The sequence below is a fragment of the Schaalia sp. JY-X159 genome, assembly GCF_014525425.1.
Taxonomy (GTDB): Bacteria; Actinomycetota; Actinomycetes; order Actinomycetales; family Actinomycetaceae; genus Scrofimicrobium.
In genome coordinates this window covers 1-57,671 of record NZ_JACEXI010000007.1, presented here as the reverse complement: position 1 = coordinate 57,671, position 57,671 = coordinate 1, and the positions used below count along the sequence as shown (strand labels likewise).

Genomic DNA, 57,671 nt, shown 5'->3' with positions numbered 1-57,671 from the left:
CTCGCCCCCGGATGGCGGGGATGCCCCGTATCTCGCGCCGCGAAGCGTGAAACGCCCTCCACTGTGGACTGTCCCCCGCGTTACGGAGCCACTTAGGTCATACGGAGCCGACTAGGCCCACCCACCCCCGAATCACACTGTTATGCAAGCCTAGCGGGCTCGCTAAGGCTTAACCGGCTCCCTACTTCCCGGAGGCCGGAAGGGCCGGCGTAGGGGAGCCCTGCGCAAAGAGATCCGGCACGAAGACCCACGTAAAGTCGTAATCGAGCCCTGCTAGGAGACTCCGGTCAATCTCTTCCACCAGATCCCGAGGGCGCTTGACATTCTCGTTGATGCGTCCGGCATTGAGTTTCAGCTGGATGTCGCGACTGTCACTGCTCTCGAGCTCCGCGAGCAAGTCCGGCCGCCCCGCGCTCACCTCCTCGAGCAACGGGGGCAACGGCAGCGAAGCCAACGTCCGTTTTTGCAGGGTGATGCCGCCATCCACACACCTCCACCACCAGTAGGCAAGCGACGAGTTGAGCAGCAAGTATGCCTGGTTCATGGCTTCTGCCGACTGGAAGGTGAGGACGTGGCAGCTTGACCTTTGTAGTGGTTTCCTACTGGCACTGACGTAGTACCTTGGGGTCGATGCAACCCACAGCCGGAAGGGAGATGCGCCGTCTTCGGCGCTCCGGACGACCAGTAGGTTTGCAAGGCACCTGGCATTCGCGTCGGAGTCTTCCGGCCCTGGTCGCGCCAATACTTCCGACCCACACAGCGCATCCCACACTGCCTCGGTGCCGGGCATCAACTTCACCCACTCGCCACCCGGCGCTCTTCGAAGCGGAACCAGAAAGCCCCTCAGTCCTTCCCACATTGCTTTCCTGTTCGCGCTGGTCCAGCGAATGATGGGGGTGATCAGCCAGCCAGAAGTGGATGCACTTTGCGGGACGAGGCCACGTGGGAGTCGGTTCGCGTGTTTGAGGCCAGAAGTGGATGCACTTTGCGGGACGAGGCCAGAAGCAGAGCCGGCGGAAACAGAGCCTGCTACCTGAGGATCCACAACCGTTATGCACGCTCTAACAAAGTTGGTGGTACTGGTGTTCATTGACCCGTATTTGTACCCCCGAAAAATGGTGTCCGGGACATTGTCAAAGACGTAGATCCGTCCCGACCTGCTCGCGAGGATGTTGCGCAGCGGAGCATACCGCAGCCCGCCTAGGAACGAGGCCGGGGTGACCGAAACAAACCCCTTGGCACCACCGGACACCTTCTCCGTGAAGTAGGCGTAAAGCTCACCAGCCCACGCAGTCGCGTAACCATCATGACGTTCTGTCCTCCCGTACGGAGGGTTCATGATGACGTAGTCGGCGGTGACAGTTATCTGGGATGAAAGGAAGTCTCCCTTCTGGGACCTCGCCACCAAAGCTGGTAGCACCCCGTGGTTCCCACGCGCCGCAAAGGATGCCGTGAGGATCGCTTCTGCGCTAGCCAAGGCAACCTCGTCCAAGTCAACCAAGGACAGGCGTCTCGCCACAAAGGTACTCGGGTCATCCTGGCTTGCAGCAAGATGCCAGGAGAGGTTACCGATCCCACAACAGGGGTCCAGCCACGTACCCGCAGGGAAGTGGCCGGCCTCAGCAACCATGAATTTCGCAACGTCGTCGGGCGTGAAGTACTGGCCATCGCGGCGTCGGGACTTCGGGTCCGACAGGGCGAGGAGCGCCTCGTACACAACGCCTAACTCCCCCACAGACATATCCGCCAACGGGGACACCTCGGAGGGATCTACACCGAGGTGCCCAATCAGTTGGCGCGCCAGATCCGGACGTTTCAGAGAAAGAGATCCCGCTAGGGCACGCTTCCAGTTCAGTTGTGCGAGAGAGCGCTCCGGGGCGCGCAACGCCTCTATCGCACGGGAAACGACCTGGGAATCCACCTAGACCCGGTAGCCCATCATGGCGGACCGCCGTTGCCCGTTGCGCTTCACAAGCCAGACAATACCGCCGATCAGAACCCCCAAACCAACGATGCCAACCACTGACGCCCACCCGAGTGCCGAGGCCGTCGCGGGGAGCATCCCATCCAATGCCTCCCCGTCAAAAACAACAACCGAGTCAGATGACGTCATCCCAGTGCAGGAAAGCGTGTACTCCCCCGGAGTCAAATCCCTTGCGACCACTATCGCGCCGTCAAGCTCAGGTTGCATTTCCACGCTTCCTAAGCCTTCCTGTGAGAGTGTGCACGTCTGTGGCAGCGTCGATGTCGTAGCAACTCCGATGGAGCCGGTTTCACCCACCACGACGACGCCACCATTGGTTGCCTGCATCGAACTCTCCACAATGCTGGAGAGTCCAATCCCAGAGAAAATCATGGCAACGAGGACGATTGGCGCAATGACCACCATAAGTATCGCGCCACCAACAATCGTCAATATCGGTCCTGTTCGTGACGGGAGCGGAGGCGACACCGGATAGCCGTATCCGCCCGCGTGCGGCCCGGGGGTGTTTTGTGGAACTCCTGAACCATATGGAGTGCCGCCCTGGGGACCAGTTCCATACGGGGACGCCCCATATGGGTTCTGCGTCTGTTGTGAGCTGGTCGGGAACTGAGCACCTGCCTGCCCGCCGGGAAAATACTGGGGACTCTGTGGGGGTTGCGAACCGGAGGCATCCGCTCCACCGTATACGGGCCAAGGCGTCGAACCCTGTCCTTCCTGCACACCTCCCGGGTTTGTCTGTCCGTACACAGGCCAGGGATTCTCACCCTGATTCTGACCGCGATTGTTCTGGGAACTTCCCGAACTATAAAGGTCACTCATCAGTTCTCCTCTTCCACGCCGACAGCTTCAAGGCGTTCACTTCGCAGCCTCTCAACAAGGGGCATTTCGATTTCTGCTAACTCACCGGGATTGACTCCGAGCGCCTCTGCCAGAAGGTAGTCGGCCAACTGGGGGTTCCGCGCTAGTGCCGGGCCGTGTAGGTACGTGCCAATAATGCTCCCCTGCACGGCACCCTCGTAGAGGACCGACGAGGAGTCGTCCGCTTCCAGTGAGTCCTCGACGCTTCCATTTCCGACTCCCACCAGCACCTTCCCCAGTGGCCTCGCATCGGGACCTAGAGTTGTCCCACCGCCGTGGTTCTCGAAACCCGTCAGCAGGTGAGTCAAACCCGCCAGCAGGGGACGTTCAACCAGTTCCCCAATCGCACGACTTCCCCGAGGGCGAGTGACCACGTCAAGCAATCCCAAACCTTCGACTTCACGTCCACCCGCGTCCGTGTACCTCTCACCAAGGACCTGCAGTGAAGCACAAATGGCCAATATGGGCCGCCGTGATTCCGCTGCTTCCACAAGTCCTCTATGTTCTCGCATTCGTGATGCGGCAAGGGCTTGCGCGGTATCCTCCCCACCACCGAGGACATAAATATCGAGGTCGGAAGGGATGGCATCCGAGAGACCAATTATCATCACTTCGGCTGGAATGCCGCGCCTCACTGCCCTCTCACGGAGAACGGTTGCGTTGCCGGTATCGCCATAGGTACCCAGCACCTCGGGATAAACGACACCGATCCGCAGGACCGACTCAGACATCTGAATCACCGCCACTTCCAGACTTGGCCCGTGCTGTTTCAATCTCTTTCTTGAGATCCCGGAATGCCGTGTAATTTGCCAACACCTGCACGGGAGCAACATCCATAGCAAAGATCGCTTCGAAGGGGCTATCGATCACTTCGGCAGTGATGCCAGCGTAATCCAGTCTCACCGCCAAGTCTGCGGCCCTCTCCCCGCTGGCTATGATACGACTCGCTCCCAGCTCCCGCAGGGGTGTGAAGTCAACGTCCCACAACCATGAGGTATCAGTACCGTCGGCGCGCTGCGCGTTGACCGCAACAATGACCTGTTCGGTACTGGAAGGAATTGCAGTCTGGGACTCTTGCCAGCCTGCGGGGTTCTTGGCCAGCAGCAGATTTACGGCCCGCCCTGCAACATCGTAGGTTTGGTAGCGTCCAGCAACCCCACTGACAGTTCCCACCGCGCGCGCAGCACGAATGGGAGCAGCCCCCATCACAACCGCGGCAGCTATTGCCTGCGCACTGTTACCCCGGTTGGCCCTGCCAGGAACACTCAAAGACACTGGGTTGTGGGTACCGTCTGGCCCCTGCAGATCGAAGGAGCCATCCTCGAACACCTCGGTGATCTCCCAGTCGGGGACCGGACGGCGATAGGCACCATCGCCCTCGACCTCCCAATCCTCACCATGGCGCTCGATGAGTGTGCCTGTGCGCGGGAAGGAAACAGCATCGTCCTTCCAGGGGGCACCCGCCGCCACCCAGACGACCTTGGGCGCATCCCAGGCCGCAGAGACAACAAGGGGGTCATCACAGTTGGCGATGATCGTTGCCTGAGTATTGGCGTTAACCGCATCTCTGAGACGCTTCTCAACTGCTCCGATTTCTCCGACCCGGTCCAGCTGGTCACGGGAGAGATTCAGCAGGACTATGGCTTCTGGACGCACCTTTCCAGCAATGTCGGGCATGTTCATCTCATCAACTTCAAGAGCGGCCAGGTGCGCATCCCGCCCCACCATTAAGGCGGTTGTCACGCCCGTCTGCATGTTGTCTCCACCTAGATTTCCAGCGACCCGCCCGACGGCACTCAATGCCGCAGCGACCATCTTGGTCGTCGTGGATTTCCCGTTGGTACCCGTGATGAGGACGCATCGTTTACCGGCGCTCAACTCTTCAATCATTTCGGGGTTGACGCGAAGTGCAACGCGCCCTCCAAACATTCCGCCCGCACCGCGGCCCAGTGCCTTCGAGGCCGCGCGAGCACCCAAACCCGCCACAAGAGCTGCCCGAGCCCGCGCAGAAAGAGATCCTCCCCGAGACTGCTTAGGTGTCATTCGTTCCCCTCAAACCAACTTGCGACGCTCTGCTATCTGCCCCAGACGCAGACTGGCAACCAGTTGCCAGCCCGTCAATCCACGCTCCGCCAGGGCACTGCCAGGGCGCATGGATAACTCTACAGGTGCGTGTCGCTCAGGCTTCGAGCTCACCAGCTCCACCAGTTCGCGAGCAGCCCCAACAGGCCGCGGCCCAGGCAGCCGAAGGGAGGCAGCGGCGACATCACCACCGCTGGTGGGGACCCCCGCCCGTCGACCCACTGCCCCGGAGTGGGAGCGGAGCTGCACCTTCCCCGCTGAGTCCGCGGTGAAAACCCCCTTCACGGGAGCCTGCGCCCTCGCAAGTGCGGCGTTGAGGTCATCAAGCGCGCTCTTCAGACTACGCACTTCTTCTTCGAGGCCGAGAATGCGTTGCACCCCAGCCAGGTTGATCCCGTGTTCCTGAGTCAACCGTTGGATATGCCGCAAGCGTTCAATGTCGGCTGAAGAGTAGCGTCGTCCCTGGCCTTTGGTTCGACCTGGCGTGACCAGTCCAAGACGGTCGTACTGCCGCAGTGTCTGCGCATGCATTCCACTCAGAGTCGCGGCCACCGAAACGGTATAGACGGCCTCGCTCCTCGCGTTGGCTTGCTGTGACGCTGCTGCCTCAGTCATCGGGTTGTCGCCGCTTTAAGCGCTTCGCGAGGGTCCCAAGTACCAAGTTCTGTCCGTAGCTCTTCTATCGTCGCTTTTGCGTCGTCGGAGAGCTTCGAGGGCGTGCTGACCTGTAGTTCGACAAGGACGTCGCCGCGCTTGCTACCTTTTTTCACGCCTCGCTCGCGAACCCGCAGAACCCGGCCTGACGAGGTGTTGGCTGGAACTTTTACCCCCACCTTTGTTCCGTCGGGCAGCGGCACATCGATCGTTGCACCCAACGCTGCTTCCGGGTATGACACCGGAACTTTAACGCGTAGGTTTGCGCCGTCCATCGTGAAGACGGGGCTTTTCTCAACGGAGACTTTGACGACAAGGTCGCCCGCCGGTCCTCCTGATACGCCGGGCTGACCTTTGCCACGAAGGCGGATCTTCTGTCCGTCGCGGACCCCGGCAGGAATTCGCACCTTCATCGACTTGCCGTCGAGGGCGAACTGCAGGGTCTCGCCCTCGTACGCCTGCTTGAAAGTCAGCGTGGTCGAGGTCGTGAGGTCGGCGCCTTTCTGCGGCTGCGGCGCTGCGTATTGGCCGCCACCGAAGCCGCCAAAGGGACTTCCGCCGCCGGATCCGCCGCTGCCGAAGGGGCTGGAGCCCCCTCCCCCACCAAAGAGTGAAGAGAGTATGTCTTCGGCTCCACCGAATCCACCCCCGCCACCACCACTGGTTTGGTAACGCACATTCGGGCCGCGCTGACCCGCACCGCCGCCGAACATGCCTCCAAACATGTCCTCGAAGCCGCCACCCGTACCACCGCCGGTGTATCTGGGGCCGCCCGAACCCATGGCGCGGATCGCATCATAACGCTCACGCTGGTCCTTGTCGGAAAGAACGGCGAATGCCTCACCGATCTCCTTGAACTTGGCCTCAGCCTTCGTGTCCCCCGCGTTCTGGTCCGGGTGCCACTTGCGGGCGAGCTTGCGGTACGCCTTCCGGATCTCTTTGTCGTCCGCTGACTTGTCGACGCCGAGGATCTTGTAGAAGTCTTGGTCTAGCCAATCTTGTTCAGCCATTTCAGCCTCCTCTCCATCGAACCCCTAAGCAGGGTTGTCAACGATTACCTTGGTTGGGCGAAGAACCCGTTCGCCGACCTTGAATCCGGGTTGCAGAACGGTCGCGATGACAGCCTCTTCGACATCGGGGTTAGCCTGCGCCATAAGCGCGTCGTGCAACGTCGGGTCGAAGACGTCTCCGGGTGCCCCAAACTGGACGAGGCCGAAGCGTCCACCGAGGATCTCTTCGAACTTGTCCGCAATTGCCGCGAACGGTCCGTCTGCCAGCTCCCCGGCTGTACGTGCAGCCTCGATATCGTCGAGGACTGGCAGTAGTTCCTCCACAACATCCTCCCGAGCTGCGGCCTGGCGGTTAGCAGCCTCTTCTTTGGAGCGGCGCACATAGTTACCGTACTCCTGGCGTACGTTGTAAGTCTCTGCTCTGCTTCTGCTGAGCTCATCGCGTGCTTCGTCAAGCTCCTTCTGGAGCCTCACCAGGTCGCTGCCGTCGCCAAAATCCTCTTCAAATACGGCAAAATCCGTGTTCTCTGCACCCTGTTCGGCCGGGACGGAACCTTCGGCCTGCTGTGCGGGATCTTCCGAACCCGGATCAACACTATTGTCTTTCGTCATTTTCTCTTCTCCGTTGGCCCACAGGGCCAGAACGTGCTTCCTAAAGTCTGCCGGACAGACGGCGGAGGGGGCCGCAGGCGCGACCCCCTCCCCGTTACTAAGTTGTCAGTCGAAACTGCGCCTACTTGTCGTCCTCGTCTTCAACGATCTCTGCGTCGATGACCTCTTCCTCAGCATTGACATCTTCCTGGCTGGGAAGCTCTTCCTCTGCGGCCTCTGATGCTGCAGCCTGGTAGACCTCTTCACCAATCTTCATGCCGACCTCGTTGAGGTGATCGAATGCCTTCTTCACAGCATCCGTGTCGTCGCCCTCGAGCGCAGACTTCACTTCGTCGATGGCTTCCTGAACCGTCTTGCGGGTGTCTTCAGAAACCTTGTCCTCGTTCTCCTTGAGGAGCTTCTCGATAGAGTATGCGGTCTGCTCAGCAAGGTTACGGGTTTCCAGGTCCTCGCGACGCTTCTTATCCTCTTCAGCGTGCTCTTCGGCTTCCTTCACCATGCGCTCAATGTCATCCTTGGGAAGTGCAGAACCACCGGTGATTGTCATCGACTGTTCCTTGTTCGTCCCACGGTCCTTGGCGGAAACGTGGACGATGCCGTTGGCGTCAATATCGAAGGAGACCTCAATTTGGGGAACCCCACGCGGCGCCGGAGCAATGCCGGTCAGTTCGAAGGTGCCCAGCGGCTTGTTATCCCTGGTGAAGTCACGTTCACCCTGGAATACCTGGATGAGGACGGAAGACTGGCCATCTTCAGCAGTCGAGAACACCTCGGTTGCACGGGTTGGGATCGCCGTGTTGCGCTCGATCAGTCGGGTCATTACGCCACCCTTGGTCTCAATGCCGAGGGAAAGCGGTGTCACGTCGATCAGCAGCACGTCAGAGCGGTCGCCCTGCATGACACCGGCCTGAAGGGCTGCGCCGATAGCAACAACCTCATCTGGGTTCACTGTACGAGTCGGCTCCTTACCACCGGTCAACTTGACGACGAGGTCGTTCACGGCCGGCATACGGGTTGAGCCACCAACCAGCACCACGTGGTCAATCTCAGAAACCGAAACTCCGGCCTCCTTGATGACGTCCTTGAACGGCTTCTCGGTGCGATCCAAGAGGTCCTTCGTCATGTCTTCAAACTTTGCGCGCGTTAGCTTCTCATCCAAGTGGATTGGGCCTGACTCGCTCATCGACAGGTACTGCATCGAGATGGTGGTGGTCGTCGCGGTTGAAAGCTCACGCTTCGCCTGCTCTGACGCTTCCTTCAAACGCTGCAGTGCGACCGGATCCTTACCCAGGTCAACACCGGTCTTGGACTTGACCTGCTGGATCAACCAGTCAACGATGCGCTGATCCCAGTCGTCGCCACCCAGCCGGTTGTCGCCTGCTGTAGCGCGAACCTGAATGGTGGAGAAGCCATCATCATCCTTGGCAACTTCCAGCAGTGATACGTCGAAGGTACCGCCGCCGAGGTCGAAGACCAGAATCAGTTCTTCTTCTTTTCCTTTATCCAGACCATAGGCAAGTGCTGCCGCTGTCGGCTCGTTGATAATGCGCAGAACGTTCAAACCTGAAATCTGCCCCGCGTCCTTGGTTGCCTGACGCTCAGCATCGTTGAAGTACGCGGGGACCGTGATCACCGCGTCGGTGACGGGCTCACCCAGGTACGATTCTGCATCGTGCTTCAGCTTCGACAAGATACGCGCCGAAATCTCTTGCGCCGTGTAGTTCTTATCGTCAATGCTCTGGGACCAGTTCGTTCCCATATGGCGCTTCACTGAAGAAATTGTGCGATCAACGTTGGTTACTGCCTGACGCTTCGCAATTTCACCCACAAGAACTTCGCCGCTCTTGGAGAATGCCACCACCGAAGGGGTGGTACGTGCGCCCTCAGCGTTCACGATGATCGTCGGTTCGCCACCCTCTAGCACCGCGAGTGCGGAGTTGGTGGTTCCCAAGTCAATACCTACTGCTCGACCCATGAGTCGTGCCTCCTGTTTTCTAAATCTATTTGGTCAGTCGCTCACGGTCGGGAGGGCTTTCCCAACCTTTCCAACCTTGAGCCTCATGGACTCAACCTTAGAAGTTGACACGACCGGACGCAACCCCCAAATCATGCAGACTTGAGTCCAGTCGACTCAACCTTGGAGTTTTCCTCGTGTTTTCGCCAAATCTAACCGCCAAGAGCCTTCAGTGATCCTCACCACACGGGTCTACGTTGTACCCTTGAGACGTTCTAACCGCATTTTCTTCTGCGAAAGCGAATCCTCATGACCGTTGACCTAATCACCGACGTCACCCCGGAACTGGTTGAGGCGTTTGAGAAGCTGATTCCCCAGCTCTCCTCCTCCGCCAAACCCATGGGGAAAAAGGCACTCAAGAAGTTTGTGGCTCAGCCAGGAGTCTTTCTCTTCACGTACAGGGCAGTTCCCACAGGTGAGGCACCTGTCCCCGGCTTGGACCCAATCCTCGGCATGCTCACGCTGGTGACCTTTCAGATCCCAACCGGTAAGCGCGCCTGGATTGAGGACGTGGTCGTCGACAACGGCGCCAGGGGCCAGGGAGCTGGACAGGCCCTGGTTGAAGCCGCCCTCGACCAAGCCAAAGTCCTCGGCTGTGTTTCAGTCGACCTCACCTCACGACCGTCCCGCGAAGCCGCAAACCGTCTCTACGTTCGCTGCGGTTTCCAAACCCGTGAAACCAACATCTACCGCTACGTGGAGTAACAGAGCATCACAATGAGTAACGTCGCTGAACCCTCTATCCTCACTACCCGGACCCCCGCCGTCCGCGAGTATGCGCAGGAGTATGCGGACTTCCTCTACTCCAGTCCGACCTCGTACCACTGCGCTGACCAGGCGGGGCAGATGCTCGCCGAGGGCGGCTTCGTGGAGGTCGACCGCCGGGAAGACTGGCCGACAGAACCTGGAAGATACTTCGTTGTGGAAGACGGAGCTCTTGTCGCCTGGGTTCAGTTCGAGGGCGCGCTGGGTTTTGTTCTTACTGCCACACACACCGACTCACCAGCCCTGAAGCTCAAGCCACTGCCACAGAAGACCTCTAGTGACGGCTGGGGGCAGATTATGGTGGAGACCTACGGTGGGCCCCTTAATAACTCCTGGCTTGACCGCACCCTGCGTCTCGCGGGCGCTGTCGTGGACTGGGACGGCAACCGGCGCCTAGTCTGCAGCGACGCAATTGCTTTCTTGCCTCAACTGGCACCCCACCTCGGTAGAGAAGTCAACACCAAGGGGCTCGTCCTCGACCCACAAAAGAACATGCAGCCCGTCTGGACCATCGGGGACGACCGAGACCTCATGGGTCTGGTCGCACGGATGGCAGGTTTCGAGTCCGCTGAAGAGATCGCGGCAAGTGAACTGTTTCTTGTCCCGGCACAGCCACCGGAGATCTTTGGGGTTGACGACCAGTTCCTAATGTCAGGTCGCCAAGACAATCTCTCATCTGTGTTCGCGGGACTCCATGCACTGACCTCCATCACAGGAAGCGGCGGCGAGGAGCTGCTCGATAGGGACGCTTGGGCCGGTGGGCGCATCCCCGTCCTCGCACTCTTTGATCACGAAGAAATCGGCTCAGGCACCCCCACGGGTGCCCGTGGGCCCCTTCTCGAAGAAGTAATGAGGCGTATCTGCCTCGCAAGTGGGATCTACGGCGATGGGCGCGACCAAACGCGGGCCAACTCAGTCCTACTTTCTGCCGACGCAGCCCACAGTGTGAACCCCGGGTACGAGGACAAGCATGGACCCAAAGAACGCCCCGTCATGGGTGGGGGTCCTGTTCTCAAAGTCGATGCGGATCAGAGCTACGCCACCTCACTGGAGGGCGTGGCAACATGGCGCAAGGCGTGCCGCAACGCAGACGTACCAAGCCAGGTCTTTGTTTCACACAGCTCAATGCGTCCGGGATCAACCGTCGGCCCCCTGCTGGCCACCCGGTTGGGGATCCAGACTGTCGACGTTGGTATCCCAATACTCGCAATGCACTCAACGCGGGAAACATGCCACGTCCTCGACCCCGTCTACCTGGCGCGGGCCATCGCGGCATTTTGGGTGGGATGACCCCGTGCGTGTTGACGTTTGGCTGTGGACGTCGCGCCAGTTCAAGTCGCGTTCACTAGCGACCTCTGCGGTGCGAGCCGGTCATGTCAGAGTCAACGATGCACCTGTCAAGGCATCATTCAAAGTAGTTCCGGGGGATGTTATCCGCATCAGGGACCATGGTTTTGACAAAATTGTCGAGGTCGTTTCCCTGCCTCCGAAACGGCTTGGTGCCCCACTGGCTCGCGAAGCCTACATTGATCACTCACCACCCCGCCCTCGGATTTACGGAGGCATACCACTTCGAGATCCCGGATCAGGGCGCCCGACAAAGAAGGAGCGGCGTCAGTTGGAGGAGCTGCGCGGGGAAGAGTGGTCGAAACACTCTAGGCGTTAGCCGTTTGCCGCAAGCGCCCCGGACCAGGATGCGTAACGCTGACGCACTGCAGACCCCGAGGGGCGATGCCGCCCATTGGCTCTCTCTTCTTGCACCCAGGCGCAGTAGGCAGAGTATGTCGTCGGGCCCCCACCTTCGCCACAGTCGTGAAAGAACGCGGCCAAAGCTGCTTTGAAGTCATGGTTGGCCAACGACCCGCTCCCTCTTGCACGCCCACCTGTCTCTGCACTAACTCCAAGGGCGCGCAGGGCATCTGCCCATGAACCACCCCCGAGACGCGCGGCGACTGTCTGCGCCCCGGGAGGCCAAGCCGCTTGACCCGGTCGGGACGCAACCTGATTTGCGGCGGCGAGCCCGCTGCGCACTTTTTCATAGCGTCCCAAAGAAATGGCGAGGCGGCGCCCGTCGCGCACCTCATTGCGAAGGCGCACTGCGCCGTCCAGAAGCGTATCCAAACCGGGCATGTAGCGCTGGGCAATCTTCTTTCGGGCCGTTTCGGACACGTTGCCCACGCCGTCACCCTCCTCACCGTGCGGGTCCGGAAGTGGCGGAAAAGCGACCGCCAACACCGCCCAGACTCCCAGCTCCACGACCTCATCGGGAAGGCTGACCCCACGGACGGCATGCTTGTGGGTGTCTCCCGATCTGCTTCCTGCCAAGGCTTGTCCCCCCATTCCTGGATGCGTTGGCTGACATGTTATGAGCAGAAGTTTAGAGGTTTCCACGGCAACCATGAACGCCCCGGCTCTTCAGCAGGCAGCCGGGCCCAGCCGGAGAGCTCGTTCGTGGGTTGTTGCCCCGTGAATCCGCTGTGAGAAAAGGTCATCACGAAACGAAAAGAACTCCGTTTAGGCTTAGCATCTAAAGTCATTTTTCTGGAGATTGAGGACTGTCTATGCTTTGGCGGGTAACTTGGCCCTATCTGAGGGCGCACTGGCACCAGGTGGCTGCCGTCATCATCCTTCAAGTGGCCTCCACAATCTGCGCGCTCTTCCTACCCGATCTTAACGCTTCCATCATTGACGAGGGCGTGGTGACGGGTGACGTGAACCGGGTGTGGGTTTTGGGAGCAGTAATGCTCGCAGTATCTGCAGCGCAGGGGATCACCGCGGGATTCGCCGTGTATTTGGCGGCACTGGTGGCCATGGGGCTCGGGGCAGATCTGCGCTCAAAGGTGTTCACCCGGGTGCAAGAATTCTCATCGCGAGAAGTCCACGACCTCGGCGCACCTTCGCTTATCACCAGGTCTACCAACGATGTTCAGCAGATCCAGATGGTAATTCTGATGATCTTCAACTTCATGATTGCCGCACCAATCATGGGCGTCGGCGGCATCGTGATGACGCTCCGCATGAACGCGCAGTTGGCCAGCCTCCTGATCGTCCTCGTACCACTGATCACCATCGTCATAACGATCGCCTTCATCATCCTCAATCCGCTCTTCCGCAGCCAACAGGACCGCCTCGACAGGATGAACACTGTGTTGCGCGAAGAACTCAGCGGCATCAGGGTCATCCGGGCATTCGTGCGCCAGGATGAGTTCGGCAACCGTTACACGGGCGCCAACGACTCCCTGAAGACCGTTGCCCTCCGCATCGGCGCAGTGTTCGCAGTGATGTTCCCCCTCTTGCAACTGATCTTCTCCATGGCAACTATTGGGGTTGTCTGGTTCGGTGGGCACCTTGTCGATTCCGGATCGATGGAAATCGGTGCGCTACTCGCCTTCATCTCCTACTTCGCGATGATTTTCGGCGCAACAATGACCTCTTCAATGCTGTTCTTCATGCTTCCTCGCGCAACAGTGACTTCCCGCCGCATAAACGAGGTGCTGTCAACCAACCCTTCGGTTGCCAATCCGGCGCCAGCCGCGCTTGTCCCCTTCCCCACCGAGCGCCCAACCTTCGCATTCGACAATGTTGAGGTCCAGTACCCGGGGGCTGAGGAGCCGGTGCTCCAGGGGGTCGACGCTACCTTGCTTCCGGGCACAGTCACCGCCGTGATTGGTTCCACTGGCTCCGGCAAGAGTACGTTCGCGAATCTGCTTCCGCGCCTCATGGATCCTTCAGCCGGAGCGATCACAGTCAATGGAACGGACGTTCGCAACTTCGACCCGGACACACTGCGCTCCCATATCGGGTTCGTTCCACAGTCTGCCTACCTCTTCTCAGGGACAATCGCATCCACGGTGTCCGGAGTTGACGACCCCTCACCTGAGCAGCGCGCCCGGGTTGAGCGTGTCCTCGAGGGCGCGCAGGCCACGGAGTTTGTTTCCCTGCTCGAGGACGGGCTGGACACGCGGGTGGATCCCGGCGGGCGCAACTTCTCCGGGGGCCAGAGGCAACGCCTCACCATGGCGCGGGCGCTTTACAAGGGTGCAGACCTGTATGTTTTTGATGACTCCTTCAGCGCCCTCGACTACGCGACCGACGCCGCCATCCGCAACAACCTCACCACCTATGTTGGCGGTGCCGCTGTCCTTATTGTCGCGCAACGCATCGCGACCATCCGCCACGCCGACCAAATCTTGGTTCTTGATCATGGGGAGATTGTGGCGCGCGGCCCCCACGACCAACTTGTGCGGACTTCCGACACCTACCGACAGATAGTTCAGTCCCAGATGGCATTGGAGGAGGGCGAATGAGCGGCCCAGGTCACGGTCCCGGCGGCGGCGCAGGACGCGCCCCCGCAAAGGTGAAGGACTCAATGGGCACGCTCAAGCGAGTCCTCAAGATGCTTGGCGAATACAAGTGGATGATCGGTGCGGTGGCGCTGTTCAGCCTCGGTGGGGTTGTGCTCTCCGTCCTCGCACCCCGCATTCTTGGCGACGCGACGAACACCGTCTTCAACGGCTACATCTCCTCACGGATGCCTTCGGGAGCGACCAAGGCGGAGGTCATCGCCGAGTTGCGGGCCAGCGGCGAAGTCAGCATGGCTGACATGCTCGAGCCAATGGACATCGTCCCCGGCCAGGGAGTTGATTTTTCAGCGCTTGGACACCTGCTTCTTCTAGTTGCAGCGATCTATGTCGGTTCTGCCTTCCTGGGGTGGGCTTCCGGCCAGATTGCCAGGCTCGTCGTTCAGAACACCGGGTGGAAGTTACGCCAACAGATTCAAGACAAAATCAACCGGCTTCCACTTTCGTACTTGGACCGCCACAGTCGCGGTGACATTCTTTCGCGTGTCACCAACGACGTCGACAACATCACGCAGACCCTACAGCAGACAATGACCCAACTGCTCACGTCGGTGTTTACCATCATCGGTATCGCCACCATGATGCTGACTATGTCGTGGTCGCTCACACTGGTGGCCCTCTTCGTTCTCCCCGTAGGAGCCGTCATCGCTGGCGTCCTCATGAAGAAAGCCCAACCGCAGTTCCGCAAGCAGTGGAAGGCAACAGGCGCCGTCTCGGGCGTGGTTGAAGAGAGCATTACCGGTCACGAGGTCGTCACCCTTTTCAACCTTCAGAAGAAGTTCGAGGACGATTTCACCGTCGAGAACCAGGCCCTCTACCGCTCCTCTTTCAAGGCCCAGTTCATTTCCAACCTAGTCAACCCAGTGATGAGTTTCGTTTCAAACCTGTCGTACGTGGTGGTAGCGGTCGGAGGTGCCATCATGGTGACCGGTGGCGCACTGACCATCGGTGAGGTGCAGGCTTTCATCCAGTATTCACGCCAGTTCACCCAGCCGATTGGGCAGTTGGCGTCGGTTGCGAACCTGCTGCAGTCAGGACTTGCTTCAGCCGAACGCGTCTTCGATTTCCTTGATGCTCCAGATATGGCGCCCGACACGGGCAGCGACAAGCCGATGAAAGCCGGTCACGTCGAGTTCCGCAACGTCCGCTTTGGATACGACCCCGAAAAGCCCGTCATTAAGAACCTGAACCTGAACGTCGAGGCCGGCCAGATGGTCGCGATCATTGGCCCCACAGGTGCCGGGAAAACCACCTTGGTCAATCTCTTGGAAAGGTTCTACGAGGTCGATTCAGGGGAAATTCTGATCAACGGTGTCAACATTCAGGACATCCACAAGGACACTTTGCGCCACCACATGGGAATGGTGCTTCAAGAAACCTGGCTGTTCGACGGCACAATTGAAGAGAATATTGCCTTCGGACGGGAAGGGGCTACCCGTGAAGAGGTCCAGAAGGCTGCAAGAGAGACCTCTGTTGATCGCCTGATTCGGCAACTACCCGACGGATACGACACGCGCATCTCGGACGATGGGGATACCCTATCCGTCGGGGAGCGTCAGCTACTCACCATTGCACGTGCCTTCATCGCGTATCCGGAGATGCTGATACTTGACGAAGCCACGTCCTCCGTTGATACCCGCACCGAAGTACTTGTGCAGGAGGCAATGGATACCTTGCGCCAAGGCAAGACCGCCTTCGTCATTGCTCACAGGCTGTCCACCATTCGTGATGCTGAGCTGATCTTGGTCATGGAAGACGGCGACGTTGTTGAGCAGGGGACTCACGACGACCTGTTAGCTGCAGACGGTGCTTACGCACGGCTGTTCATGGCCCAGTTCTCCGGGCCCCACCAAGAAGAGTAGATTCCGGGGCGCACGTCCTGGGGACGGAGGTTTGTGATGAGGCAGATACCCACTGTCACAACGCGGAGTGGGGTTATGGTCCCCCAGGTCGGGTTTGGCACCTACAAGGTGACCGAGAATACCGCTGCGATAGTCACCAGCGCCCTCGAGGTCGGCTACCGCCATGTTGACACAGCCCAGATGTACGGAAATGAAACCGAAGTCGGTGAGGGATGGAGAGCCAGCGGCCTGCCTCGGGAAGACATTTTCCTCACCTCTAAGTTAAACAACCCCAATCACGCACCCGAGGACGCCCGGAGAACCTTCGAGCAAACACTCATTGATCTGCAGACTGACTACGTCGATTTGTTCCTAATCCACTGGCCAGTACCCATGCACTATTGCGGAGATTTTGCTTCCACCTGGGCGGTCCTTGAAGAGTTCGCTGCCGAAGGACGAGCTCGGAGCATCGGGGTGTCAAACTTTGAAGCTCACCACTTGGAACAGCTTTTCCAGACGGCAAAGACACTCCCTGAGGTTAACCAGATCGAATCTCACCCCTACTTTGCAGAGGTAGAACTACACGCATTCAACGCCAAGCACGGCATAGTGACGGAGGCATGGTCACCTCTTGCTCGTGGAACCCTTCTGACCGACCCCGTCTTGGAGCGAATCGGAAAGGAACACGGCAGATCGCCATCGCAGGTGGCTCTCCGGTGGGGCGTTCAGCGTGGCGACATCGTTCTTCCTAAGTCATCAACGCCTCTGCGCCAGCGCGAGAACCTGGATCTCTTCGGCTTTGAGTTATCTGATGCCGATATGCGGGAGATTTACGCCCTCGACCGTGGCGAACGAGGGCGGACCGGTAAGCACCCCGACCTCATGGACAGAATGTAGAACTGCGACACATTACGCGGCTCCCTACGGTTTTGCTTGGAGACTAGCCATTTTCGGCGGTAGCATAACAATGATTGGGGTCCCGTGATGCCCGCATAGCTTTTGATTCTGAGTCGGTGTGAAAAGGAACAGCAGAATGAACGCAAGCATTCTTTCAAGTAGACGTAGCAAAATGTTGGCTGCTCTCACCGTGGCTGCCGCATTGACACTTGGTGCATGCACCCCATCAACCGGAGGTCAGAGCGGTAGCGCAGGCGGAAAGACACCCGAGCCACCAAAAATCACCCTGGGAGAATACTTCACCCACCCAACCGACCTGGTTGTTGATGGACTGACCGGACAAAAGATCACTTCAACTACTGGTTCTGAAGCGCGATGGGCGTACCTGCCCGGTCAGCAGCCGTTCAATGGTTTCCTTGCGGACACGGTCAACACTCAACTCCAGGCTCAAGCGGAGGCCCGTGGAGCCGTCTATACACCGGAGGCCCACGATCGCAGCGCAGAGTGGCTGGAGCGTGGTTGCGTGCCGGGAACCACCGCACTGACTGGACGTGAAATTCTTGACGACCCACGCCTCTCGCTTCCAGCTGGTAGCGACGTGGAACTTACCGTGGCTTGCGATACGATCTTGGCTTCCGGGACAAACTATGGGCAAAAGTTGCGTTTCGTCCGCGGCACTGCCACAGAGGTTGCCAGCGACTTTGTGGAGATCATCTACACGAACACGGAGACTGGCGAGGTCGCGCGCGGTCGGGATCTCATTAAACCCGAGGCGCTGCCGACTCTTTACGATGCTCTCACGGACCTGGCAAAGATTGAACGCCCCATGAGTGGCGGCGAGGTGCTGCCTCCCGACGCTGCAACCCTTGGAGACCTGGGGCAATCGCTGTCCAATGTTGGCTTCGATACGAACGGCGATATCCTTGTCACCGTCGATCAAGACTTCATAGCCTTCCTGGCGGCAGGCGACCCCAAGGTGGAAATACTCCCCACGACCCTGAAGATCCCAGCCGCCCGAGCAGAGGAGATTCTTACACCTCTCGGAGCTGGCATCTCAAACTCGATGGCGGAGGCCCTCCCCTGGGCCGGTCCCGCCGCAGTCCCTTCCGGGCGTGAATACGTCGACTGCGACCTGGTTCCCTGCGTTGCCGTTACTTACGATGATGGGCCCTCATACCTCACGCCCCAGGTCCTCGACGTCTACGCTGCTCGCCCATATGCGGCCGCTACCTTCTTCGTCCTTGGACAGAACATAGCTGGCCAAGAAGATATCTTGAAGCGGGCCTACGACGAGGGCAACGAAATTGGCAACCACTCTTGGAGCCACCCCGCGTTCACAACCCTGGATGATGCCTCCGTCGCCGCACAGGTGAACGACACAACCGCCGCCATCACTGCGGTAACCGGAGCTCCTGTGCCTATGTTGCGCCCACCCTACGGAGACCTGAACTCACGCACGCTGGCCGCGGGTGGCCTGCCAGCAATCCTCTGGTCTGTGGACACTAATGACTGGCAGAAGCCTGGATACGACTCAATCGTGGCGCAGTCTGTTTGGGATGCGACACCCGATGGAATCGTCCTCATGCACGACATCCACGAAGAGACTGTGGCGGCCGCTGGACCAGTTGCAGACGGACTGCTTGAGCGCGGGTTTACGCTGGTCACGGTGTCCCAGTTGTTTGGAGACACACAACTGCCTGCAGATTACTTCTACTCTGCACAGGGCATTCGGGGTTAGTTTCCCCACTGGGTCTCTCTGTGAGACGGCCCGAGGCGGCAGCGGCAGTCGAACTAGACTTTCCTGCCATGGAGTCACTGCATTCACTTGATGAAACCCTTGCCGCGCTTGACGCGCAGGTTGAAGGCAACTACGTGTTCGTAACAACCGACACGGTTCCCCCCGGGCTAGAGCCTTTCGCAGTGATTCGGGAGGCCGAGGGACTAACACTGATCGTCAAGGCAGCCGATGCCTTCGAATACGGCTTGGCCAGCGACAAACTATTTGCGCGCATCACACCGTGTGCAGTGACTGATCTGGGTGCTGTGGGCTTGACCGCCACGATTTCGCAAACAATCGCTTCGCGGGGCATTGCATGCAACGTGGTAGCGGGGTTTCACCATGACCACTTCTTTGTTCCCGCAAACAAAGCCCAAGAGGTTGTGGGAATGCTTGCTAGCCTCTCGGAGCAGGCGCGCGGCTGGGTGGAAGGCAAATCGGCAAACGCATAGCACGGCCCGAGCCAACCCCCAATGTCGGGCTACTCGAGCTAGGGTTGAGAGATGACGTTACCGGCGACGTATCGCGATGAAGCCATTGTTCGTATGGCCGATGGCACGGTAAAGCAGACCAACCTTCTTTCAGGAACTGAAGTCTGGACTGTCCCAGGCAGAGGGGATCGACCGATTCCCTCTGCGTTGCCAGAACCCCGTGCGATCAACCCCCACCAAAACGGTGCATTCTGCCCGTTTTGTGAGAAGCGCTATCTTGAGACACCCCCGGAGAAGGAGCGTTTGGTCCGAGTCGGTGACAGCCAGTGGAAATACCTCAGTGACCTAGGCGCGGACCAGCTCTTCGATACTGTGGCAGATTTCCGGAGAATCCCCAACCTCTTTGAAATCGTCTCCTATAACTACTGGCACCTCAATCACGGACACGTCCCGACTGAAGCCCAGCACCGTCGAATGGCGGAATATCTGGCCTCGGGTGCAGGCTACGATCACGTGATGCGGCTGGTTCACGACCGTATGCTGGCCTCAGGCATGACAGAAGACGAATGTGACGCACTGAGTGATTCGGACAAACTCCAGCAAGCCAATGGGTTTTTCTCCGGCGGACACGACCTCGTCATCCCCCGCCGCCACTACACCTACGGCGCAACGCAAACTGACCAGCTGGCAGGGTCCGGAACCCTGACGCCGGATGAGCACGAACAGTACATTCGTCTCACCGTGAAGGCAATGGACAACCTCTACCACTTGGACCCGGCTGTTCGCTACGTAGTCGCGTTCCAGAACTGGCTCAAGCCAGCTGGCGCCTCTTTTGACCACCTCCACAAGCAACTTGTGGCGATCGACCAGTTATCAGTCCAGTCACAATCCGAGCTGGAACGGCTGCGGAAGAACCCCGCCATTTACCAGGAGATCCTCCGGGTCGCAACGACAAGGAAACTGGTCATTGCTCAGAATGACCACGCGATCGCCCTCGCTGGATTCGGGCATCGCTACCCGACGGTCGCCGTGTGGCCCACCGGAGCACCCTACAATCCGTGGGAAGCGAGCCCGGAGCAACTACGGGGCATCTCCGACATGCTTCACGCAGTGCACGCTGCGACGGGCGTAAAGATCCCAACGAACGAAGAGTGGTACTACCGCCCACCCTCCGTGAGCATCCCAATGCGGTGGCGCATTCTGCTGAAATGGCGGGTGTCTACCATGGCGGGGTTCGAGGGCGGTTCGCGGATCTACCTGAACACCATCGACCCCTGGCGCGTCCACAACCGGGTAACTTCCACACTGGCAGAGCTTCGCGACGCGGGAGCGATCAGCCCCCTGCGAGTTGGTGCGGAGTGCTCTGTCGACCCCTCCTTACTCGGTGGCTGAGCCGAGGGTACCTAGAAGGTCTCGACCCACTCCTTGACCCCCTCCAGAACCGTCTCATCTGGATAGGCGGCCTGGATGTCTGCCCACGACACCGCACCGGTGATAGCGATGGAGGTGTCCACAGGGTATGCGAGGGCGTACTCTGCAAGGATCCGCTGTCCTTGGGGAGAAGTCAGCAGGTCTATGAAGTCCTCTGCAAGGGCAACCCGATCGGCCGCTGTTGCGACAGTAACAGCACTAACCTCGCGCCGCACACACGAATCTGGGAGCACTTTGAACTGTGTGTCGGTACCAAGATTATTAGGATGCCGAAGCGGCACGAGGGCGGAACCCACAATGCCGGGCGCTGTGTCCGCGGAGGCAGCTTCTTCGTTCGTCCCACTCTGTGCCCCGGACTGCGCACCTGCTGAACCGGTAGAGAAGCCCTCAAACACTTCCCAATCAACACTCCAAAGGGGCAGGAGTGCCAGTGCTGAGGGAGATGCGACTGGGTCAGATATCGCAGCAACACTGTACTGCTGCTCGGCGGTGAGGTCCGACAACTGACTCGGCATCGCAACATTGTTGGCCGAGAACCACGTGCGGTTTGCTAGCAAGCAAGACGCATCATGCCCGTAACGTACCGAATCCACTCCGCCTTCGATCTGCATGGAATCTGCCGTCAGGACACCCTTGACGCCACTGCTCTCAAGCCACAGCGGGTCACTTCCAACCAGGACATCAACTAAAGCCAGCGGTGCACCGCCCTCGACCTCGCCCAAGAGCGTGGCATCCACAACAACCTGGCGATAGGCCACACCGGATACGCCCGACAGCGCTTCGAGTCCCGCAAGCGACCACTCTTCACCCTGCGGCACTGCGATGGTCACTACTTCCGCAACCTCCCCGCTCTGCGCGCTGCCACCCCAGGTCAATGCAACATTGGTCGGAAGGCTTGCCGTGCACGCGGAGAGCGCAACGACGCTACTTCCGAGCAGCAATGTCGCTACTGCCCGCTTCCAACTCCTCCGCTGCATGATCGCCCTCGAAACACTGCTCTGATGATTCACGCTTCGAGATTACCCTTTACGATAGGAGATAGCGCCACGGCGCGCACCGGGTCGCGCGTGGTCCACACAGCATAGAAGGTAGAGAATAGATGAACCTCCAGGCAAGGATCGCAGGCATCGCCGCGATGGCCATTTCCTCATTCGTGGCCCCAAAGCTAGCAGCATTTGTTTGGGAGACAACCACTGGCAACAAACCGCCCTCGGAAGATGAGGGAAGCCGCCTAGGCCAGCTACTTGCTTACGCGGCAATCTCCGCGGTACTAGTGACAGCCTTTCAGCACGTTGGCCACACAATGACGGCGAAGTATTTGATCGACTCAAAGAACCCTGATTCCCAAGACGGGGACTCCGTCCAGGCCTAGCCAAGCAACCGCTCCGAGGAAGTTAGCTAGTTCCTGACAGCGGCAACAGGTCACCTAGATCGGCTCTCGCCCCCGATGCATCCACGCGTCCTGAGTCTAGGGCGTCGGCCCACGACTGGAGCCCTGAGACCAGCATCAACCACGTGGTCGCACCCATCTCAACGACCGCTGGTGGTGTACCTCGACGATGCGTGGCGCCGGCAATGATCTGTGTGGCACCGAACGGTACCACGCGGACCTCGACCGATGCCCCGGGGGCAACATCAGCAATCTTCTGCAACGTGTAGCGGACGGCTAGCGCCGTAGCCTCCCGATCCGGGCGCAGACCGCTGGCTGTTTCAGTAAGCCAACGGTCCCACGCAGCGGTACCGTCCTCATCACGAATTCGGCGCAGCGCCATTGGGCTAGAAGACCCCCTGGGCGTGCATCGCATCCGAAACTCGCAGGAACGCACGAATGTTAGCGCCGACGACGTAGTCCCCTGGCTTTCCATACTCTTCTGCAGTCTCAAGACAACTGCGGTGAATGTTGCTCATGATGACGGCCAGCTGACCTTCGACCTCTCCGAAAGTCCATCGTGCGCGTGCCGCATTCTGCTCCATCTCCAGAGAAGAGACCGCAACACCGCCGGCATTCGCCGCTTTACCAGGGGCGAAGAGGATACCCGCGTCGGCAAAAATGTGGATTGCCTCGGGAGTGCTAGGCATGTTTGCGCCCTCGGCCACGATCACGCAGCCATTCCTTGCCAGCTGCTTCGCATCTTCCTCATTCAACTCATTCTGAGTGGCGCAGGGCAGAGCGATGTCGCAGGGCACTGACCAGGGTCGCCCCTCAGCGTGGAACTGGGCACTGGGGCGCTCCGCCACATAGTCTGAAGCGCGCCCACGGCGCTTCTCCTTGATTTCCTTAAGGAGCTCAATATCAACGCCTTCGGGATCGTACACCCACCCGGAAGAGTCTGAGAAAGTCACGGGCTTAGCGCCAAACTGAAGAGCCTTCTCAATGGCGTATATAGCAACGTTGCCAGAACCTGACACGGTGACAACGCGACCCTCCAGATCATCCCCACGGTTGCGGAGCATGTCCCTTGCAAAGAAAACTACGCCGTATCCGGTTGCCTCGCGGCGGGCCTGCGAGCCACCCCAATCGAGGCCCTTGCCGGTGATCACACCGGTCTCCCAACGGTTCTTCAGCCTGCGGTACTGACCAAACAGGAAGCCAATTTCACGCTCACCCACGCCAATATCTCCCGCTGGCACGTCCGTCTTGTCACCAATGTGCCGGGCAAGTTCGGTCATGAATGCCTGACAGAAATTCATTACTTCCCAGTCTGACTTACCGTGCGGATCGAAGTCAGACCCACCTTTGCCGCCGCCTATGCTCTGCCCCGTCAGGGCATTCTTAAAGATTTGCTCAAACCCCAGGAACTTGATGATGTTACGGTTCACCGACTGGTGAAACCTCAAGCCTCCCTTGTAGGGACCCAGAGCCGAGTTGAACTCGACGCGATATCCACGGTTGACCTGCACGGTACCCGAATCATCCACCCACGGAACCCGGAAGAGGATTTGTCGCTCTGGCTCGACAAGGCGCTCAAGGAGCGAGTGGTCAGCCAGGGAAGGATCCCTCTCAACCGCCAGGGAAATACTGCTGAGCACCTCGACAACTGCCTGCTGGAACTCCGGTTCGCCAGGGTTACGACGACGCACTTCTTCGAGTGTCCGTTCAACTTGCGGATGCATACTCATTCCTCTCCATATTTCCCGCCGGGTAGCGGGCCCACTATGCGCAGGCGACGCCAATTAAACGCCCTTGCCACACGATCCGCTCAGTTCGTCCAGATAATGCAACGCAGCCCTCGTGATGTAGGACTCAGTCGCGTGGTCACCACCCGCCGGTGCCAGGGTCGCGGTTGCGTGACTCCTGGCTCTCACGCAGACGCTCACTTTGGTCCTGATTCTTCTGTTCCAAATCCTCACGGCGCTCGCGCTCTTCCGGAGTCTCTCCGGTATCTTCGTTTGTCTGCCCCGAACCATCCGAAGATTCACCCGGAGTCTCTTCTGCGTCACCTGGCCCCTCACTCGCATCATCCGCCGTGAGTTCACCGATCTTTTCGCGGAGCCTATCCCCCGCTTCGCCTGTCGCCTCATCCATCTCCGGGTCAACCTGTTGGTTCTGCTCTCCCTGGTTGCCCTCGTCCGATTCGCCACCGCCGGAAGAGTCATCCTCCGAGGGATCCCCGGCTGGTTCCTGCACCTGGCAGGGCGCCACCCATCCCAAAGCAGTTTCGTAAAGTTCGAGGGCGCCCGAGTCATCCCCGGCGGATACTGCCGCATCACCCTGCATCTCTACCGCTGCTGAGAGGTTGAATCTCACAGAGCACTCGTATGAGAAGGCGCCGATGCTCCCGTCCTCTTGAACCGTCGCTTTGGGGACGCCCTCGAACGCATCCTTGAGCAGGGTCAATCCACCTTCAACATCACCTTCGTGGACCAGGGCTGTCCCCAGGTTGTACTGACCCAACCAAGTCTGTGGGAAATGACTTGTCACCGAAGTTTGCTGCTCGTAGGCAACCCGGGCTTGAGACCAATCTTCGCGTTCCACAGCGTGACTCGTTGAGGAGCTCCACAACCACAGCCCGATCAGCGCCGTGCCCGCGACCAGGAAGACGATCGCTAAGGGGAGTGTCCACCACAGTAAATGCAGGATGCGGCGGTTTTTTACGCTCGGAGGCGGCGCGGGCAGGGTGATGGCACCGAACGGTTGCCCCACCTCTGGAGCGGAGCCGTTGAATGTCCCATAGTGCGGCGCGGGGCTCCCCTGCTGACCCGCTCCGGGAGTCGGCTTGCGGCGGTAGGAATCGCTATAGCGCACGCGTCCTCCGTAACCTCACCGCGGCCCTGGTGAAGACGACAATCTCCCAGCAAACCAGAAGCGCAAGTCCCAGTGCCGGGATCCACGTCAGATACGAGTAGGTAAAGACGGTGGGACGACCCTCAATCACCGTGTTTGCACCATCCATGAACTCCCCTCCGAGTGCCTGCAGTTGCACCTCCGTTGGGTTGAGCAGCAGGGGCATTCCCAACTCGCTAGCGAGTGTTTGGAGGGACGCCTCATCAATCGAAGAGATCGCGGTCTGCCCACCGTCGTCGGTCATGTACTCATCCGTCGCGCCTGTGCCACCCACGCCGTAGATCCGCATCGGTCCGCCCTCCGCGGTGCCATACCCGAGGACGGCTCCACCATCAACCAGGTCAAACACTTCGCTCCAGGCACCGGCCTCGGACGTCTCTGACGGCATCATGCCATCGGTTGCCTCCCCGTCTGAGAACACCACTAGGTAGCGCAGGTTCTGGGGGCGCGCTTCCGCCGCCCCTTGCAGAAGGTCATGCACAACCGCTGTCGGCCTCTCCAATGACGACCCTGTGGAGAACTCCGAAACCTCCTGGTGAAGATTGTCCGCAAAGTTGACCACAGCTGAGCTGTCCGTGGTGACAGGCAGTTCAACGCGCGTTGAGGAATCCCACGTCACCACCGCAAAACGTGCGGACGAGGACGCCTCCACCAACGTCCGGATGTCCCTGCGGACAGCCTCGAGTCTTGGGGCACCATCGGGACCGTCCTCGGCGGCCATTGATCCCGTCCGATCAACAGCAAAGATTATTTCAACGTTCGAGACCACATCTTCTTGCTCCACTGCAATCGCGGGTCCCGAAAAAGCCAGCCCAAGGAGCAGGACCATCACACCCCTACGGAGCAGAGTGAGTAGACCGCGGCTGCCTCTGGTGCTCCGCCGTCCTCGAACAAATGCCCAGGTCACCAAGGCTAGACCGACGACAAGGAACAGTCCCAGAACAACTGGGCTGAGCAACGGCTGAAACGTCATGACCGCCTCACCACCGCTAACGCTAGGAAAGCTAGTAGTCCCCAGGCGGTCCATACGAGGGCGGTGCGGGGCACAGTCGTCTCGACTGTCTTGATCTCGCCTTCCAAGTCGGCGAGCTGCTCAGCCTCAATCTTTGCGACGATCTGGGCGATTGCGCCCGGGTCAGACGCGTCATAAAACTCGCCACCAGCGCCCTCAACGACGCTGCGGAGCTGCTCGCCCTCCGCAGTCAAGACACCACCAACCGCAGGGTAGAGAGCAATGATGTCAATGTCGGCCTTAGTTGCCGCCTCAACCGCTTCGGCGAGCGTGTAGATTTGCTCCCCCATCACTTCGTTATCTGTAGCCAGCAAAATGGTGCGCGAACGCTCAGAATCCATATTGTCAAAGCCCATAACACAGGTGGCCAGCCCGTCACCCACCAGGGAAGCGATCTCCTGGCCATCCGGAGCGTCAATGCCCTCCAGGTAGGACGAAAGCTCCGGGGTGACCAGAACGTACTCACCTTCGGGACCCAGGTAGCCACGATCGATGACTCCTGCGGCCTCTCCTAAGACCGAAGAGACCAACTCATAGTCATCAGTGAGGGGGAAACGGGTGATGGTTTGCGCACTCCACAGTTGCAGCGCCAGTCGCTCGCCCTCGAAACTCTCCACCATTTCTTGGAAGCTGCGGAGGATCTGCCCGTCGTACGGCAGCATAGACCCGGATGCGTCCAAGCAGAGAACGATGTCACGGCTCGCCAACTTGGGATGCTCAACCCTGCGCTCGACGGGCAGCCCAGCAGATACGGAAACGGCCCCGATCATTACCGCAAGCGCAGCCGTAGCACCCGCCATAGTCCACCGCGACCTCGAGCGTTCCTTTTGGAACGCGGGCAGTCTGCGCATCGCAGCCGTGTTGGCGACCCAGGTGACGGGACCCCGTCCTCGGCCTCGCGCAGTCCACCAGGCCAGCCCCGCTGTCAGTATGAAAACAAAGAGGACGAGGGCGAACAGCCAGGGGTACTTCATCTGTTCACCACCTCGCTCGCAAGCTCTGCCCCGCGCTGGACCATCGCAGTTGCGCCCTCGGGCGGGAAAGTCTCATTCTCACACCACTGCAATGCCTCCGTCAGCAACGGCCACATCGGCAGGTTCTGAGCGACCTCCAGTGAAGTTTGGGACTCTATATTGAGGCCGGTCTTCTCCGTTGCCGCGGCACGAATCAGGGAGGCAAGCGCGAAATGGGCGTCTCTTGCCGTCATTTGACCCCCTGCAAACCCCTCTCGTACCTCCGCAATGTGGCGGTTGTAGCGGCCGCGTTGCAGTTGACCCAAGGTCTTTACGGAACTCTGCTTCTCTACCTTCGAGCCGCGGTAGACGAGCAGGAGCGTCACGCTCCACACGACCGCAACAACGATGATGATCGCGCCCAGCACCCACACCCAGTTGGAGTAGACCAGGGGTTCGCGAAGCTCAGGCTGCACGATTCCCCCCTCCAACAACGTCTACCAGTGCGGGCAACACGTCCCCAATTCCACCGACACGCCGATATGTCAGCGGGAGCGCCTCCAGTCTGCGGTCGACCTCTTGGCGGCGGATCTTACGGAACATCCTCCACTGGGCTTCAATCACCTGGTTGCCTTCAACAAATGTGGGAAGCGGGCCTGCCGTGACGTCCACCAACTCTGAGGGGTCTTGCTTAGCACGCGCTTTGGCATCCAACTTTGCGCCGCCGGGGCGTGTGGGATCAAGGTCTTCAATCAAGAAGAGCCCCACTTGGTGGCGCGATGTGAGCCGCCGCAGGAGGGCGGCCGTTACATCACTGATCTGGCTATCGTCACTAATGACGAAAACCAGGGATCGGCGCCTGCCCAACTCGACGTGACGCAACAGTGATGACAGGTCTGATGGCGCAGAAGAAACCGTGGCAGATGCTGCAACCCTCAACAGAGTTTCCGCGTGACCCACGCCGGCGCGAGCAGGCATGGAGCGGACGCCACTGGCGTTCCCGGCAACTAGTCCGAGTAGGTCCCCGTGCGCCGACACCAGCCAAGATAGGGCCCTCACAATTTCTGCGGCAACGACATTCTTGGCGTTTCCGTCCTCGGCCAAAGCAGCCATGGATGACCCGGTGTCGGAAGCTACAATCACGGAGAGGACCGCGGTTGACTCAAACCTCTTCACCACGGGTTGACCTCTGCGGGCTGTCCCCTTCCAATCGATGTCGGAAATATCGTCGCCGTATCTATACTCCGCCATGTCGAGAAACTCGTGGCTGCTGCCCGCTCCCTCACCACGGTGGTACCCGTCCAGAAGAGAGAGCAGCTTCTTCTGGACCGGGTAGGCAACCAGTCGGGAGTAGTCCTGTAGGCGAGGTGACGACATGGGATCTATGGAACTGGAACCACGTTGAAGGCCGCGTCGACAAGGCCTGTCACGGAAACCCCGTCGGCAACGGCGTCCCAAGTCCGCACTAGTCGGTGGCGAAGAACAGAGTGGCGCATAGCCTTGACGTCATCGGGGACCACATAGTTGCGTCCGCTCATCAGTGCGTGTGCCTGGGCAACTTTCATCAGGGCGATGCCCCCACGGGGAGACGCGCCCATCCGCAGGTGTTTGTCGAGGCCGGGCAGCGGATTGGGGCCGCCACCTCGCGTAGTGTTGATGACGTCGACGATGTAGGCCTTGATCGCGGGATGGACGTAAGCCCGGGACGTGTAGGTCTGGAGCTCTTCTAGCTCGGCCAAAGAGATCGGGGTTGCCACACTCGGCCTGTTGAAGGCTCCAGCGTCAATCATCTCTAGAACTTGGGCTTCTTCACTGGCGCTGGGGTAAGAAATCACGACTTTCATGAGGAAGCGATCCATCTGCGCCTCAGGAAGAACGTAGGTGCCTTCCTCTTCAATGGGATTCTGGGTTGCCATCACCATGAAGGGCTGGGGGAGGCGGTGGTTCTCCCCACCGATCGTGGTCTGTCCTTCTTGCATCGCTTCAAGCATTGCCGACTGAGTCTTGGCAGAGGAGCGGTTGATCTCATCGAGCAACACAAAGTTCGCGTGGACGGGGCCCAGCTGCGTGATGAAGGTGCCCTCTTGTTGGTTGTAGATCTGGGTGCCGACAATGTCAGAGGGCATCAGGTCAGGGGTGCATTGGATGCGGCGGAAGGAACCGGATACGGCACTTGCCAACGTTTGGGCCGCAGTGGTTTTGGCCAGACCAGGCACAGATTCGATTAGAACGTGTCCCCTGACCATCAGGGCTGCTAGGAGTGACTGGCGTAGGTCGGCTTGGCCCACTACGCGCTCGCCGTAAAGCGCCTGGATCTTGTTGAGCAACTCACCGCTGCGGGCCAACTCTGCTTCAGTGAGGTGCGGGCTGGGTGCAACGGGGCCCCCGCCAGACGAGTCGCCTTCGAGGGCTCGCCCACCTTCGGGAGTCCGATCCGCCCGGCCGCCCTCGGGAACCTCACGGGCCCCATCGGCCCCACCAGCACCAGCAGTCTCACTGGTCCCAGAGTGGCCACCCACACTAAGAACCCCATCGGCCCCACCAGCACCAGCAGTCTCACTGGCCCCAGCGTCCTCTGTACTCCCAGGGCCCCAGCTTTCTTCTGCCATTTCATTCCCAACGATCGGTCTGCATCTCACCTCAAGCTTCCCACAGTGCAGATAGATCGTCCCGCATGAGTTCTTCCACTGGTCCTGAGCGTCTAGATCTTGCTAACTTCACCGATGTGGCGTGACATTGGGCAAAATATCAGGAAAATCCTGCCACGTTAGTGAAGTTAGCAAGATCTGGCCTCCTAGAGGGCATTCATCGGAGGACTCCAGCCTAAGGTTGCCGCCATCACGTAAGGTTGCCTCTGTTCTGCAACTTTACAGGCCACCTTACGTGACCGCGGCAACCCTACGTGACAGCGGCAACCCTACGTGACAGCGACAACCTTGCAAGTGGAGGGGCACTCCGAAAGCCGTAGGGAACGGCGAAGGCTGTGGGGGACGGCGAAGGCTGTGGGGGAACACCGCGAGACGCGACTGAACGCGGCAGAAGGAGGTCCCGGTTGGGCGTAGCGAGCCAGTTAGGGCATACGGAGCCAGTTAGGCTTGCATAATGGTGTCATCCCTGGCCGCGCTGGGCCTATCGGGCTCCGCATGGCGTAGGCGGCTCCGCAATGCTGGGCAACCCCGCGGATGCCTTGCACTTGGGCCACCCCACCTACACCCGCGGCCGCCCCACCTACACCAGCGGCCGCCCCACCTACACCAGCGGCACCCACCCCGCCCCCACCCCCGCCTCCGCCTCCTCCTCCTCCGCCTCCGCGAGATCGAATAGTATCGACAGTCTCGGGTTCAATAACAGTGTAATGTGTCGATACTACTCGATCTCGCGGTTTGAGGTGGGCAATGACGGCAACGGTGACCGGTCGTAGAGGCGAGAAGGATACCCGCAGCCTCTTCTGCAAAGAGCCAGCAAAGGGCACCCGGGCAGAATCGCAAGACACCCGGGCAGAATCGCAAGACACCCGGGCAGAATCGCAAGACACCCGGGCAGAATCGCAAGACACCCGGGCAGAATCGCAAGACACCCGGGCAGAATCGCAAGACACCCGGGCATAAGAATGGGGCACCCGACCTCAGTCAGGTGCCCCACCACTCTTAGCGAGTCAGACTAGTTTGGAAACTACCTAGTTCTTCGCGGCAGCAATACGCTCACGCAGCTTGGTCAGCTGGTCGCGAACAGCCGTCGGAACCTTGTCGCCGAACTGCTCGAAGTAGGTCTCCGAGTCATCGGTTTCAAGTGTCCAAGCATCCGCATCGATCTCGTAGAGAGCATTCCAGTCGTCCTCAGTCAGATCCAAGCCCTCAAGGTTGAAGTCTTCGAACTTCGGGTAGCGACCGGTAACACCATCAATCGCGTCGACCTCACCTGCGGAACGACGAACGATCCAGTCAAGAACGCGAGCGTTGTCGCCATAGCCCGGCCACATGAACTTGCCGTTGTCGTCCTTGCGGAACCAGTTGACCTGGTAGACCTGTGGGAACTTGTCACCAAGCTTCTCACCCATCTCTACCCAGTGGCCCCAGTAATCGGCCATGTTGTAACCACAGAAGGGCAGCATGGCGAATGGATCGTGACGCAGCGAGCCAGCCTTGACGTCAGTCGCGGCGGCGGTGACCTCGGAAGCTACGGTCGCACCGACGTAAACGCCGTGATCCTGGTCGTAAGCCTCTGCCACCAACGGAACGTTGGTCGCGCGACGCCCACCGAAGAGGATCGCATCAATCGGCACACCCTGCGGAGCTTCCCAGTCATCAGAAATGATCGGGCACTGCCACGCGGGAGCGGTGAAGCGGCTGTTCGGGTGTGACGATGGAGCATCCGATTCTGGCGTCCAGTCATTACCGTGCCAGTCGATCAGGTGCGCCGGAGCCTCGTCCGTCATACCTTCCCACCACACGTCACCATCATCGGTCAGTGCAACGTTCGTGAAGATGGCGTTTGCCTTCATGGACTCCATTGCCATCGGGTTGGTCTCGTAAGACGTACCCGGTGCGACACCGAAGAAGCCAGCTTCAGGGTTGATGGCGTAGAGACGACCATCTGGGCCGGGACGCATCCAAGCGATGTCGTCACCAACTGTCTCAACCTTGTAACCGGGGATTGTCGGCTCAAGCATGGCGAGGTTCGTCTTGCCACAAGCCGACGGGAAGGCTGCAGTTACGAAGAACTTGCGACCATCTGATTCGCGGGTCAAGCCCAGAATCAGCATGTGCTCGGCCATCCAGCCGTTGTCGCGGGCCATCGTCGAAGCAATACGCAGGGCGTAGCACTTCTTGCCGAGGAGGGCGTTGCCGCCGTAACCCGAACCGTAAGACCAAATCTCATTGGTCTCAGGGAAGTGGGTGATGTACTTGTCATCGTTGCAGGGCCACGGAACATCTTCCTGGCCCGGAGCAAGCGGTGCGCCCACAGAGTGAACTGCCGGGACCCATTCCTGACCTTCAGCAATCAGATCCATTGCAGGGGTGCCGATGCGGGTCATGATGCGCATGTTGGTAACAACGTAAGGCGAATCAGTGATCTCGATGCCCAGCTGTGAAATGGGGCCGCCCACAGGACCCATGGAGAAGGGGATCACGTACATTGTGCGACCGGCCATGGAACCGTCGAACTTGTCGTGGAGGATCGCCTTCATTTCCTTGGGGTCTGCCCAGTGGTTGGTAGGGCCTGCATCCTCTTCCTTCTCAGAGCAGATGAAGGTACGCGATTCAACGCGTGCCACATCTGAAGGCAGTGAACGTGCCAAGAAGGAGTTGGGGCGCTTTTCTTCATTGAGACGGGTGAATGTACCACTCTCAACCATCAGGTCGGTCAGTCGCTTCCACTCAGCATCACTGCCGTCAGAGAACTCAACGGCCTCAGGCTTCGTCAGCTCAGCGATCTTCGTAACCCAATCGATTACATCTTCAGGTGTGTTAGCCGGAGCGGCCGCACGGACATCCTGTTCAGTCACGGACATATGTTGCTTGCCTCCTATAAAAGGGCTTCGCTTAGGGGCGGGTAGGCCCCTCGTATTCTGCCTATCCATTATTGCAAATAGAAGGTAAACATGCATGGTCGTTAAGTCCCCCAGGTGGCCTGACTCACACCTCTGCGAGCAAATCTCGGCCGACGTATTTCACACCATGTTCACCGGGGTGAAATTGTGCAGATAGGCTGGTGTCGTTCATGAACATTTGCTTGATTAACAGTTAACGGAGATTGAAATGGGACTGACATCGGACCGCGGTCCATCATTCTTTGCGCTTCTAGCGCAGCAAGGAGAGAAGTTGGTTGACGCTTCTGCCCTTCTACGGGAAATCCTTGCAGCAGATCCGGATGATCGCCCCACGATGCGCGACCGCTTACATGACATTGAGCATGAGGCTGACGAGATCAATCACAGCTTCATCCAGAAGATCAACCAGTCTTTCGTGACGCCATTCGATCGTGAAGACATGTCCCAGGTCGCCCACCTCTTGGACGACTGCGTCGACCTGATGGACGAGGCCGGAGACTTGGTCGTTCTCTACAACATTGGTGAGATCCCCACTCCTTTTGACGACCTCATTGAACGCCAAGTCGCGGTCTTGCGTAAGTGTTCAAAGCTCACGGCAGATGCTATGCCCAAGCTTAAGAAACCCCAGAACCTCAAGGCATTCTGGCTGGAAATCAACATTCTTGAGAATCAGGGCGACCAAGTCTACCGCCGCACTCTTGCCAGCCTCTTTGATTCGGGGCTCGATCCTGTGACCATCATTAAGCTGAAGGACCTCGTCCTCATCCTTGAGAAGTGCACCGATGCCTTCGAGTCCCTTGCACACGAAATTGAAACGATCGCAGTCAAGGAATCCTGACCCGTGGACTTCAACATATTCCTCGTCGTTCTGGTCATCGGCATTGCACTGCTGTTCGACTACACCAATGGGTTTCACGACGCGGCCAACGCAATCGCGACTTCTGTCTCGACTCGTGCACTAAAGCCCAGGACTGCACTGGCCATGGCGGCCGTCATGAACCTGGTCGGCGCTCTACTCGGAACCGAGGTTGCTAAGACTATTGGTTCTGGGATTATCGATATCAACGCATTCGCCCTTTCGGATGACACTTCCATGCAGCGAGCCGGCTTGATCATCGTTATGGCCGCGCTTGTCGGAGCTGTGGTCTGGAACTACACAACGTGGTGGCTCGGACTGCCCTCCTCGTCTTCTCACGCACTTATCGGTGGTCTGATGGGTGCGGGCCTGGCATCTGCAACGCAGGTGCACTGGGATTCGATTCTCACCCACGTCATCATCCCGATGGTCACATCTCCGGTTATCGGTTTCGTATTGGCATTCTTCTTCATGAAGGCGATTCTCGCGTGGCTGGCGAACCGTCCCTACCACCGCACCATGGCGCATTTCCGCATCCTTCAGACGTTCTCTGCCGCCGCGATGGCACTCGGACACGGTTTGCAGGACGCACAGAAGACCATGGGCATCATCGTCATGGCTCTACTGGCTGGCGGATACGGTGAGACCCACAATATCTTCGACGCAGCCACCGGAGAGATGACAATTCCACTTTGGGTCAAGCTCGCCGCTGCGACGGCGATCTCCTTTGGCACCTACTCCGGCGGGTACAGGATCATGAAAACCCTGGGGTCGAAGATGATCGATCTCGACCCTGCTCGTGGATTCGTGGCAGAGACGGTGGCCGCAGGTGTTCTTTACACCGCCGCCTACGCATTGCACGCTCCGATCTCCACAACCCAAACGATCACCGCTTCCATCCTTGGTGTCGGTGCCACCAAGAGGCTCTCCGCCGTGCGTTGGTCCGTAACCGGGAACATCATGGTCGCGTGGGTCCTCACTCTTCCGGCCGCTGCCGCGGTCGCAGCCATCATGTACTACTTGTTCCACGCGATAATCCCGCTGTAAAGCACTCCTTCAAGACCATGCAGATATTCCGTCCTCGTCTCCTTGCAACCTTTGTGTTGGCGCTGTTGACGCCCTTAGTTGTGGGCGGTTGTTCGACTACAGCCGAGACCCTGGACGTGGGCGACTGCTTACGGGATCCCTCCACGGGAACTAGCGGGGTGCACGTCGTCGACTGCACAGTTCCCCACCGTGGCCAGGTCGTCGGGCTTTACGAACCGGTTGGGGGGCCCTACCCGGGCGTAGATCAGCTCACGAAGGAAGCGGAAGTGCCCTGTCAGGACGCATTTCAAGAGTTTGTTGGGTCCGACCCCCTGACCTCCGTGTTCATCCTCTTCCCACTACTCCCCACTGAAACGGCTTGGGACGGCGGGGACACCACCGTCGCATGTATCGCCGCGGTATATGGGGACACGGCGGTTAGGTCTTCGTTCGAGGACGCCCGGAGGTAAAGACTAGGAGCCTGCTACTTGACGGCGAGCTTCGTGTAGGGCTCATGCCTCTCCACCCCGATAACCCGGGGAGAAGACGCATGGGAAACATGGACCACCAGCATCTCTGCGCGGTTCAAGTTCTTCCGCGGGGCCTCAACCAACGCCATCATCCTTCGCGGTGTGATATCTCTGATCGGCTCCAACAGAGCCGCGTATCCTGGCCGGTGAAGGCTCACAACCCGCGCCCCCTTTTTCCTACCCAGCAGCCCCTCAACGAGGGCACTTGACGGGCCCGGGTCCAGGTTCACGGCGTCCTCCGTCAAGAACTCATCCGCCTTGAACTTTGCGCCAGCAACCGCCGCATACGGGACCACCGTCTGCACGCATCGCAACCAAGTTGATGAGTGAACCACCCTGACCCCAAACGCGGACAGCAGTGGCACGAGGTCGAGGGCCTGAGCACCACCCAGTCTGGTCAGCGGGCGGCGAGACTCATTGCCTCGCCATTTCGCGCGATCAACAGACTTGGCATGGCGAAGAAGAATCGTTGTTGAGGTGACGAGCTCACCGCGACCGGCCCTGTTGATAACCTCTGTCATCAACCTGCGATCCCCACGCCTGGTAAGCAGTGCCCGAGCTCGACTGGGATCAACCCACTGAACGATGTCGATTTCCTTCTTGGGAGCTCGCTTCACCGGGGTCCTCGCGGCAAGCGCGGGCCCATTTTCAAGAATTGTCCCCGTCCAGTAGTGCACCTCTTTGAGGTGCCCCGAGCCGAGTCGATAGCGTTGCGTCGTCAAGGGAGCCCCAAGAATCACCGGGTAGCCGGTCTCTTCCTCAACCTCCCGAGCGGCCGCGACCGGCACCGTCTCATTCCGTTCGGCTTTGCCCTTCGGCCAACTCCAGTCCCGATACCGCGGCCGGTGAACGATGAGAAACTCCAGTTCACTGGGAGAAACCGGCTGACCCGGGACAACCTTCACCCCGGGGGCTGGACGCCAGACGACTGCCCCAGCGGAACGAACCAAACCTTTAGGAAAGGTCAATGTGCGACTTGCCATATGACCACTTTACCCACTGCCTGAGGGCAGACCCTACCGCCCCACCACCCTCGAAGACGCCTCCTGCATGAGTTCTGTTTGAATATCACGCAATGGTGCACCGAACTTGTCGTGAGTCCGCCGGTTCCACCGCCCGCTCTTTCGCAGGTTCCAAGCAGAGGTCGAGGGCGACGCCTCTGTCCTCACCAGCCCCGCAAGGTAGTCGGCATGCTCCCGGTTTTCGATACTCACCAGCGCTTCAACCCGCCGGTCAAGGTTGCGGTGCATGAGGTCGGCCGAGCCAATCCACACCTCTTCGGATCCGGGGGGACCGAATGCAAAGATCCGCGAGTGCTCTAGGAAGCGCCCTAGAATCGACTTCACCTTGATGTTGTCGGAAAGGCCCTTCACACCTGGCTTGAGACCGCAGATCCCCCGCACAACGATGTCGACACGAACCCCCGCCTGGCTCGCACGGTACAGAGCATCAATGATTCGTTCGTCGACGATTGAGTTGACCTTGATCCCAATCCACGCGTCCTCGCCCGCCTGCTTGCGTCGGGCCTGTTCCTCGATGCGTTCAAGGAGTCCCGACCTGATCGAGACAGGTGCAACTAGGAGCCTGCGGAACGTCGACTTCGGAGCATAGCCAGAAAGCTGGTTGAAAAGCCTGGTCAAGTCCTGCGTAACAACGGGGTCAGAAGTGAGGAGTCCCAGGTCTTCGTAGCCGCGTGCTGTACCCGGGTGGTAGTTTCCTGTCCCCACGTGGCAGTAGCGCTTGAGGACGTCACCTTCTTGGCGAACCACCAGAGACAGTTTGCAGTGGGTCTTCAAACCGAGCATGCCGTAGACCACGTGAACGCCGGCCTTCTCTAGCTTTCGAGCCCACTCGATGTTTGCCTCTTCATCAAAGCGGGCCTTCACCTCGACAATTGCCACAACTTGCTTGTTGTTGCGGGCAGCCTCAATAAGGGACGAGACAATTGGGGAGTCCCCCGAGGTGCGATACAGGGTCTGCTTGATGGCTAAGACCTGGGGGTCCCGCGCCGCCTGGCTGATGAAGTGCTGCACGGAGGTCGCAAATGAGTCATAGGGGTGGTGAAGAAGCACGTCGTGGTGACTCAGCGTGCGGAAAACATCTTGAGGCTTTGAAGACTCAACCTCTGTAAGCCCAGCCGGAGTGACGGGAACAAACGGAAGGTACTTCAACGCGGGCAGGTCGAGGTCGTGAACCTCGTTGAAGAGTGTGAAGTCCAGCGGAGGCGGCAGTTTAAAGACGTCTTCTCCATGTACCTCCAACTTCTCCGTGAGGAAGTTCAAGACAAAGGAACTCATCGCCTCTTCAACCTCAAGGCGCACTGCAGCGCCGAAGCGACGCCTGTGCAATTCTTCCTCCATCGCAGTCAGAAGGTTCTCTGCATCATCCTCTTCGACCTCGAGATCCTCATTACGCGTGACACGGAAGGTATATGCTTCCTGAACTTCAACGCCGGGGAAGAGGTGGTCGAGGTGAGCGACAATCAGCTGTTCAATCGTCAGGAACGTTGCACCCGAATCGCGTCGAACGTACTGCTCCACACGCCCTTCACGCAACGCAGTGTCGACGTTGATGAGGCGCGGCAGAGTCTCTGGAACCCGGATACGCGCAAAGTGCCGCTTGCCGGACACGGGGTTCTTCAGAACCACCGCGATGTTCAGTGACAAACCCGAAATGTAGGGGAAAGGGTGACTCGGATCGACCGCAAGCGGCGTTAGCACTGGGAAGACACGGTGCCTGAAGTAGGAGGAGAGCCTGTCCTGGGTGGTCTGGTCCAGGGCTTCCCATTCCGAAAAGCGGATGCCCGCTTCGGCTAAGGCTGGTCGGAACTCTTCCACAAAGCTGGCGGCTTGGCGTTCCACCAGCTCCCGCGTGCGGGCGGTAATGTGTTCAAGCACCTCCCGTGGTGGCAGCCCCGAGGCGCCGGGGCGGGCAATGCCCGCATTGATACGACGTTGCAGGCCCGCGACCCGCACCATGTAGAACTCGTCAAGGTTGGAAGAGAAGATCCCCGAAAACCACAGTCTCTCAAGTAGTGGGACTGATTCGTCTTCGGATTGTTCGAGGACGCGCTGGTTGAACGCTAGCCACGACAGTTCCCGATCCGCAAAGCGCCCGTCTGGCAGCGGGTGTTCCAGGCCTAGTGGGACAGAAGTGTCGACCGGCATGCCCGTGGGGATCAGTGTTCCCGCATCATCCCAATCATCATCAACGAGTGATGCCTCGTCGAGGTCGTACTGCGCGTCCTCATGTTCTTCGCCAACCAGGATATCACTATCGGCGGGAAGGAAGAGCTCCGAGGCGCGGGCCGTCTCAAGCTTGAGCCGCGCTTGCTCGTCCTCGGCTAAGGCGTCTCCTGCCGCTCCCGCGTCCGCCGCGTCGCCAGCTTCCTCTAATGCATCTTCATCGCCCTGAATGGTCGGGGCATCGTCCACTGTCATTTCTTCCTCTGCAACGGCGGTATAGGGGGTTTCTAGCGGCGTCGGCTTGGTCAGTCGAGTGTCCCTGCTGCTGCCTGCTGGGCACTCTCATCCAGTTCCCGCGCCGTGTCAAGGAGCGCCTGGGGGCGCCGCGTGACGGTGTGTGCGAGGACGTGGTTTTCTTCCGTGATCCACTCAGGTCCAAAGCGTACTCCCATAGCCATGACACGCATGGCCTGGGCGGCACTTTCAAGGACAGCCGCCAAATCGTCCTCGTTCGCGTAGCCCGCCAGCACACCTTCGACACCGCGAATGATCTCTCCTAGCGGGGGCTGGTCTTGGACGTCCACCCCTTTACTAGCGAGGGCGTCCAAACCTTCCTGGTAGCGGTCAGTGAGGACTTCTGCGTTGAGCTGGCTCCACTGCCAGAGCAAATAGATGCGCCACAGCGCGCCGGGCAGTGTGAACTCTGGCGACTTCGACCAGGCAGCCGCAATGATGTCAACACCCTCAGCCCGCACGGACTCTCTGAGCTTGGCTACGGCCGCCACATCAAAGTCAGCATTTGGAACCCCGAGTAGCGCCCAAGCGGTGGTGTGCGCAATTTCTGATTCCGCCGCAGGGTCCTCATCTCCGACGATTGCTTCGGCCTCCGCTTGATCAAGGGATGCGGGGCGGCGGAATGAGCGTTCAGACATGGGATCCTCCTAGTGCCAGGAATGTTACGTAGCACTCAATTGTATGGCACGAACGGCTTTTACGGTGTCCCGAACTGCGTCAGGATCAGTTCCGCTCCCATCGGGTCCGGGCGCTCGAAAATGTACTTCGCGCAAATGGGCTTCTTCAACGACCCAGCCGATGTTGTGTGCACGCAGCCCACCTGAGCCAATAATGGCAAGGTGGTCCCCGGCCTGCTCCCGCAGCGCACGAAGACCGCCGATATCGGCTACTCCGGCGCCTCCCCCGGTCGTGAGAACGCCGTTGTAGTCGAGGTCGATCAGCATCCTCAGGGCCGCGGCGTGGTCCGCGGTTTCGTCAAAGGCGCGATGGAAGACGAGGTCGTGCGTCCGCGCTGCCTTGCGCCAAAGTCTGGCGCCTTCCACATCAACCTGGGGGCCATCTTCACCGTGGGCCAATCCGCCAACCACGAACCCCAGGGGAACCCCCGACCCATCAAAGCGGCCGGCGATCGTGGCGATGAGCTTTGCTTGCTCTTCCGCTTGCGCGGAGGTGAGGAAGAACGACGTGGGGTTCTCACGAACCAGGATCCGCAGTCCTAGCCGGGGGGCACATTCCATTGCCGACTCTATGGTCTCCAGACTTGGGGTGAGGCCGCCGCACCACAGTTCGCGGCACAGCTCAACGCGGTCCCCTCCGCCCTCACGGGCCACCTTTACGCCTTTGACACTGTCAACACAAACCTCAACAATCGTCATTGTCCTGCGCCTTCCCGGCTCTTCATCCGCGTATCATCCACGTCCTCAAAACGATACCCAACACCGCGGATTGTCGTGATGAGACGACGCTCAACATCCCCTGGACTTATGCGGGAGCGGAGGCGCTTGACATGTACGTCAAGCGTGCGCTGATCACCAAAGAAGTCCGCCCCCCACACCTGGTCAAGAAGGTGCGCCCGGGTGACAACGCGGCCCGCATTGGCCATCAGTTCTCGCAAGAGCTGGAACTCCTTAAGTGGAAGGTCAACCTCGTCCCCGTTAACCTTCACCAGGTGACGTCCCGAGTCAATTGATACAGCACCCACCGTCAGCACCTCGTCCTCGTCGGTAATCGCGTCCACAACCGAAGATTTCGAGCGGCGCATCACGGAACGGATCCTGGCGATGAGCTCCCGTGATGAATACGGCTTGGTCACGTAGTCGTCCGCACCAACTTCAAGGCCGACAACCTTATCTACCTCAGCGGCCCGCGCGGTAAGCATGATGATGGGTACTTCTGAGGTGAGACGAATCCGCTGACACACCTCTACGCCCGACATTTCGGGCAGCATGACATCAAGAAGGATGAGGTCCGGCTCCTTGCGAGCAAACTCTTTGAGCGCAGCGACCCCGTCACCGACCGTCTTGACTTTGAATCCTTCCTCCTCAAGGAGAAAAGCGAGCGGCAGGGCGATTGCCGGCTCATCTTCAACAAGTAGTAAGCGTTTTCTCACGAGCTTCCTTCCGAATCACAACAGTGGGCAGTGGCGAGTTTCATGTCAGCGGCTCCGCGGTAGCTGGAACCGACAGGGTAAAGGTCGCCCCTTCCCCAGGTTGGGAAACAACTGTTGCATCGCCCCCCATGTGGCGTGCAGTGTTGCGAACAATGGAAAGCCCCAGCCCCGTTCCGCCTGCTTTGCGAGTGCGTGCGGAGTCAAGCCGGTAGAAACGCTGGAAGATCTGCTCCTGCAACTCATGAGCCACGCCGGGACCCTGGTCTGCCACATGAACGGAGACGAGGCCGTCTGCCACATCCACCGAAACACTTATGGGTGCGCCAGCCGGAGAGTACTGAATAGCGTTCTCCACCAGGTTTCCAACGGCAACCTCAAACCACTGCTTGTTGCCTTGGACAAGGAAGGGACCCGGAGAGATCGGCTGAAGATACTCGATCTGTACTCCAACCTGGTCAGCTAGAGAAAGGTGAGAGGCCACCACGTACTCGACCGACTGTGCCGCATCGAAGACCTGCAGGTTGCGGTCGTCATCGGTTGACGAAGAGACTTCTTGAACCTCCGAGAGCCTGACAATGTCCCTGGTCAGTGACGTAAGCCTGTCCGCCTCTTCAACCAGTGACTTGGAGAAGACTTCGGTGGTACTGCCCTTCTTCGCAGTCTTGACAATCGCCTCGGCCAAGAGAGAGATGGCGGCCGCGGGAGTGTTGAGCTCGTGGCTGGCATTTGCGATGAAATCCTCCCGCATCGCAGCTGTTCTGTAACGCTCAGTTTGGTCAATGACGATGGCGACAGTCTTCTTGCCTGGAAGCGCCATGACGTAAATGTCCTCGGGATACTCAGCACTTGCGGGTCGGGACGTGGCCTCCCCGCTCAGGAGCGCGGTCATCAGAGCGCGTTGGAACCACTCTTGACGCCTAACGCGCCGCACCAGGTCCTCACTGCTCACAAAAGCTGGATTCACGTAGGTTTGTCGCAGAGATTCGCCGAAGACTACTGCAGGCATCGGGATCGACTCTAAGAGAGCCTCCGTGGTGGGATCCAACTCATCGACCGGTCGCGGGGCGGACCGGGACGTCAACCTTCCCCTGTTAACTAGTATGAGGAGCACCAGACAGGCCAGTGCCAGGCCTACCCCCAAGGCGATGAGCATCGCCATCGACTGCGATTGCATACCCCCATAGTAGGGGCCCCGCACAACTCTTATAGCCTGTGGTCTAGCCCACACGCAAGGCTTCAACAAGTCTTCACCCAGTGTTCACGCGGAGTTCACATTTGCTACAGGGCGTGTTCACACGACGTGGCCAAACTGAAGTCATGAGCAAACGAAATAACGTTCTACGTATCGCGGCCCTCGCGGCTGCCCTCCCTCTTGCCCTTGCAGGTTGCGCAGCAAATGAGGGTTCGACCTCTACCCCAGAGTCAGGGGCCGCCGGATCCACTGATACCGCGGAGTCGTCCTCAAGCATTTCCGGAACCTATGGTGGTGCGGGCGCCTCCTCACAGGAAGCGGCCCAGGCGGCGTGGATTGCGGCATTCCAAACCGACAACGCGGACGTCACAATCAACTACAACCCTGTTGGCTCAGGCGCGGGCCGCAAGCAGTTCATGGAGGGTGCAGTTGCATTCGCAGGCTCCGATTCGTACCTCTCTGATGAGGAGCTTGAGGGCACCTTTGCCGCTTGTGCTGCCGATTCAAAGGCTCGCAGCCTCCCCGTTTACATCTCCCCCATCGCAGTTGCCTTCAACCTTGAAGGTAATGACTCCCTCAACCTTGACGCAGACACCATCGCGCGTATCTTCAAAGGTGAAATCACCAACTGGAGCGACGACGCAATCGTCTCACTGAACCCGGGTGCAACACTGCCTGATCAGGCAATCACCGTTGTCTACCGCTCAGATGATTCCGGTACAACAAAGAACTTCGCAGCCTACCTAGGTGCAAATGCTGGCGATGTTTGGGATGCAAAAGCCGAAGATAAGTTCCCCTTCAGCTTCGCTGGAGCCGAGGGCGCTCAGGGCACCTCCGGAGTGGTTGAGGCCATCTCCACCGGAACAGGAACCATCGGCTACGCGGACGCCTCAAAGGTCTCCAGCCTTTCCACTGTCGCTCTGAAGGTTGGCGAGGAGTTCGTCCCTTACTCAGCCGAAGGAGCTGCCAAGGTTGTCGAGGTTTCTCCCGTTGTTGAGAACCGTCACGACGGAGACGTAGCAATCGACCTGGACCGCACCACCACTGAATCGGGCGCCTACCCGCTAGTGCTGGTTTCCTACCTGCTTGTCTGTGACACCAACAAGGACGAAGCGACAACGGAGTTCATCAAGGCTTACGTGGGCTACATCGCAAGCGAAGCCGGTCAGCAAGCAGCAGCCGAGGGCGCAGGCTCCGCACCTCTTTCTGCCGCGACCCGCGAACTGGTCCAGGCCTCCATTGAGTCCATCAAGTAACGAACCCCTTGCGGGGCCGGGTGTGCGGACTTTCCGCCCGGCCCCGCATTCGGGTGCCATCACCACGAGCGCGCAAAGGTAGAACAGATGTCCACCATCGCACAGCGTCCAACCTCAGGCTCCCCCACCCCGGGAGATGTCGCGACGACAAAGAAAGAACCAAAGCGCAACAATCGCTTCGCCGACATGTCCTTCAAAGGTCTTGCTGTTGGCGCTGGCGTCCTCATCCTTGTTGTGCTCGGCTTTGTCACCGTCTTCCTTCTGGCCGAAGCATGGCCGGCTTTCGTCGCCGGAGACCAGGTTGGTGTCAACGAGCCGCAGACGATTTGGCAGTACGTGGCACCATTCGCCTTTGGAACCGTCTGGGTTGCCGCTATCGCCCTTCTGCTGGCTACCCCGGTAGCGATCGGGATTGCGCTCTTCATTTCTCACTACGCACCCAAGAAGATCGCGGCCCCTTTGGGATATCTCGTTGACCTTCTGGCTGCTGTCCCTTCGGTTGTTTTCGGCCTCTGGGGCATTCAGGTCCTCGCGCCCTTCCTGCAGCCTGTCTATGTGTGGCTGACAACCTACCTCGGGTGGATCCCACTCTTCACCGGTCCGGCTTCCGGAACCGGACGTACCGTCCTTACCGTGGCCCTTGTTCTTGCCGTGATGATCCTTCCGATCATGACTGCCGTGTGCCGCGAAGTCTTCCTGCAGACCCCGAAACTTCAGGAAGAAGCAGCACTCGCACTCGGTACCACACGTTGGGAAATGATCCACATGGCGGTGCTTCCAGGCGCGACCAGCGGCATTATTTCCGCGATGATGCTGGGGCTGGGACGCGCCCTCGGCGAAACAATGGCAGTTGCCATGGTCCTTTCCCCGGCAGCCCTGATCTCATTCGCGTTGGTCACCACGCAGAACCCCAACACGATCGCAGCCAACATCGCACTGAACTTCCCAGAGGCCTTCGGTCTTCGGATCAATACCCTGATTGCAACCGGTTTGGTGCTGTTCGCAATCACCCTGGTAGTCAATATGGGCGCCCGCTGGGTTATCTCCCGCCGCGCCGCATTCTCAGGAGCAAACGCATGAGTGAAGATATCGCCTCCCCAAAGGCATCTTCTTCGAAAGCGAAGAAGCAGAAGCCCAGCGCACTTGAGGTCGCCGGGCCAGAGATCTTGGCGGAGATCATCTCCCTGCCCGAGTTGGAGCATGACTCTCACCGCAGCGTTGCTCTTCCGCCCCCTCGCTCACCATTTGCCGTCGATAAGTCCGACGTTCATCTCAAGAGGCGCCGCCAGAAGGATAGGGTGGCAACGGTCCTGGTCTACGCCTCCTTCGCCCTCGCAATGGTCCCGCTTCTGTCCCTGATGATCACCGTGATTTCACGCGGCATCAACCGGTTCGACGTCACATTCTTCACCAACTCGATGCGCAACGTGGTTGGCGAGGGCGGAGGCGCGCTTCACGCCCTCGTCGGCACTCTTGAAATCACGGGGTTGGCAGCGGTGATCTCCGTACCAATCGGCCTCATGACCGCGATCTACCTTGTTGAGTACGGCCGAGGACGTCTGGCAAAGGCCGTGACGTTCTTCGTCGATGTCATGACCGGTATCCCGTCGATTGTCGCCGGCCTTTTCGCATACTCCCTGTTCCTCTTGGTCTTTGGTCCTGGGTCACAAAACGGTGTCGCCGGCGCCGTGGCGCTCTCCGTCCTGATGATTCCTGTCGTGGTTCGCTCTTGCGAAGAAATGCTGCGACTGGTTCCCAACGAACTTCGCGAAGCATCCCTAGCACTTGGGGTCCCGCGGTGGAGGACCATCACCAAGGTTGTCCTCCCCACCTCGATTGCGGGCATCACCACCGGCGTCATGCTGGCAATCGCGCGTGTCATCGGTGAAACGGCACCTCTCCTGGTCACCGTTGGCCTAACGCAGTCGATGAACTACTCGCTGACGGATGGCCCCATGATGACCCTTCCCGTGTTCGTCTACAACTCTTACATGTCCCAGGGCGTTGACGCGGCAGCCTACGTGGACCGCGCATGGACTGGCGCCCTCACCCTGATCTTGATCGTTATGGCACTGAACCTGGTTGCGCGACTCATCGCCGCCAAGTTCGCACCGAAAGGAAACCGCTGAACATGGCAATGCAGATTGATACAGAAGACCTGGATGTTTACTACGGGGACTTCCTAGCAGTCGAGGGCGTTTCGATGACAATTGCTCCACGCTCTGTCACCGCCCTCATCGGCCCGTCGGGATGCGGTAAGTCCACGTTCCTGCGGACGCTGAACCGCATGCATGAAGTGATTCCTGGGGCTCGCGTCGACGGGTCCGTAAAGATCAATGGCGAAGACCTCTACGGTTCCAAGGTTGATCCGGTTGATGTTCGCCGCAAAGTGGGAATGGTCTTCCAGCGGCCTAACCCCTTCCCCACCATGTCCATTGCTGACAACGTGCTGGCGGGAGTCAAGCTGAACGGCGGGCGCCTCCCCAAAGCCGAAGCCGACGCGATCGTTGAGAAGGCACTTCGCGGCGCGAACCTGTGGGAAGAGGTCAAGGACCGTCTCGACAAGCCCGGTTCGTCGCTTTCAGGTGGCCAGCAGCAACGCCTCTGCATTGCACGTGCAATCGCCGTTGAGCCTGACGTCATTTTGATGGATGAGCCATGCTCTGCCCTCGACCCAATCTCTACGATCGCTATTGAGGAGCTCATTGAGCAGCTCAAAGTCGACTACACGATCGTCATCGTCACTCACAACATGCAGCAGGCGGCACGCGTTTCAGACCGCACTGCCTTCTTCAACCTTGCCGGGGCGGGCAAGCCTGGCAAACTGGTTGAGTATGACGATACGTCGCTGATTTTCTCAGCACCCAAGAACAAGCAGACTGCCGATTACGTGGCGGGCCGCTTCGGATAGGCTCACGCTCTTCAAGGCGGGCGCCCGCCTTGGCCTCATCGGCCCAAACGCGCTCCGGCGCCAATGCGGCTCCCCTCACCAGCCCAACCTGGCGCCCAAACGCGCCCCGGCGCCCAGCCAGCGTGAAATGTATATGGTGGGATGAAATGTGCGTCTGGGGTAGGTACCCGAGACGCACATTTCGCCCCCACGTATACATTTGGTGGGGGTCGGCCGTGGAGAGGCGAAACCCAGCTCTCGTGACGCGAAACCCGGCCGAAACCCAGCCCGCAAATCGGCCCGGGCCCTAAGGTTGCCGGGATCGCGTAAGGTTGCCCGGAATTCGCACGATCGGAGGCAACCTTACGTGACCGCGGCAACCTTACGTTTGAGGTGTGAGCGCATGTCCCGCGAGCGTGGGGCCCGAGGCCCGGGGCCGAGTGCAGGCGCCAGGCCCGGGCCGCGGGCGCGGGCCCCGCGCTACACGGGTCTAGACTGCGTTCCACCTGACCTGGCGGCCCAGCGTGCCGGCAAAGTCCTCAAGTGGTTGCGCTTCAAGATCCGAGAGTTCCTCTTTCAGGCTCTCTAGTCGCTCCACATAGACCTCTCTACGGTCTTCCGTCGCACCGTGCGGGCGGGACACGAAGTCCTCCACGGCATCCGCAGAACGCTTCAACAACGCAACGTGCTGGTCCTTCTCAGACTGCAACCGTTCCCGGTACCAGTCTGACGCCAGTACCGACTCACGGTCGAACTGCTTGCGGAACTCGTCATCCTGCAAGGTCAGCCCATCGGAGGTCTGCCCGTTTGCCATCACCTCAAGCAGTGCGCGAATCGGCGGGACGCCGAGGGCGATCGTGCCGTCATCAATGTATGACTGCGCGACCCTGCGATGAGTCTCAACGATTGTTGCCACCGACTCCGCATAAACGTCCTCGCCCTGCAGTTCCGGACTCAACATCTCCGGGGTGAAGACTAGGTCGGGGTGCAGGAAGATACGCCCGAAGTACTTGGTAGCAAAGCGCTTTGTCATGCGGTATCCCAAGCGGCTCGCCTCTACCTCTTGACCATCAACCACAATGTTTGGCACGGGTTCCAGGGCGCCCTCGGCAATCAGGTTCTTAGCTGAACGTTCCTCGTCCGACATGCGTGAGAACACCTCGGGGATCAGCATCGAAATGTCGTGATCGACGCGCACCTTGGGTCCCACGTAACCAGCGCTTGAAAGCCAACCGTCGTAGCCCGTCAATGCGAACGAGAGCAGCGCGGCATTGAGGTCAATGATTGAGGGAAGCGCGTTGAACGGCCCCTTCGTCATTGCACCTTCGGAACCCGCACCCGTCGTCGAGGGCGACTTGCCTGTCATCGAGGAAATGAACTCCATGAACAGCTCCGGGAGCTCCATGTAGTGCAGCGGCCCGTAGGAAGCGAGCGGCGGCACGCCCTCGTCAGCCGGGTTGTTGCGCCGTCCTGCCACGACAATATCCACGGGCAGTTCAAACTCTGCGTCCATCGGCACCTTAGCGAAGAGCCGCGACGCGAGATCAGCACTTGCCGTTGCTTTCGGATGTGCCAAGTCGGGACGAACCTGCAAGTAGCGAGGGTTCTTAGAAGGCTTACCGTCAACGATGCGCGGCTGGGCCGATGACACCACGTAGGCAGGCTGATGTTCCGGACCATACGCGGCCCTGAGAAGGATGTCCCGCATCGGCTTCGTGAACTGGCTGAACCCCACTGCGTCATCAACTATTGCAACAGCCTGCTCACGGGTGAGCGGCTCATAGTTGCTGAGGAAGACATTCGGGCCGGCAATGTCCTTCTCTGCCTGCTTGTCGTAGCCTCGGTTGATGGCTTCATCAGGACGTTGGAACAACAGGTTCTCGCAGTTCTTCACGTACTTCCGCGACTTAGCGCCGTTCTTCCCTGGGACCACGATGCTCGCAGTGATGTCGTCCTCGGTCTGAACTTTGCCCGCGGGGTGGAAGTCGTAACGCAATCCGAAGAGGCGCCATGATCCGTCTGTTTCGTACCCGACGCGTAGCATCGATACACGGACCTTGCCACGATCGGTGTGCACCAGCGTGCCCTTGCGGCCATTGACCATGCCGGTAGTGAAATGAGATGCCCAATCGTCACCCCATTCAGGCTGGTAGTAACGCTTGACGATCAGCACCAACTCCATGATGTAACCCGGAACTGTCGAGAGCCATTCGTTGTATACATCCGTGTAGTCGGGGCTGGGCGTCAGTAGTTTGACGACCGACCCCACAGAACGCAGGTCAGAGAGGATGGGTCGACTTGTGTCGCTGATGTTCGCCTCATCGACGAAGCGATCGGTGAAGTCCATCTTGAGGATCTCGGCAACCTTCGCAATGTCTTTTTCGAAGTCAGGGGAATATGAATCACCGTTGATGACAGCATCGGAAATCGCCTTGGAGATTTCTGACTTGCCGCCACCTGAGACGGTTGCTGGTTTGTGGCAGGTCGTCGACCTCGAAGATGAACCAATCAGTGTCCACTGCGACTGGTCATTCTCAAGTTGGGCCAAGTGGATCTGGTAACCATCAGGTGAAACGTAGATCTTGCCGTAACGCAATGGAATAGAACGCTTCTTCCCGTCCTGCTCCCAAGTAATCGTGTTCGTCCACAGGCTGTACGTGGCGCCGGCGGGGACGAGGATGTTCCGTTCGTCTTCCATGTCCAGCACGTAACCTTCGGGCTGTGCGACGAAGCGTTGCGGGTCACGCCATACGACCTCGGCCAACGTGTAGGACGGGTCGGACTCTTTGTCGGTGTAGTTCGGACCCAGGTTATAGCGCGGGTAGACGCGAGCACCACCAGCGTGCTCCTCTTCCACCTCTCCAAACAGGTTCGCGGAGTAGGAGATCTGCGCCTTGACTTCCTTCTTGCAGTAGCCGAAATAGTTGTCAGCAATCACCGTGGTGATGACACCGCGTTCATCGCGAGCGCACACCTTGAATGCGCTACCACCGTTGTAGAGTTCGTCCGAATCCTTCCAGCACTGCCCGTCGCGGCGTTGACGTTCCGTGGCGTCCTCCCACCGTGGCAGACCCAGTTCCTTCTTGGTCAGCTTGGTGAGGTGGGGGGCGAGGACGACCAGGCCCGTGGTGCCGGTCCATGTGTCAGGGTCGAGGGAGGCGTCAAACTCGGGGACGTAGGGATCGCCACCATTGCCGAAGATGCCCTCAACAAAGTCCAGGTTGGCAACCAGCGAGCCGGGGGCAATAAAGCGAACTTCCATTGTCCTTTCGCCACTAAAACCAGGTACCTCAGGAACGACGATGGGGCGCAGCAGAAGGGAAACCCATGCTCCCACCGGGTCTTCCGAATCGGTTGTATAGGGAAGAACCTTTGCTTCCTCAGGCGGGAGAAAGGCGTGTTCCATCAGTCGGCCAAATACAGCCCGGGGAACCTCGATCTTGTCGTCTTGGACCGGCAGTCCCCCATCCGCAATGTGGAAGACGCCCTTGGTGGTGCGGCGGTCATTGGCGGGGTTATGGAGGACTCCGTTAAGAGTGCGGTACGACGTGAGAAGGTCAGACTTGAAAACGTCACCTTCGATCGGCAACGACAGGGTTCGCGCTAGGCCCGGTTGGTCGAGGACGAAGGTGACCCGCGGCAGTTGTGGGGACACCCCGGTACCGTCGAGGTAGGAGTCTAGGAACGCCTGGATTCGCCCATCCACGGCTGAGAGGCGGTGCGAGAGGCGCCGATCTAACTCACGTTGCCGCGCAATGATTGGTTTGACCAACTGCGCTTCGTCGGTTGCGTGCGAATCCGTCGGGGTTGGAAGCCCAAGCAGGCTCAGGCGGAGGTTTACTGCAGCGATATCCAAATTGTTCTCCATGCCACAAGCTTAAGCCCCAAAGCCCATCGGCGCCTGAACTGCTCGGGTTGGTTGGCCTGTTGTTCACTATCCGCTCAAGAAACGAATCACGCCGGTCGGTATGGTGGCTGTATGGCTACAACACACCGACCCACCAACGACCAGAATCCGAGCCAAACCCCTCCAGTCGACATCTTCCTCATTCGGCATGGACAAACCGAAGCCAACATTGCACTGCAAATGTCCGGGTGGATGGAAACGCCGCTCACGGAAGTGGGCATGGAGCAAGCTCGTGCCACGGGGCGTGCTCTGGCGCGGCGAGGGGGAAATGCCGCGGAAGTCTTGCCGATCGACAGGATGCTCTCGTCCGACCTCGGTCGCGCGCTGCACACTGCCCAGTTGGTTGCCGGTGAAGTAGGTGAACCTGAGATCGAACTGGTTCCAGAGCTTCGCGAATGGAACTTCGGGTCGTACGAGGGCGCAACCCTAGAGGCAATGTGGCACGCGATCTTTGACCAGCTGGGCATCCAACCGACCTCGGCTGGAGAAGTGGGAGCGAATTTTTGGACTCACATGAGGCATGCCGCGGCAGAGGGCTTTGACGAACCAGCAGTGATGACCGCGTTGGCGCGAGCAGATGCAAGCGGCGGAGCCAACACCTGGGAGCAGTTTCTTGCGCGGGCCGAGCAATCTCTTCAGCGCATTCGCCTGGAGGCCGAAGCCTTGGCACAGCAGCGCGAGTCCGTCTCCGGTGGCGGGGAAGACCCGGCACTGCCCCGACCGAACCCCTCCCTCGCGGTCGTGTCACACGGCGCCTTCATCCGCACGCTTCTGTCCCTGATGGATCCCGTGCAGTATGCGGGGGAACCCATTGCGAATGCTGCGGTCTGTCACCTGCGCTACTCTCCCAATCCAGGATTTGCCCTGGTGCGCACGAATGTCAGCGCTGAGGACTGGTAGACCGACGCGTTACGCCCGCCCGGCCTAACTGTGCGGGTGTAGCGAGACGGTAAGTAGTAGGACCGAATCCTCGTGGGCTTCAACTCCGTGCACAGCGGGCGGAATGAGGGCGAAGTCGCCCTCGGAGAGGTTCTCAGAGGTTCCCGTCTCAGCGTTTGTCAGGAGGACGTTTCCCCGCAGGACTTGCAGCGTAGCTTCACCGGGGCTCTCGTGGTCTGCCAGGCCACATCCGGCCTTGAGAGCAATCACTGTCTGACGCAGGTGACGTTCGTGACCCCCGTAGATGGTGTTCCCGGAGCGGCCACTCTTGGAGGCGCGGGCGTTTTCCAGTTCGAGGGCGCCCAGTTCTGTGAGTGAGATCATATTTTCAGCCTAGTCCACACCGGCACCCTTGTGGTCTGAGGAACAGAAAAAACCGCCACTCTGCCTAGATTTCTGAGGTTTTGATCACCTGTTTTTGGAGGTCCCGGCGGGGCTCTGGCGCACCCCCTCAATCGGCTCAGAAATCACTGTGACACAGTACCGTGACGGCGATTACCCACCCTGGAACAAACAGTCAAGCCGGAATAAAATCTCATCGATTGATTGAAGTATTTGGGGCTTGACACCCCGGAGGAGCACTACCATGGCAAGGAAATCTCTCTCAGAGATGCCGAATGTAGTAGGCAAACCAAAGTTCACCGCCAACGTCTTCGCCAATATCTTGGTGGTTGTGGCGATCATTGCTATCCCACTCATGTACGGGGGGATCCTCTCTTCCGCATACCAGGATCCCCTGGAGCGGATGGGTCACATTCAGGCCGCTGTTGTGAATGAGGATCAGCCGTTTGACGCAGATCTCGTGTCAGGATCAAACATGGTGGTTGATGTCGGTCAGATGCTCACGGACGCCCTCGTCCACCCTGAAGACGGGGAAGACACGGGCTTCACTTGGAAGCAGATGAGTGCAGACCAGGCCGAACGTGCCATGAAGTCCCAGTCGGTGCGCGCCGTGCTCTATATTCCCTCTGGGCTGTCGAAGGAAGTGTCCCAGATCGGCACCGACAGTGCCGCTGACACCGTTTCCGCACGGCTGAACCTAGTCACCGACGACGGAATCAACTACCTGTCCGGAACCCTGGCCCGAACTGTCGCCGCGACTCTGCAGGACAGGGTTAGCTCGGAAGCATCCTCCATATATACGGAGGCACTTCTGGAATCGCTGGGGACAATCCGCACCGGCATGGGAACGGCTGTGGATGGCTCGACGGCGCTAGCAGACGGAGCCACCGTACTGGCTGATGGTCTGACCGAATTGGACGAGGGCGCAGCCACAGCCGCCGACGGGGCAACGCAACTGGACTCTGGTGCAGGTGAGCTAGCATCCGGGACGAACACCCTGGCAGACAAGGTTCCCGAGCTACAGACCGGGGTGTCGGCATTGGGTGCGGGCTCTTCGGCACTCGCGAGCGGTGCAGCCACCCTTAGCGGCGGGGTCAATCAGTACACCGCGGGGGTTGACCAAGTGGCTGCTGGAACAGCAACCCTGCGCGCTCAGACACCGTCCTTGCAAGCAGGGATTTCCTCTCTCCAGACAGGCTCGGCACAACTTGCCGCTGGGAGTTCCCAGTTGGATGAGAGCTTCAAGCAGATCAGCGAACCTGTCGCGCAGCTTGCGCCGCTCCCGGGAGAGATTCGCGACTTGGTGACAGGCGTGTCCAATAGTATCGATGCGGTCTATCAACAGTGCGTGGCACTACACGGTGAGACCGATCCTCTATGCCGACTTGTGGCGCAGATGGCGTCGGGCAAAGGTCAAATCGTCGACAAGGTTGATCAGGTTGCAGGAAAGGCCGATGAAGCCATTGCCGGAGTTGCGGCTGCCCAGACGGGCATGGATCAAATCGCAGCAGCATCCGCTCAGGTCAACCAGGGCCTAACTGCACTCCAGGCTTCGGTTGGAACGACCTCGGACACCGCGGCCAGCCAGACTATCCTGGGCGGCGTTAACTCCATAGACGACGGGCTCGGGACGCTATCGGGGACCTCCGCGACCCTGCGCGGTGGCGCCAACGAGCTCGCCTCGGGAAGCAAGGCCCTTGAGGCAGGTGTGGGCACTCTTCAGGAGAAGGTTCCCACGTTGGTTTCCGGCGTTGATGCACTCAACTCGGGCGCAGGAGCCCTCGCGGCCGGAGCCACCGACCTGTCGACCGGCCTGAACTCTCTGTCCGCGGGCGCATCCTCGGCCGCAAGCGGGTCGTCTGCACTTGCAGCGGGAAGCGCGCAACTTGAGGAAGGGCTGGTAGCGGGCCAAGAGCAGATCCCCGACTACTCGCAAACAGAAGCAACACAGATTGCTGAAACCTCTTCACACCTGGTCCAAATCGACCCCGTCAGAGAACGCGAAGTCAACAACACCGGTGCGGGATTCTCTCCGATGTTCATTTCACTGGCATTGTGGATTGGTGGAATCGCAATCTTCCTGGTCCTTCCCGCCCTCGACCGCCGTCCCGGCCCGGGTGAAACCTGGTGGATGGCGGCGGCACGTCCTGCAGCAACGGCATCCATTCTGGCTGTAGTTCAGGCTACAGCTGCAGTGCTGGGGACCAACTGGCTGGTTGAGCTGCATGCCGTCAATGTGGGGGCCATGCTCGGCATCGGCATTCTCGCCTCTTTGACGTTTGTCGCGGTTAACCAGGCTTGCGTCGCAACACTGGGCTACAGGGGGAGGTTCGTGTCAATCGTCCTCTTGCTGATACAGATTGCCTCCATGGGTGCGACGTTCCCGATAGAGACGATGCCAGCGTTCTTCAACTGGGTGCATCCATTCCTTCCAATGACATACACCCAGCTTGCTTTCCGCTCCGCGATTGCAGGTGGAGGTGTTCCGGGAATTATGGGTTCGACCGTCGCGATTCTCTTGGCTTGGCTGGTGATCTGCGCAGCTCTGGTCCTGCTTGCGGCGTACCTGCGCACTAGGAACCATCCGCTCCCCTATGACGCCGCACTGCTGCCGGACAACTACCCGGCCGAGGACGAGGTCGGAGTCGCAACGCTTGCGGGACGTCGCGACATCAAGAGAGAATTGCTTGCGTTCGCACAGGCCCGGCTTGCCGCGTTTGGTGTTACAGCCAGCCAGAACTCTACTTTGGGAACCCTCGGTCCAAAATCTACAACGGACGACCGCGCTACGCGCCAACGCGGGGCAAATCCAACGTTGGAAGTCAACCCACTGGTCACTTTGTCGGATGCTGGTAGTAGGGTGGAGGAAGCGGGCGTTCACGTCCACGGACGTCCAACTGAGGATCAAGTCTTGGGGCAGTAAACGCGCCCTGAGCGGATTGAAAGGGAAGACAAAATGAAGGAAGCAAGCACAACGGTTACCTCCGCACTGCAGCAGAGCCTGGTTGATCTGATTGCCTTGGAACTGCAGTCGAAGCAAGCACACTGGAACATTCGTGGAGCATCGTTCCGGTCGCTTCACTTAGCTCTTGACGAAGTGGTGGCTGCTGCACGCAGCACCCTCGATGAAGTTGCTGAGCGCCTAGGACAGGTTGGTGGTTTCCCCGATGGCCGCGCCGCTACAGTTGCCCGCGACACGATCTTGAGTGAGATTGATGAGGGGATGTTGGAATCCGATAAGGCCTACCAGTTGATGGCTGAGAAGGTTCAGCAGGTCTCTGACAATATCAAGGGGTTCATTGAGCCTGTTGACGAAGAGGACCCGGTCTCTGGTGATCTTCTGATCTCTACCTCTGCGGCACTTGATTTGCAGGCCTGGTTCTTGCGTTCGGCGGTTTAGGTTACAGTTCCAGTCTCTAATCACGACGGTCTTACGAATCAAATTTGAGTTTCAGATTAAACTCCTGGGCGACCCTGCTGTCGTTCGCCCAGGAGTTTTCCTTACGGCCTTACTGAACTTCTTGATCGTGGCGGCTGCCCTCTACTTCTTCGTCGTCGTGCCAATCAACGCGATGAACAAGAGGAAGGACGCGATGCTCGACCTCGAAAAGACCGAAGATGACACTGAAGTTTCGCCAGAGGTCCTCCTGCTGACTGAGATCCGCGATTCACTGAAGACCAGCAACTAGGTTGTCACTTTCCGCAGGGTCAGGAACGATCCTGCGGAAAGTACGACGATGAGGATTAGTAGCCAGCCCGCCACACTCATCGGTGTTTGACCCACGACCCAGGTGAGCACTGCCGGCCACCACTGAAAATAGGTAATCAACGCAATGACGCCGACCAGGACTAGGCCGAGGCCCAGGGAGATGGCAACAATGACCACCGTGCCCCAGCGCTTGTAGATGGTTGCCATCCACAAACCGATCAGGAACATGACAAGGGCAAGTGCTGCAACCGACAGAATCATTGCAAGCCAACCTGTGTTGAGAAGCCAGGGGATCGCGAAGACCAGAGTATCAACGCCCCATCCACTGGTTGCCTGTTCAATGAGTGCTAGGACGAGGAAGACCACTCCAAACGCTAGTGAGAACAGAATGAAGGTCGCCAAGGTCCCCAAGAAGTAGTCACGCCTGGTCACGGACATGGCCTGAGAAAATGGGAACGTCAGTGACAGGGCCTGAACCCCAACCACGATGAAGTACCACAGTGGCGCTTGAGCGGCTCCGGTAATCATCACACCGTCGTTTGGGACGACGAGGCCGAGGAGGATGACGATCAGAAGCGACCCCCCAAGGACCATGAGGGGGACACCGATGAATGTCCACCGGTTTACCAGTTGCAGTCGCATTACCTTACTGATGTAGTTCATGCCGCCGCTCCCTTCTTGCTTGCATCGGCAGAGTCTTTGCCACTGAACTCAGCGGCACGGTTGCCCAGCGTCTTGCGGACTATCAGTTGCTGTAAGGAAACCGGCACAATCTCAACCCCCAGCAGCGCTGCCCTCTGCGCGCCTTCTTCACTAAGAGGCTCAGAAACAGTCATCTGGGCAAAAGACCCGATGGACTCCGAATAGAGGACCGGCTTGCTCCCAACAAACTCGCGAACAGCAACCCCGGGCCCAACGGCGGTATAAGCGCTACCGCGGATCGATTCCGTGTCGTCGTTCATGATGATTCGCCCATGGTCGAGGACGATGACGTGCTCAAGCAGGTTGGCTACCTCGTCGATCAGGTGTGAGGAAAGGACAATGGTGCGCGGATGCTCGGCATAGTCCTGCAACAGACGATCGTAGAAAATCTGTCGGGCTACTGCGTCTAGCCCCAGGTAGGGCTCGTCGAAAAACGTCAGTTCGGCCCGGGATGCCAGTCCGATAATGACCCCAACTGCGGACAGTTGTCCGCGGGATAGCTTCTTGATGGTGCGGGTCATGGGCAGTTCAAAGTCTTGGATGAGTGTCTCGCAGAGCCCCTGATCCCAGTTTTCAAAGAACATGGCGGCCGCCTTGAAGGCGTGCTTGGGGGTGAAATCTTCCGGGTATTTCTGGGATTCGCGAATGAAGCACAGTCGACTGAGGACTCTGGAGTTCTCAAATGGGGGCTGCCCAAACACTTCGACGACACCATCAGTTGGGAAGTTCTGCGCTGTGAGGATCGACATGACGGTGGTCTTACCAGCGCCATTTCGCCCCAGCAAACCGTAGATGCGGTTGGCTTCGAGGGTGAAGGAGATGTCGTCAAGTGCGACATTATCTCTGTACTTTTTCGTTAGATTGCGGGCTTGTGCCACAACTTCGGTCATTGGTCACTCCCTTTCTGCGGAGGGGGCGGTTGGTGTCCCCTGTTGGAGACCTGGTGTTTCACGGAGATGAGGGGCTACCTCATCAATCAGTTTGTGGAGCTCAGCGGATGTCAGTCCAAGGCTTGCGGCTTCGACCAGCATGGGCTCCAAGTAGTCCCGCGAGAACCGCGCGCGTCGCTTTTCCATGAGGCGTTCGCGCGCTCCGGGTGAGACGAACATGCCGATCCCGCGGCGTTTGTGGAGGATTCCGTCCTCGACTAACAAGTTGATGCCCTTGGCGGCAGTGGCGGGGTTAATGCGGTACATGGCCGCGAACTCATTGGTAGAGGGAACCTGGCTCTCTTCGCCCAGGTTTCCCGCAACAATGTCATTCTCGATCATCTCTGCAATCTGCAGGAAAATCGGTCGACCATCACTGAACACAACCACCTCCCGGGTTCATTACTTGAGTAACTAACCATACAACTATGCACGGCGGTGCGCAAGAGCCGCCATCGTCGCCCCGCGTCACCAACCCGGCCCTCACAAGAGGGGCTGTAGGTGGCGTTTGAGTCTTCCGGTGTGGAGGAAGCTGTGGTGGATGCAATTTTGGAGGTTTGGAAATCCTAAGGCGATGCCGCGGAGGTGGTTGAGGAGCCGGTTGAGCTTTAGCGAGCGAGTTAGGACATACGGAGCGGGTTTGGCTAACCCATAATTTGTAGGCCCACCGGGACTCGAACCCGGAACCCACGGGAGTATTCCACGCAATCCGCGAACCCGCGTATTTGTAGTTAAAACTCTGTTGAACTGCGGTTTCACATAAACCTCAGCCCATTCATCATGTCATAGGAGGACGCAAAATGTCAGAGAATGGACACTAGAATGGACACTTTTCTGCGCGGGTTCTGATTGAGAGCTGCCAAGCACTGCGGCTGCGTGGCAGTTAGAAGAAGATAGCCAGACCTCAACCCAAACACAACTACGGGAAGTAGAAACCTGACACACCCCAGTTAAGGCCATGGGCGGCCTAGGGATTTCGGATAGTGGGCCCTCTTAGACTGGGGGCCTTACTGAAAGAGAGATCCGTAGGATGACTGCATCACGAAGGCGATTTAGCCAGGAGTTCAAGGACGAGTTGTGTCAGGAGGTGATTTCTACCTCGAGGCCGATTAGGGATGTCGCTGAGGCCTATGGGGTTGGCGCTGAGACTTTGCGCAGGTGGCTGATCAAATATCGTGAGGAACACGGCGGTAGTAACGAAGAGCTCACCTTGTCGGAGCGGGCTCGTTTGAAGGAGCTCGAGCGTGAGAATCAGGAGTTGCGGGCTGAGACGGCATTCCTAAAAA

The 57,671-nt window shown here is 59.1% G+C and carries 52 protein-coding genes; 22 read left to right on the top strand and 30 right to left on the bottom strand.

What is annotated here, in order from left to right; genetic code table 11:
• Positions 1-181 precede the first annotated feature (181 nt).
• From IDL90_RS10545 to dnaK, 8 genes are all read right to left on the bottom strand, one after another.
• On the bottom strand, positions 182-1,921 hold the full coding sequence (locus tag IDL90_RS10545; protein ID WP_187995324.1) for an N-6 DNA methylase: 1,740 nt from the start codon (positions 1,919-1,921) through the stop codon (positions 182-184).
• On the bottom strand, positions 1,922-2,803 hold the full coding sequence (locus tag IDL90_RS10540; RefSeq protein ID WP_187995321.1) for a hypothetical protein: 882 nt from the start codon (positions 2,801-2,803) through the stop codon (positions 1,922-1,924).
• Positions 2,803-3,573 (bottom strand): type 1 glutamine amidotransferase, encoded by a 771-nt coding sequence (locus IDL90_RS10535; protein ID WP_187995319.1) that lies wholly within the window; start codon positions 3,571-3,573, stop codon positions 2,803-2,805. The genes IDL90_RS10540 and IDL90_RS10535 overlap by 1 nt, the downstream gene beginning before the upstream one ends.
• Positions 3,566-4,885, bottom strand: a complete 1,320-nt coding sequence (locus IDL90_RS10530) for a MurT ligase domain-containing protein (RefSeq protein ID WP_187995317.1) — start codon at positions 4,883-4,885, stop codon at positions 3,566-3,568. The genes IDL90_RS10535 and IDL90_RS10530 overlap by 8 nt, the downstream gene beginning before the upstream one ends.
• Before the next feature lie 9 nt (positions 4,886-4,894).
• The gene (locus IDL90_RS10525; RefSeq protein ID WP_187995315.1) at positions 4,895-5,539 is read right to left on the bottom strand and encodes a heat shock protein transcriptional repressor HspR; all 645 of its coding nucleotides are present in this window, start codon (positions 5,537-5,539) and stop codon (positions 4,895-4,897) included.
• The gene (locus IDL90_RS10520) at positions 5,536-6,588 is read right to left on the bottom strand and encodes a DnaJ C-terminal domain-containing protein (protein WP_187995313.1); all 1,053 of its coding nucleotides are present in this window, start codon (positions 6,586-6,588) and stop codon (positions 5,536-5,538) included. The genes IDL90_RS10525 and IDL90_RS10520 overlap by 4 nt, the downstream gene beginning before the upstream one ends.
• A 24-nt stretch (positions 6,589-6,612) precedes the next feature.
• Positions 6,613-7,200, bottom strand: coding sequence for a nucleotide exchange factor GrpE (locus tag IDL90_RS10515; protein ID WP_187995311.1), 588 nt, complete (start codon positions 7,198-7,200; stop codon positions 6,613-6,615).
• 121 nt (positions 7,201-7,321) lie between these two features.
• Positions 7,322-9,175 carry a molecular chaperone DnaK gene (gene dnaK, locus IDL90_RS10510; protein WP_182141404.1) on the bottom strand — a complete coding sequence of 618 codons (1,854 nt, stop codon included), beginning with the start codon at positions 9,173-9,175 and terminating at the stop codon, positions 7,322-7,324.
• Between the two features lie 288 nt (positions 9,176-9,463).
• Between dnaK and IDL90_RS10505 the strand changes: the two genes are divergently transcribed.
• The 3 genes from IDL90_RS10505 to IDL90_RS10495 are packed head-to-tail and all read left to right on the top strand — an operon-like array spanning position 9,464 to position 11,645.
• The gene (locus IDL90_RS10505; protein ID WP_187995309.1) at positions 9,464-9,919 is read left to right on the top strand and encodes an N-acetyltransferase; all 456 of its coding nucleotides are present in this window, start codon (positions 9,464-9,466) and stop codon (positions 9,917-9,919) included.
• Positions 9,920-9,931: 12 nt separating this feature from the next.
• Positions 9,932-11,269 (top strand): M18 family aminopeptidase, encoded by a 1,338-nt coding sequence (locus IDL90_RS10500; protein WP_187995307.1) that lies wholly within the window; start codon positions 9,932-9,934, stop codon positions 11,267-11,269.
• A gap of 4 nt (positions 11,270-11,273) precedes the next feature.
• Positions 11,274-11,645 (top strand): RNA-binding S4 domain-containing protein, encoded by a 372-nt coding sequence (locus tag IDL90_RS10495; RefSeq protein ID WP_187995305.1) that lies wholly within the window; start codon positions 11,274-11,276, stop codon positions 11,643-11,645.
• On the opposite strand, the gene IDL90_RS10490 is transcribed toward IDL90_RS10495, so the two are convergent.
• On the bottom strand, positions 11,642-12,304 hold the full coding sequence (locus tag IDL90_RS10490) for a hypothetical protein (RefSeq protein WP_187995303.1): 663 nt from the start codon (positions 12,302-12,304) through the stop codon (positions 11,642-11,644). The two genes, IDL90_RS10495 and IDL90_RS10490, sit on opposite strands and share 4 nt — an antisense overlap.
• 236 nt (positions 12,305-12,540) lie before the next feature.
• Between IDL90_RS10490 and IDL90_RS10485 the strand changes: the two genes are divergently transcribed.
• The 6 genes from IDL90_RS10485 to IDL90_RS10460 all read left to right on the top strand — a co-directional run bounded on the left by IDL90_RS10485 (position 12,541) and on the right by IDL90_RS10460 (position 20,678).
• The gene (locus IDL90_RS10485) at positions 12,541-14,286 is read left to right on the top strand and encodes an ABC transporter ATP-binding protein (protein WP_187995301.1); all 1,746 of its coding nucleotides are present in this window, start codon (positions 12,541-12,543) and stop codon (positions 14,284-14,286) included.
• Positions 14,283-16,202: an ABC transporter ATP-binding protein gene (locus IDL90_RS10480; RefSeq protein WP_223175313.1), complete on the top strand. Its 1,920-nt coding sequence runs from the start codon at positions 14,283-14,285 to the stop codon at positions 16,200-16,202. Before IDL90_RS10485 ends, IDL90_RS10480 begins: the two co-directional genes overlap by 4 nt.
• A gap of 36 nt (positions 16,203-16,238) precedes the next feature.
• The gene (locus IDL90_RS10475) at positions 16,239-17,078 is read left to right on the top strand and encodes an aldo/keto reductase (protein WP_182141409.1); all 840 of its coding nucleotides are present in this window, start codon (positions 16,239-16,241) and stop codon (positions 17,076-17,078) included.
• Positions 17,079-17,214: 136 nt separating this feature from the next.
• The gene (locus IDL90_RS10470; protein WP_187995299.1) at positions 17,215-18,816 is read left to right on the top strand and encodes a polysaccharide deacetylase family protein; all 1,602 of its coding nucleotides are present in this window, start codon (positions 17,215-17,217) and stop codon (positions 18,814-18,816) included.
• Between the two features lie 68 nt (positions 18,817-18,884).
• Complete coding sequence (locus IDL90_RS10465; RefSeq protein WP_187995297.1) at positions 18,885-19,307, top strand: ACT domain-containing protein; 423 nt, start codon at positions 18,885-18,887, stop codon at positions 19,305-19,307.
• A 51-nt stretch (positions 19,308-19,358) separates the two neighbouring features.
• Positions 19,359-20,678, top strand: a complete 1,320-nt coding sequence (locus IDL90_RS10460) for a DUF4921 family protein (protein WP_187995295.1) — start codon at positions 19,359-19,361, stop codon at positions 20,676-20,678.
• A gap of 11 nt (positions 20,679-20,689) precedes the next feature.
• Here the strand turns inward: IDL90_RS10460 and IDL90_RS10455 are convergent, their stop codons facing one another.
• Positions 20,690-21,727 carry a substrate-binding domain-containing protein gene (locus tag IDL90_RS10455; RefSeq protein WP_187995293.1) on the bottom strand — a complete coding sequence of 346 codons (1,038 nt, stop codon included), beginning with the start codon at positions 21,725-21,727 and terminating at the stop codon, positions 20,690-20,692.
• 89 nt (positions 21,728-21,816) lie between these two features.
• Between IDL90_RS10455 and IDL90_RS10450 the strand changes: the two genes are divergently transcribed.
• A complete protein-coding gene (locus IDL90_RS10450) occupies positions 21,817-22,089 on the top strand; it encodes a DUF4235 domain-containing protein (RefSeq protein WP_182141416.1) in 273 nt (90 codons plus the stop codon).
• A 22-nt stretch (positions 22,090-22,111) separates the two neighbouring features.
• On the opposite strand, the gene IDL90_RS10445 is transcribed toward IDL90_RS10450, so the two are convergent.
• The 9 genes from IDL90_RS10445 to IDL90_RS10405 form a co-directional block, all read right to left on the bottom strand.
• Positions 22,112-22,489 (bottom strand): sterol carrier family protein, encoded by a 378-nt coding sequence (locus tag IDL90_RS10445; RefSeq protein WP_182141417.1) that lies wholly within the window; start codon positions 22,487-22,489, stop codon positions 22,112-22,114.
• Positions 22,490-22,493: 4 nt separating this feature from the next.
• Entirely contained in the window at positions 22,494-23,831 is a 1,338-nt protein-coding gene (gene gdhA / locus IDL90_RS10440; protein WP_187995291.1) for an NADP-specific glutamate dehydrogenase, read from the bottom strand.
• A gap of 142 nt (positions 23,832-23,973) precedes the next feature.
• Positions 23,974-24,963 (bottom strand): tetratricopeptide repeat protein, encoded by a 990-nt coding sequence (locus IDL90_RS10435; protein WP_187995289.1) that lies wholly within the window; start codon positions 24,961-24,963, stop codon positions 23,974-23,976.
• Complete coding sequence (locus IDL90_RS10430) at positions 24,953-25,975, bottom strand: VWA domain-containing protein (RefSeq protein WP_187995287.1); 1,023 nt, start codon at positions 25,973-25,975, stop codon at positions 24,953-24,955. The genes IDL90_RS10435 and IDL90_RS10430 overlap by 11 nt, the downstream gene beginning before the upstream one ends.
• Entirely contained in the window at positions 25,972-26,988 is a 1,017-nt protein-coding gene (locus tag IDL90_RS10425) for a hypothetical protein (protein WP_187995285.1), read from the bottom strand. The genes IDL90_RS10430 and IDL90_RS10425 overlap by 4 nt, the downstream gene beginning before the upstream one ends.
• Positions 26,985-27,443, bottom strand: a complete 459-nt coding sequence (locus IDL90_RS10420) for a hypothetical protein (RefSeq protein ID WP_182141422.1) — start codon at positions 27,441-27,443, stop codon at positions 26,985-26,987. The genes IDL90_RS10425 and IDL90_RS10420 overlap by 4 nt, the downstream gene beginning before the upstream one ends.
• Entirely contained in the window at positions 27,433-28,344 is a 912-nt protein-coding gene (locus IDL90_RS10415) for a DUF58 domain-containing protein (protein WP_187995283.1), read from the bottom strand. The genes IDL90_RS10420 and IDL90_RS10415 overlap by 11 nt, the downstream gene beginning before the upstream one ends.
• Positions 28,345-28,349: 5 nt before the next feature.
• Complete coding sequence (locus IDL90_RS10410) at positions 28,350-29,576, bottom strand: MoxR family ATPase (protein WP_187995281.1); 1,227 nt, start codon at positions 29,574-29,576, stop codon at positions 28,350-28,352.
• 1,067 nt (positions 29,577-30,643) lie between these two features.
• On the bottom strand, positions 30,644-32,479 hold the full coding sequence (locus IDL90_RS10405) for a phosphoenolpyruvate carboxykinase (GTP) (RefSeq protein WP_187995279.1): 1,836 nt from the start codon (positions 32,477-32,479) through the stop codon (positions 30,644-30,646).
• A gap of 247 nt (positions 32,480-32,726) precedes the next feature.
• Between IDL90_RS10405 and IDL90_RS10400 the strand changes: the two genes are divergently transcribed.
• From IDL90_RS10400 to IDL90_RS10390, 3 genes are read left to right on the top strand one after another with little or no spacing between them, the layout of a single operon-like run.
• Positions 32,727-33,356: a DUF47 domain-containing protein gene (locus tag IDL90_RS10400; RefSeq protein WP_182141426.1), complete on the top strand. Its 630-nt coding sequence runs from the start codon at positions 32,727-32,729 to the stop codon at positions 33,354-33,356.
• A 3-nt stretch (positions 33,357-33,359) separates the two neighbouring features.
• The gene (locus IDL90_RS10395; RefSeq protein ID WP_187995277.1) at positions 33,360-34,421 is read left to right on the top strand and encodes an inorganic phosphate transporter; all 1,062 of its coding nucleotides are present in this window, start codon (positions 33,360-33,362) and stop codon (positions 34,419-34,421) included.
• Between the two features lie 17 nt (positions 34,422-34,438).
• Positions 34,439-34,870 (top strand): septum formation family protein, encoded by a 432-nt coding sequence (locus IDL90_RS10390; protein WP_187995275.1) that lies wholly within the window; start codon positions 34,439-34,441, stop codon positions 34,868-34,870.
• 14 nt (positions 34,871-34,884) lie between these two features.
• On the opposite strand, the gene IDL90_RS10385 is transcribed toward IDL90_RS10390, so the two are convergent.
• From IDL90_RS10385 to IDL90_RS10360, 6 genes are read right to left on the bottom strand one after another with little or no spacing between them, the layout of a single operon-like run.
• Positions 34,885-35,913 carry an NUDIX hydrolase gene (locus tag IDL90_RS10385; RefSeq protein WP_187995273.1) on the bottom strand — a complete coding sequence of 343 codons (1,029 nt, stop codon included), beginning with the start codon at positions 35,911-35,913 and terminating at the stop codon, positions 34,885-34,887.
• 33 nt (positions 35,914-35,946) lie between these two features.
• Positions 35,947-38,370, bottom strand: coding sequence for an RNA degradosome polyphosphate kinase (locus IDL90_RS10380; protein WP_187995271.1), 2,424 nt, complete (start codon positions 38,368-38,370; stop codon positions 35,947-35,949).
• Between the two features lie 50 nt (positions 38,371-38,420).
• A complete protein-coding gene (locus IDL90_RS10375; RefSeq protein ID WP_187995269.1) occupies positions 38,421-39,047 on the bottom strand; it encodes a hypothetical protein in 627 nt (208 codons plus the stop codon).
• Positions 39,048-39,071: 24 nt separating this feature from the next.
• Entirely contained in the window at positions 39,072-39,785 is a 714-nt protein-coding gene (locus IDL90_RS10370) for a copper homeostasis protein CutC (RefSeq protein ID WP_187995267.1), read from the bottom strand.
• Positions 39,782-40,519: a response regulator gene (locus tag IDL90_RS10365; RefSeq protein WP_182141433.1), complete on the bottom strand. Its 738-nt coding sequence runs from the start codon at positions 40,517-40,519 to the stop codon at positions 39,782-39,784. The genes IDL90_RS10370 and IDL90_RS10365 overlap by 4 nt, the downstream gene beginning before the upstream one ends.
• Before the next feature lie 40 nt (positions 40,520-40,559).
• A complete protein-coding gene (locus tag IDL90_RS10360) occupies positions 40,560-41,693 on the bottom strand; it encodes a cell wall metabolism sensor histidine kinase WalK (protein WP_182141434.1) in 1,134 nt (377 codons plus the stop codon).
• A gap of 143 nt (positions 41,694-41,836) precedes the next feature.
• On the opposite strand from IDL90_RS10360, the gene IDL90_RS10355 reads away from it, so the two are divergent.
• The 4 genes from IDL90_RS10355 to pstB all read left to right on the top strand — a co-directional run bounded on the left by IDL90_RS10355 (position 41,837) and on the right by pstB (position 45,878).
• Positions 41,837-42,967, top strand: coding sequence for a phosphate ABC transporter substrate-binding protein PstS (locus IDL90_RS10355; protein WP_187995265.1), 1,131 nt, complete (start codon positions 41,837-41,839; stop codon positions 42,965-42,967).
• Positions 42,968-43,054: 87 nt separating this feature from the next.
• A complete protein-coding gene (gene pstC / locus IDL90_RS10350; RefSeq protein ID WP_187995263.1) occupies positions 43,055-44,047 on the top strand; it encodes a phosphate ABC transporter permease subunit PstC in 993 nt (330 codons plus the stop codon).
• Positions 44,044-45,096 (top strand): phosphate ABC transporter permease PstA, encoded by a 1,053-nt coding sequence (gene pstA, locus IDL90_RS10345; RefSeq protein ID WP_187995261.1) that lies wholly within the window; start codon positions 44,044-44,046, stop codon positions 45,094-45,096. The genes pstC and pstA overlap by 4 nt, the downstream gene beginning before the upstream one ends.
• 2 nt (positions 45,097-45,098) lie before the next feature.
• Positions 45,099-45,878 carry a phosphate ABC transporter ATP-binding protein PstB gene (gene pstB / locus IDL90_RS10340; protein ID WP_187995259.1) on the top strand — a complete coding sequence of 260 codons (780 nt, stop codon included), beginning with the start codon at positions 45,099-45,101 and terminating at the stop codon, positions 45,876-45,878.
• A 469-nt stretch (positions 45,879-46,347) separates the two neighbouring features.
• Here pstB and IDL90_RS10335 read toward each other — a convergent pair whose 3' ends face one another.
• Positions 46,348-49,725, bottom strand: a complete 3,378-nt coding sequence (locus tag IDL90_RS10335; RefSeq protein WP_187995257.1) for a hypothetical protein — start codon at positions 49,723-49,725, stop codon at positions 46,348-46,350.
• 111 nt (positions 49,726-49,836) lie between these two features.
• Here IDL90_RS10335 and IDL90_RS10330 point away from each other — a divergent pair, with 111 nt between their 5' ends.
• Positions 49,837-50,664: a histidine phosphatase family protein gene (locus IDL90_RS10330; RefSeq protein ID WP_187995255.1), complete on the top strand. Its 828-nt coding sequence runs from the start codon at positions 49,837-49,839 to the stop codon at positions 50,662-50,664.
• Positions 50,665-50,688: 24 nt separating this feature from the next.
• On the opposite strand, the gene IDL90_RS10325 is transcribed toward IDL90_RS10330, so the two are convergent.
• Positions 50,689-51,027: a LuxR family transcriptional regulator gene (locus tag IDL90_RS10325; RefSeq protein WP_182141440.1), complete on the bottom strand. Its 339-nt coding sequence runs from the start codon at positions 51,025-51,027 to the stop codon at positions 50,689-50,691.
• A 262-nt stretch (positions 51,028-51,289) separates the two neighbouring features.
• Between IDL90_RS10325 and IDL90_RS10320 the strand changes: the two genes are divergently transcribed.
• From IDL90_RS10320 to IDL90_RS10310, 3 genes are read left to right on the top strand one after another with little or no spacing between them, the layout of a single operon-like run.
• A complete protein-coding gene (locus tag IDL90_RS10320; RefSeq protein ID WP_187995253.1) occupies positions 51,290-53,968 on the top strand; it encodes a YhgE/Pip domain-containing protein in 2,679 nt (892 codons plus the stop codon).
• 33 nt (positions 53,969-54,001) lie between these two features.
• A complete protein-coding gene (locus IDL90_RS10315; RefSeq protein WP_182141442.1) occupies positions 54,002-54,445 on the top strand; it encodes a Dps family protein in 444 nt (147 codons plus the stop codon).
• Positions 54,408-54,734: an MscL family protein gene (locus IDL90_RS10310; RefSeq protein ID WP_259349514.1), complete on the top strand. Its 327-nt coding sequence runs from the start codon at positions 54,408-54,410 to the stop codon at positions 54,732-54,734. Before IDL90_RS10315 ends, IDL90_RS10310 begins: the two co-directional genes overlap by 38 nt.
• On the opposite strand, the gene IDL90_RS10305 is transcribed toward IDL90_RS10310, so the two are convergent.
• From IDL90_RS10305 to IDL90_RS10295, 3 genes are read right to left on the bottom strand one after another with little or no spacing between them, the layout of a single operon-like run.
• The gene (locus IDL90_RS10305; RefSeq protein WP_187995251.1) at positions 54,731-55,417 is read right to left on the bottom strand and encodes a hypothetical protein; all 687 of its coding nucleotides are present in this window, start codon (positions 55,415-55,417) and stop codon (positions 54,731-54,733) included. The two genes, IDL90_RS10310 and IDL90_RS10305, sit on opposite strands and share 4 nt — an antisense overlap.
• The gene (locus IDL90_RS10300; protein WP_187995249.1) at positions 55,414-56,346 is read right to left on the bottom strand and encodes an ABC transporter ATP-binding protein; all 933 of its coding nucleotides are present in this window, start codon (positions 56,344-56,346) and stop codon (positions 55,414-55,416) included. Before IDL90_RS10300 ends, IDL90_RS10305 begins: the two co-directional genes overlap by 4 nt.
• Before the next feature lie 3 nt (positions 56,347-56,349).
• Complete coding sequence (locus IDL90_RS10295) at positions 56,350-56,775, bottom strand: GntR family transcriptional regulator (protein ID WP_316930321.1); 426 nt, start codon at positions 56,773-56,775, stop codon at positions 56,350-56,352.
• Between the two features lie 640 nt (positions 56,776-57,415).
• On the opposite strand from IDL90_RS10295, the gene IDL90_RS10290 reads away from it, so the two are divergent.
• On the top strand, positions 57,416-57,671 hold a 256-nt coding region (locus IDL90_RS10290; RefSeq protein ID WP_187993918.1), incomplete at its 3' end, for a transposase.

What these genes read in the sequence shown, in the direction of transcription:
- IDL90_RS10375 (WP_187995269.1), bottom strand. Translation starts at nt 39,047, where the DNA reads ATGTCTGAACGCTCATTCCGCCGCCCCGCATCCCTTGATCAAGCGGAG.
- IDL90_RS10405 (WP_187995279.1), bottom strand. Translation starts at nt 32,479, where the DNA reads ATGTCCGTGACTGAACAGGATGTCCGTGCGGCCGCTCCGGCTAACACA.
- IDL90_RS10480 (WP_223175313.1), top strand. Translation starts at nt 14,283, where the DNA reads ATGAGCGGCCCAGGTCACGGTCCCGGCGGCGGCGCAGGACGCGCCCCC.
- IDL90_RS10470 (WP_187995299.1), top strand. Translation starts at nt 17,215, where the DNA reads ATGAACGCAAGCATTCTTTCAAGTAGACGTAGCAAAATGTTGGCTGCT.
- pstC (WP_187995263.1), top strand. Translation starts at nt 43,055, where the DNA reads ATGTCCACCATCGCACAGCGTCCAACCTCAGGCTCCCCCACCCCGGGA.
- dnaK (WP_182141404.1), bottom strand. Translation starts at nt 9,175, where the DNA reads ATGGGTCGAGCAGTAGGTATTGACTTGGGAACCACCAACTCCGCACTC.
- IDL90_RS10485 (WP_187995301.1), top strand. Translation starts at nt 12,541, where the DNA reads ATGCTTTGGCGGGTAACTTGGCCCTATCTGAGGGCGCACTGGCACCAG.
- IDL90_RS10410 (WP_187995281.1), bottom strand. Translation starts at nt 29,576, where the DNA reads ATGGCAGAAGAAAGCTGGGGCCCTGGGAGTACAGAGGACGCTGGGGCC.
- IDL90_RS10450 (WP_182141416.1), top strand. Translation starts at nt 21,817, where the DNA reads ATGAACCTCCAGGCAAGGATCGCAGGCATCGCCGCGATGGCCATTTCC.
- IDL90_RS10425 (WP_187995285.1), bottom strand. Translation starts at nt 26,988, where the DNA reads ATGAAGTACCCCTGGCTGTTCGCCCTCGTCCTCTTTGTTTTCATACTG.
- IDL90_RS10475 (WP_182141409.1), top strand. Translation starts at nt 16,239, where the DNA reads ATGAGGCAGATACCCACTGTCACAACGCGGAGTGGGGTTATGGTCCCC.
- IDL90_RS10300 (WP_187995249.1), bottom strand. Translation starts at nt 56,346, where the DNA reads ATGACCGAAGTTGTGGCACAAGCCCGCAATCTAACGAAAAAGTACAGA.
- IDL90_RS10535 (WP_187995319.1), bottom strand. Translation starts at nt 3,573, where the DNA reads ATGTCTGAGTCGGTCCTGCGGATCGGTGTCGTTTATCCCGAGGTGCTG.
- IDL90_RS10415 (WP_187995283.1), bottom strand. Translation starts at nt 28,344, where the DNA reads ATGTCGTCACCTCGCCTACAGGACTACTCCCGACTGGTTGCCTACCCG.
- IDL90_RS10380 (WP_187995271.1), bottom strand. Translation starts at nt 38,370, where the DNA reads ATGACAGTGGACGATGCCCCGACCATTCAGGGCGATGAAGATGCATTA.
- IDL90_RS10335 (WP_187995257.1), bottom strand. Translation starts at nt 49,725, where the DNA reads ATGGAGAACAATTTGGATATCGCTGCAGTAAACCTCCGCCTGAGCCTG.
- IDL90_RS10430 (WP_187995287.1), bottom strand. Translation starts at nt 25,975, where the DNA reads ATGACGTTTCAGCCGTTGCTCAGCCCAGTTGTTCTGGGACTGTTCCTT.
- IDL90_RS10505 (WP_187995309.1), top strand. Translation starts at nt 9,464, where the DNA reads ATGACCGTTGACCTAATCACCGACGTCACCCCGGAACTGGTTGAGGCG.
- IDL90_RS10520 (WP_187995313.1), bottom strand. Translation starts at nt 6,588, where the DNA reads ATGGCTGAACAAGATTGGCTAGACCAAGACTTCTACAAGATCCTCGGC.
- IDL90_RS10385 (WP_187995273.1), bottom strand. Translation starts at nt 35,913, where the DNA reads ATGGCAAGTCGCACATTGACCTTTCCTAAAGGTTTGGTTCGTTCCGCT.
- IDL90_RS10360 (WP_182141434.1), bottom strand. Translation starts at nt 41,693, where the DNA reads ATGCAATCGCAGTCGATGGCGATGCTCATCGCCTTGGGGGTAGGCCTG.
- IDL90_RS10460 (WP_187995295.1), top strand. Translation starts at nt 19,359, where the DNA reads ATGACGTTACCGGCGACGTATCGCGATGAAGCCATTGTTCGTATGGCC.
- gdhA (WP_187995291.1), bottom strand. Translation starts at nt 23,831, where the DNA reads ATGCATCCGCAAGTTGAACGGACACTCGAAGAAGTGCGTCGTCGTAAC.
- IDL90_RS10530 (WP_187995317.1), bottom strand. Translation starts at nt 4,885, where the DNA reads ATGACACCTAAGCAGTCTCGGGGAGGATCTCTTTCTGCGCGGGCTCGG.
- IDL90_RS10305 (WP_187995251.1), bottom strand. Translation starts at nt 55,417, where the DNA reads ATGAACTACATCAGTAAGGTAATGCGACTGCAACTGGTAAACCGGTGG.
- IDL90_RS10315 (WP_182141442.1), top strand. Translation starts at nt 54,002, where the DNA reads ATGAAGGAAGCAAGCACAACGGTTACCTCCGCACTGCAGCAGAGCCTG.
- IDL90_RS10540 (WP_187995321.1), bottom strand. Translation starts at nt 2,803, where the DNA reads ATGAGTGACCTTTATAGTTCGGGAAGTTCCCAGAACAATCGCGGTCAG.
- IDL90_RS10390 (WP_187995275.1), top strand. Translation starts at nt 34,439, where the DNA reads ATGCAGATATTCCGTCCTCGTCTCCTTGCAACCTTTGTGTTGGCGCTG.
- IDL90_RS10515 (WP_187995311.1), bottom strand. Translation starts at nt 7,200, where the DNA reads ATGACGAAAGACAATAGTGTTGATCCGGGTTCGGAAGATCCCGCACAG.
- IDL90_RS10500 (WP_187995307.1), top strand. Translation starts at nt 9,932, where the DNA reads ATGAGTAACGTCGCTGAACCCTCTATCCTCACTACCCGGACCCCCGCC.
- IDL90_RS10445 (WP_182141417.1), bottom strand. Translation starts at nt 22,489, where the DNA reads ATGGCGCTGCGCCGAATTCGTGATGAGGACGGTACCGCTGCGTGGGAC.
- IDL90_RS10525 (WP_187995315.1), bottom strand. Translation starts at nt 5,539, where the DNA reads ATGACTGAGGCAGCAGCGTCACAGCAAGCCAACGCGAGGAGCGAGGCC.
- IDL90_RS10400 (WP_182141426.1), top strand. Translation starts at nt 32,727, where the DNA reads ATGGGACTGACATCGGACCGCGGTCCATCATTCTTTGCGCTTCTAGCG.
- IDL90_RS10320 (WP_187995253.1), top strand. Translation starts at nt 51,290, where the DNA reads ATGGCAAGGAAATCTCTCTCAGAGATGCCGAATGTAGTAGGCAAACCA.
- pstB (WP_187995259.1), top strand. Translation starts at nt 45,099, where the DNA reads ATGGCAATGCAGATTGATACAGAAGACCTGGATGTTTACTACGGGGAC.
- IDL90_RS10355 (WP_187995265.1), top strand. Translation starts at nt 41,837, where the DNA reads ATGAGCAAACGAAATAACGTTCTACGTATCGCGGCCCTCGCGGCTGCC.
- IDL90_RS10330 (WP_187995255.1), top strand. Translation starts at nt 49,837, where the DNA reads ATGGCTACAACACACCGACCCACCAACGACCAGAATCCGAGCCAAACC.
- IDL90_RS10370 (WP_187995267.1), bottom strand. Translation starts at nt 39,785, where the DNA reads ATGACGATTGTTGAGGTTTGTGTTGACAGTGTCAAAGGCGTAAAGGTG.
- IDL90_RS10465 (WP_187995297.1), top strand. Translation starts at nt 18,885, where the DNA reads ATGGAGTCACTGCATTCACTTGATGAAACCCTTGCCGCGCTTGACGCG.
- IDL90_RS10325 (WP_182141440.1), bottom strand. Translation starts at nt 51,027, where the DNA reads ATGATCTCACTCACAGAACTGGGCGCCCTCGAACTGGAAAACGCCCGC.
- pstA (WP_187995261.1), top strand. Translation starts at nt 44,044, where the DNA reads ATGAGTGAAGATATCGCCTCCCCAAAGGCATCTTCTTCGAAAGCGAAG.